This window comes from Gordonia sp. KTR9 (genome assembly GCF_000143885.2).
GTDB lineage: Bacteria > Actinomycetota > Actinomycetes > Mycobacteriales > Mycobacteriaceae > Gordonia.
The window spans coordinates 56,794-114,464 of the sequence record NC_018581.1 but is presented as its reverse complement, the minus strand read 5'-3'; the positions used below and the strand labels follow the sequence as shown (position 1 = coordinate 114,464).

Here is a 57,671-nt window from a genome sequence, read left to right as displayed (position 1 = left end):
AGTCCGGGGCGTACTTTCACGGCACGAAGGCCGACCTCTGCGTCGGCGACTTCCTGACACCGGGCCACCGGTCGAACTACCGTCCGGAACACGTCTCGAACTACGTTTACATGACCAAGGTGCTGGACGGCGCGGTCCTCGCAGCCGAGATGGCGGTGGGCGACGGTCGCCCCCGGGTCTACGTCGTCGAACCACAGGACGACGTCCACGACGATCCGAACGTCACCGACAAAAAGTTCCCCGGCAACCCGACCCACTCGTACCGGAGTGCACAACCGGTGCGGATCGTCGGCGAGATGACCGGCTGGGTAGCCCATTCGCCGGATTACCTCCGGCAGTTCCGCGCGGGGTTGGAGGCGCTTCGGCAGCGTGGCGACGCGGTTCTCTACGACTAGCCCTTGACGGCGGCCGGTCGGGCTGGAAACCACCCCATAGAAACGGACAGAAGACAATACGGTCGCGGCGTCCCACCACAGGGCGGTTTACAGTCAAGGGTCATGGCCGTGGTCACCGATATCCGGCTGCACGCAGGGCGGCGAGCAGTTCCGACCGGGATCCGGCGTCGAGCCGGCGGCGGATCCGGGCGACGTGATGCTCGACGGTCTTCGCCGAGATGTACAGTCGCTCACCGATTTCCCGGTGGGTCAATCCTTGGCAGCAGTTCGTGCGCGACCTCTGCCTCACGCTCGGTGAGCGGCCCGCCGGCCGGCGGAGTGCGGTGCCGGTCCTCGCCGGCCGATCGCGCGGTGTCAAGGAGGCCGGCCGCGGTCGACGGATCGTCGGCACGCAGAGCGGCCATACCCGCCAACCGGGCTGCCTCCCAGTGCAATCCGACACTGCGCAGCGCGTCGACGGACCCGGGGACCTCGTCCGCGGCGGTCTCGGCGCCGGCGTCGGTGCCATCGAGGGTCAGGGACACCCAGGCGTGGGCACTCCTCGCCAGCAGTCGGGCCGTCCGGTCCTGCGCAGCCGCGCGGTCCAGACGCGCCAACCGGTGCGCCACGGCGGAGTCATCACGTGCGATGGCCGCGGCCTGTACCCCCGCGAAGTCCCAGGACGCCGACCACGCCGGGGGGTTGTCGAGAGCCGCGAGCAACCTGTCGGCCGCGTCGACATATCGGGTGATCGCCGGCACCTGCTCGAGACACGCTGCGCCGATCCAGAACTCGCCGAGCGAACGCAGCAGGTAGAGGTCCACCTCCGTGGCGGCGAGCAGCGGCAATCCGTGCTGCCACGCCGCGGTCAGCGCCGGGATGTCACCCTGGCGCCGGGCCAGTCCCAGCCGGATCGCCTGCCACCGAAGCCGATCGGACATCGCCACCGGATCGTCCGACGGCAACAGACGTGCGGTTGCCTCGAGATCACCGGCCGTCAGCGCGATCTCGGCGTCGGTGAGAGCTCGCCCCGACTCCGGTGCCGCCGTCCGGATCGTCTGCGCGGCAGCGATGTCGCCGTGGTTGAGCATCATCGCGACGGCCGCCTGCAGGATCCGGATCGCGTACGGCCCCCGTGACGCGGACCCCCCGGCGGAGAGGCCACGGATCACGGAGTCCACCGCATCACCGGCGATCGTGTCACCCGCTTCTCCTACGGTGGCCAGCAAGCCGCGGACCACCATCGACCGAGCGGCCCGACTCGCCACCGGCGCGCGGCCGCGGTCCGCCTCCGCGATGGCGGTGACCGCCGCGCGGTCGCCGACTGCGAGCAGCGAGACCGCGGCCGAAAGGGACTGCGTACTCGTCGGATTCGATCCGAGCCAGCGATACAGGTCGGCGGCGTGTGAGGCGAGACCGCGATGCGCGGCGACAGTGGCGGCGAGTTCCACCCACTCCTGCACCCCGGGGTCGGTCGGGCCGGCCGCCTCCAGCCGCTGATCGGCGACGGCGCCCGCACCGTCGAGGTCACCCGACGACAGGGCACGCTGCGCCATCAGCAGCCGGACGTCATCGCGTCCCGGCTCCACCCGATCGGCAGCCCGGAGGAGGACCACCGCCCGCGCAGCGGTCGCGTCGGCAGCACCGGCCAGCAACGCGTCGACGATGCGTGGGTCGTCGACGCCCGCCTCGGCCGCGAGCAGGGCGGTGTCGGGGGTGAGTTCGGCCGCGCGTAGACCGGCTGCCACGGAGTTGTGCCGGAGCTCGTCGATCCGCCGGTCGCCCAGCACATCCCGCAGCGGCCCGGTGGCCGCCGAGACGAAGACGTCCGATCCGCGCAGCAGGCCACACCCTCGTGCCCGATCGATGGCCCCGGCCGCGTCGGCCCGGTCGACACCGGACGCATCGGCGACGCTGTCGGGGTCGAGTGGTGCCCGGACCGAGGCGAGGGCGAGCACCGCCAGCGTCAGCGGATCGAGCCCGCGCAGCAGCCGGTGATGCCATTCGCGGGCAACCTGATCGACGATCGCGATCACGTCGGCCGCAGGCTCGCCGACGATCTGCGGGCCGCCGCCCGCCGCGTTCCGGATCGCCGCGAGCGCGGTGTCGATGAGCACTTGCGCACCACCACAGCGTCGACGGATCTGCGACGCCATGGTCGGCTCAAGGGTGACTCCCGCGCGGGCCGCGCGGGTCAGGACATCAGCGGTGCCCAACGCCTCCAGTTCGAGGACGGCGCCGTACGGCCGGGCGTGGTCGCGGAGTAGGCGGACGTTCGGGTCCAGTTCCCGCGGTTCGGTTGTGGCGATCAGGCCGATCGTCCCGGCGTCGAGCATGCCCAACGTGGTCGCGATCACGGGAGCGGGCCACAAGTGCATGTCGTCGGCGAGGACGAACACGGGGCCGGTCTCGCCGCCCGCGGGCAGGCCGACACTCACCGGCAGGCCCCGCCGCCGAAGCTGCTCGTGCACGGCGCCCAGCAGCGCCGACCGGCCGCTGCCCGGGGTGCCGACGGCGACGGCACACAGCGGATGGCCCCGGTGCGCACGGTCGACGACGCTCGTCACCCACGACGCGGTGCGCGACACGGGGGGCGAGGGGTCCGGTCGGTCGCCGATGGTCGAGACCGATGTCGTCGGCGTCATCGAACAGTCCACACCAGACCGGGAGTCAACGGGCTCAGCAGTCGACGCCGACGACGCCGGTCACGCCGCACACGATCCGACCGGTGCCGTCGAGGACCCGGCCGGTGCCGTCGAGAACGCCGCCCGGGGTGATGCCGCCACCGCTGGTGTCCGGTTCCGGCGCAGGTGCCGGGGCCGGAGCGGGCGCGGGCGCAGGTGCCGGAGCGGGCGCAGGTGCCGGAGCGGGCGCGGGTGCCGGCGCTGGTGCCGGGCGCCCGGGGGTGTTTCCGGGCGCGGGAGCACCGGCAGACGGGGCGCCGCCCGACGGGCCACCGGCTGACGAGGCCCCGGCGGCGGTCCGACGCGGGGCGTCGGTTGCCGTACCCGGCGCTCGCGTGCCGGTTCCGGTCACCGGTGCCGCGGTGGTCCCGGGACGCGCACCTGTCACGGTGGTACCAGGGCCGCCAGCGGGGTTCTGCGTCGAGGTGGCCGTCGTGGTCGCCGCACCCGCCGGCGGGGGCGTGGCCTCACCGACCGAGCCGACGAGTCCGGTGCCGACGGAGAGTCCGGTGGCCGTGACCAGGGCCAATGCGGCGGCCCCGAGCGTGATCAGCGTCCCGCGCTTGCGCCGCGACAACCGCGGGGCGGGCTCGGTCAGCGGAGTGCTCGGTGCCGGGACGATCTCGCGGAGCGGCCGGTCTTCGGGTGAGGCCGGGACGATCGATGCGGTCGTCGCGACGGTCGCGGGAGTGATCGCCGACCGCTGCTCGGCGAGCGCCGCGCCCGCCAGGAGCGCGCCACCGGCTGCCGATGCGGAGGCCGGATCGGAGTCGAGGACGACCGGCAGGCGCAGGGTCGAGGACAGCATCTCGGTCACGAGTGGGATCGCGGCACCACCGCCACCGAGGACAACCGCGCTCACCTCCGCCGGCTTCAGTCCTGCGGCAGCCGTTCCGGAGTCGACACCGCTCGCGGAGGCGGCAAGAGCTTCGCGGACGAGGGCAACCGATTCCATGACGGGCGCGCGAAGCAGATCCTCGATGTCGTCGCGGACCAATCGCGCCTCGGTGTGGACGGCTCCGATCCGCACTCCGACGACGGTGTCGGTGTCGACCGACAACGACTCCTTGGCCCGTCGGCAGTCGGCGCGCAACCGATTGACGTCGTCGAGGATCGCATCACTGCGCTGCGGATCGGCCAGACCCGAGTCGACCTCGGCGTCGGCACCGGTCACCCGCAGCGTGTGCGCGAGCACCAGGCGATCGAACTCGTTGCCGCTCACGGTGTCCAGGTGCACTGGCCGGCCGAGGCGGACCGGGTCGGAGCCGGTGGCCAGGACGGAGACGGTGAGGCCGGCGGCGCCGAGATCGCAGACGACGACGGTGCCCTCACCGAAGGCGCCCTCGGCGTGTTCGGCGGCGGCCAGGATCGCCCGCGATTCGGGCACCCAGGTGGTCGACTCCGCCGGCACCGTGTCGGGGTGGGCCGCGAGCGCCGCCCGGGCCTCGTCGACGGCTTGATCGGTCCAGTTGTCCGGATACACGACACTCATGTGCAGATCGTCGAACGACGTCGAGTCCGCGCCGAGGTCGAGCCGGGTGATCAGCGCCGCGACCGCGTCGGCGTAGATCTCGGCGGCCGCGATCGTGCGTCCGTGCTCGTCGAGCATCGGTACCGGGTCGCCGACCCGTCCGAGGAAGTCGTCGGCATCGACCAGAGCGGAGGTCTCGACCGAGACCGCACCCTCCCAGGACTGTTCCGAAGCAGCTACCGCAACGCTGTTCGCGGTTCCGATCTTCACACCGATCCCGATGGCCATGACGGTCACTCCTGTTCGCACCTGCAGACGGTGGTCGGTGACGGTCGCTCATCTCGTGAGCTCACCGTCGATGTCACGTGCCCCGGCCCCGGCGGTGCACTTCACCCAGTGTGTCGCGTACCGGTCCCCGGGTGTTAGCCCTGGCCGGAGATTAGGGGGAAAGTCCCGACACCCCCACCCGTGCGGCGGGACGAGCACCGATCCCCCGGTCGGATCCCCTATGCCGCCGACGAGACCCCCCCCCGCCACAGGACTGGGGATTTACCCCGATGTCGTCGCGCGCCGAAGTCCATACGGTCGAACTCGACACGGGATCGAACTCCGATCTCCCCGACGCAAGGAACGACGCCATGCCGACCAACGCGGTACTCGACTTCATCCTCGGTCTGCTTCGCGACGAGGAATCCTTCAACGCCTACTGCGGCAACCCCCAGGCCGCCATCGACCGTGCCGGACTAACCGGCATCACCCCGGCCGACGTCTCCGCGGCGGCCCCGCTGGTGGCGGATGCCGGTCTGGCCGGCGGAGCCGCCGGTGGACTCGGCGCGATCATCGGTGCCGGCGGCGGAGCGGCCGGTGGAGCAGTCGGCGGCGCAGTCGGCGGAGGCGTGGTCGGCGGAGGCGTGGTCGGCGGCGGTATCGGTCTGGGCGGCCTGAACCTCGGCGACATCAACCTCGGCGGTGGCGACGTCGACTTCGGTGATGTGAACATCGGCGGGCTCGATCTCGGCGGCCTCGGCGTGGGTGGACTCGACCTGGGCGGAATCGCTCTGGGCGACATCGACTTCGGCGGCCTCCTCGGAGGCATCGGGCTGGGAGACATCGACCTCTCCGGTCTGTCCCTGGCCGATCTCGACCTCGGCGGTATCGCATTCGGTGACCTCGACCTCGCCGGCCAGCTGGCCGTCGCACTGGGTGCGGCGCTGGCGGCCGGTGTCGGCGCCGGCGGCGCGATCGCAGCACAGTTCGGTGCGGCACTCGGAGCCGCTCTCGAGACGATCGTCGACGGCGGACTCGAGCTCGGCGCGGGCATCGGCCCGGTCATCGCCGGATCGCTGGCCGGTGCGATCGGCGCCGAAGGCGCTCTGGTCGCGCAGCTCGGTGCGTCGCTCGACGCGCTCCTCGCCGCAGGTGCCGACCTCGGCCTGGGACTCGGCGGCGGCCTCGCCGCACAGCTGTCCGCGGCACTCGGCGTGGGTGGCGAACTCGCCGGCTCCTTCGGTGCGACGCTGGGCGGTCTGCTCGGTGCCACGATCGGCGCGGGCGGCGCACTCGGTGCCGACCTCGCGGCCGCGCTCGGTGCCGGCCTCGGGGCCGGCGGCGCACTCTCGGCGGTCCTCACCGGCGCACTCGGCCTCGGTGCCGAACTGTCCGGAGATCTGACCGCGGCTCTCACCTCCACTCTCGACGTCGCCGGCGACCTCTCCGCGACGCTGTCGGGTCTGCTCGACGCGCAGGCCATCGCCGATCTGTCCGGCGAACTCGGCGCCACGCTCAGCGGCGCCCTCAGCTCGACCCTGGCCGCGGGCGGTACGGCCGCCGCGTCCCTCGGCACCGCACTGGGTGTCGCCCTGACCTCGACGGCAGCAGCGACCGGCGGCCTGGTCCTGACCGGCGCGGCCGGTGCGAACGCCGTGCTCGGCGGCGCCCTGACCGCCGCGCTCGGTGTCGGCGGCGGCGCTCAGGCCGGTCTCGCCGCGGCGCTCGAATCCGTTCTCGAAGCCGGCGGGATCGTCGACGTCGAGGCACTGCTCGAAGCGGGCGGCGACCTCGGCACGACGCTCGCGGGCGCCCTGGCCGCCGGCCTCGAGGTCGGTGGCGAGGCTGCTGCCGATCTCGGAGCGGCACTGGGCGGCACCCTGGCCGCAGCCCTCGAAGGTGGCCTGGCCGCCGACCTGACCGCAGGCCTCGGCGGCGCCCTCGAGACCGGACTCGGTCTCGGTGGTGCACTCGGAGCCGGGGTCGGTGGCGCACTGGACGCAGGTCTGGATCTCGGTGCCGGACTGGGCGCCGGCCTCGGTGGCGCGGTCGAGGGCGCACTCGGCGGCGGCCTCGGGGTCGTGGGCGGGCTCGGCACCGAACTCGGTGCCGCACTCAACGGTCTGTTGTCGGCCGGCGCAGGCCTCGACACCGCGCTGAGCACGGTGCTCTCCGGCGTCCTGGGTGCTGCCGCGGGTGCCGACCTGGGGGCAGCCCTGGGCGGTGCGCTCGAGCTGGGCGGCGTTCTCGGTGCCGACCTCACGGGTCTGCTCGAGGGCGGCCTGGCGACCGACCTGGCCGCGCAACTGGGCGCGATCGTCGGCGGTGGCGGCGACCTCGCAGCCGGACTCGGGGCCACCCTGGGCGGCGTGCTGGGCGCGACCACCGGCATCGAGGGCATCCTCGACGCCGCGGCCGGCGCCGGCCTGAACCTCGGCGAACTGTTGGCCGCGGATCTGGGTGGTGCTCTCGGCGTCGACGGCGCACTGATCGCGCAGCTCGGTGGGGCGCTGGACGCCGCGCTCGACGCCGGCGCAGGACTCGGCCTGGTGACCGAGACCGCAGCCGACCTCAGCGGGACCCTCGAGGCCGTGCTGGCAGCCGGCGGCGATGTCGGCGCCGACCTCGGCGCGTCACTCGGCGCCGTCCTCGGGACCGCGTTGAGCGGGGAACTCGGTGGTTCGCTCGCCGGCCAGCTGACGGCCGGAGCGGACCTCCCCGCGGCGCTCAGCACCGTTCTCAGCACCGCGCTCGACGTGGACCTGTCGGCCACCGACGGCCTCGTCGCCACCCTGGACTCGACCCTGGAGGCCACCGGCGGCCTCGGCGGCGCGCTGACCGGCGAACTCGAGGCGATCATCAACCCGAGCCTCATCCTCTCCCCCGAGGGCACCATCACCGTCGGCGGCCCGATCCTGGTCACCGAATCACTCGGCGGCACGGTCGTCGACAGCCTCACCGGCAACCTGGGCGCCGGGACCCTGGCCGGCCTGGGCACCGTGGCCGAGACCGGCACGGACCTGGTCGCCGGACTGGACACCACCCTGGAGGGCGGACTCGCCGGCACCCTGGAGACCGGTCTCGGTATCGGCGACGCCGCGCTGGGAGCCACCGCCGGTCCGGTGCTCGACGGTGCGCTGGGTCTCGACACCGGCGGCGGCCTCGGCGGCGGACTGGGTGGGGACCTCGGCCTGGGTGGCGACCTGGGCCTGGGCGGCGCGCTCGACACCGAGCTGCCTGCAGACGTCACCGCGGAGCTGACCACCGCGATCTCCGGCACCGCCGGCGGGGCGGTCGACGCGGTCGGCGAGACCGCGGGTTCGCTCGAGACCGGGATCGGCGGCACCCTCGACACGACCGTCGGCGGCACCCTCGACACGACGACGGACATCGTCGGCGGGGTGGCCGGTGGACTCACCGGTGGCGCGGTCGCCGGTGGCGGAGTCGACGCGGGTGGCGGTGCCGGTGCGGAGGGCGGCCTCGACCTCGGCGGCGCGACCGACACCGACGCCGGACTCGGCGGCGCACTCGACACGACCGTCGGCGGCGTGGCCGACACGACCGCCGGTCTCACCGGCGGATTGACCGGGGGCCTCACCGGAGGCCTGACCGGTGGCCTCGGTGGCGACACAGACACCGGGATCGGCGTCGACACCCCGGACGCCGGACCCGAGGCCGACTGACCCCTTCAGGTCGGCAACCCGCCCCGGGACCGCCCATCGCTCCAGCAACCCTGGACGTGGGCCGGCCCCGGGGCGGTCCTCGTCCGCGTCCCCTCAACCGGCCCGACCGCGGTCGCACCGACCGGCCACATGCGAAAGCCCGGCCGATGCCGACCGGACGCGCCGACTCACCGCTACCGTGAGGACACCATGACGACTCCACCCGCCGAACCGCCTCGGGTCGGCCGGCACGCCGCCGGTCGGGACGCCCAGGACCCCGCCCCGGCCCGGACACCGCCGATCCCGGCCACACCGGCCCGATCAGCACATGCCGCCGTCCCGTCCCGGACGTCTCCGCCCGCGACGACGCCACCGGCCCACTCACGTCCGGCGGGAACGACGCAGTCGCCCAGCACCATCGGCGACCTGCTGGCCACGATGTCCGAGGTGGCCCGGGAGGCCGGTCGCAACGATCTCGTCAGCCGGCTCGACGGCGCGCGCACCAGGATCACCGACCCCCGGCTGCGGATCGTCGTGGTGGGTCAGCTCAAACAGGGCAAGAGTTCGTTCGTCAACGCCCTGCTCAACCTCGACGTGTGCTCGGTCGGCGACGACGAGACGACCGCGGTCCCGACCGTCATCTCACACGCCCCGCAGCCGGCGGCTCATCTGATCGTCGACGGCCCGTCGACAGACAACCGCATCCCGGTGCCGATGAACGCCATCGCCGGCATCACCCCCGACTCCCCGCTCGCCGGTGGCCGCGAGGTCCTCCGCCTCGAGATCGAGGCACCCGGCCCGCTGCTCGCCGACGGCCTGGTCCTCGTGGACACCCCCGGCGTCGGAGGCCACGGGCACCCGTATGCCGCAGCAACATTGGGCATGGTCGCGGCGGCCGACGCAGTGCTCGTGGTGTCCGATGCCAGTCAGGAGTTCACCGCACCGGAGATGTCGTTCCTCCAGCAGGTGGCCGGGCTGTGCCCGACGATCGCGTGTCTGATCACGAAAACCGACCTGTATCCGCACTGGCGGGCCATCGTCGACGCCGACCGGACGCATCTGCAGACCGCGGGCCTCGACATCCCGCTGCTCCCGGTGTCGTCTGTGCTCCGTACGCACGCGCTGCGCCTCGGCGACGAGAAACTCAATGCGGAGGCCGGATTCCTCGAGCTGTACCGCTACCTGCGCGAGCGCGTGGTGGCGACCGCCCGGCAGGCGACCCGCACCACCGTCGCCACCGACCTGCGCGTCGTCAGTGAACATCTCGCCCTCACGCTGAGCAGCGAGCTCGCCGCGCTGCGTGATCCGGAGACCGCCGGCCGCGCCGTCGGAGCCCTCCGGGAGGCCAAGTCCGACGCCGAGGCCATGCGCCGGCAGTCCGCCCAGTGGCAACAGACGCTGGCCGACGGGATCGCCGACCTCGCCGCCGACATCGACCACGACCTGCGGGACCGTCTCCGCGCGGTGACCCGGGAAGCCGAACGGGCGATCGACGAGGGCGATCCGGGGGTCGACTGGGAACAGTTGAGCGACTGGCTGGCCGACCAGACCGCGGCGGTCGTCGGCGACAACTTCGTCTGGGCGCACGAGCGGTCGGTGTGGCTCGCCGAGAGAGTCGCCGACCACTTCGCGGCCGCCGGTCAGAACTCGCTCCCCGACATCGACGTCGCGGACCTCACCGGCGTTCTCGACTCCGTCGCCGAACTCGCCGAACTCGACAGCGGCAGAGTCGGTGTCGCCCAGAAGCTGCTGATCGGCATGCGCGGCTCGTACGGCGGTGTGCTGATGTTCGGGCTCATCTCGACGATGGTCGGCATGGCGCTGATCAACCCGGTGTCCGTCGGCGCCGGGTTGCTGCTCGGCACCAAGGCCTACCGGGACGACAAGGAGGCCAAGGTCCTCGAGCGCCGCGCCAAGGCGAAGGTCGCCGTCCGCTCGTTCACCGACGACGTCAGTTTCCAGGTCGGCAAGGAGTCCCGCGACCGGTTGCGGGTCATCCAGCGGGTCCTCCGCGACCACTTCAGCTCGGTGGCCGAACAGACCGCCCGGTCGATCTCGGAATCCCTCAGTGCCGCACAGTCAGCCGCGTCCCTCGCCGATTCGGAGCGATCCGGACGGGTGGCCGAACTCGAGTCCCGGCTCACCGCGGTGGCCGCCCTGCGCAAGGCCGCCGATCACCTCGACCCCGACGACCCCGCCACGGAGCTCCCCCGCCGATGACCGACATCGCCCGCGTCCGAGCACTTCTCGAGGCCACCCGCACCGCCCTCGCCGACGACCCGCGTGCACAGGCCGAACTCGACGTGTGCGCACACCGGTTGTACCAGCCGGTGCGGGTCGCGCTGGCCGGCTCGCTCAAGGCGGGGAAGTCGACTCTGCTGAATGCCCTTGTCGGACAGGACATCGCCCCCACCGATGCCACCGAGTGCACGCGGGTCGTCACCTGGTACCGCAACGGCCGGTCGCCGTCGGTCACCGCCCACGTCGACGACGGCCGCGCGGTCGGCATCCCGGTCACCCGCATCGACGGCCGGCTCGGCTTCGATTTCGGGCGCCTCACCGCCGAACGCGTCGACCACCTGGACGTCGAATGGCCGGCACGGGCGCTGCAGTCGACGACCATCGTCGACACCCCGGGCACGGCGTCGCTCTCGACCGAGCTGTCCGCGTCCACGCTTCGGCTCCTCACCCCCGACGACGGCCTGTCCGGCGTCGACGCCGTCGTCTACCTCCTGCGTTCACTGACCGCCACCGACACGACGATGCTGCGTCGTATCGGGTCCGCCATCGGCGGATCGTCGGGTCCGCTCGGCGTGATCGGCGTCGTCTCCCGGGCCGACGAACTCGGCGCCGGCCGGATGGACGCGATGATCTCGGCGCATCAGATCGCCGGGCGGTTCGCCGGTGAACTCGAACGCACCGGGCTCTGCCAGGCGGTCGTCCCGGTCGCGGGACTCCTGGCCCTCGCCGCCCGCACGATGCGGGAGGTCGAGTTCCGCGCGCTGGCACAGCTGGCGTCGACCCCGGGACCCGACCTCGAGGCGGCATTGCTGACCATGGACAGGTTCTCCCGGCCCGACATCCTGCCCGACATCCCGGCGGACCTGCGTCGTTCGCTGGCCGAACGCTTCGGCGCCTTCGGGATCCGGATGGCGGTCACGCTCATCCGCTTCGGCGCCACCTCGTCGTCGGCGCTGGCCGCCGAGCTCGTCGAGCGCAGCGGACTCTCCGAGTTGGGTGCCATCATCGACACCCAGTTCGGACAGCGCGCGGACCAGCTCAAATCCCATTCCGCTCTGGTGACGATGGATCATCTGCTGGCCGCGTCACCGTCGGCGGGAGCCCGCGACGTCCGCGCCTCGGTCCGTCGGGAACTCGCCGACGTGCACGGGTTCCGCGAATTGCGCCTGCTCAGCACCATCCGGGCCGGTGGCGTCGACCTTCCCCCCGACCAGACCGCCGAGGTCACCCGACTCATCGGCGGTTCGGGTATCGACCCCGCGGCCCGGCTCGGGCTGCCACCGACCGCCGATGTGTACACGCTGCGCGACGCCGCCATCGACTCCGCGCGTGTCTGGCGGGCACGTGCCGGCCACCCGCTCCTACCGCCGTCATCGGCGTCGGCGTGTCAGGTCGCGGTGCGCAGCGCGGAGGGCATCGTCGCGCAACTGGGTGCGGCCGTCCGGACCGGTGGCAACGACGGGTTCAGCGCAGGGATGCCGTGACCGACCGGCTGTAGGAGAACCCGGTGGCGATCACCGCGACGAGTGCCGCGGCCGCCGGAATCCATTGTGCGAGAACCGGAAATCCGACATCGGCGAGAGCGGTCGCGGATGGACTCACCGTGAGGTGAAACGCCCCCGCGCCGGCCACGGCGACGACTGCCCCGACGGTCAGGATGGTCCGGCCGGACCGACGGCTGTCCCAGAGCCGGGCAGATCCGTACAGGCCCAGGACCACCACGATCCCGGCGATGACCGCGCCGACCATCAGCGAGATGTCGACAGCGCGCGCGGCGTCGGTTCCGCTGTCCGGATTGGCCCGAACCAGGTCTGCGGCCAGGGTGGCCCGAATGTCGTTGAGGGACAGCAGTGTCAGTCCGACTGTCACCACCACCAGGGCCACCGAGATCAGCCAGCCGAGAATCACGTACCGAATGGCGGGGGCGCGTCCGGTCGGTCGTTGCGGGCGCATCGGTGTGACGGCGACGCGCGGGCGGGGCGGTGGGGAGCCGTCGGCGTTCGACATTCCTCGATGGTAGTGCCCCCATGGGTTGCCACTCGCTGAACTCGACGCACCTCGTGTCTCGTCCACGTCGTGTCTCGGGCACACCGGCCCGGTGTCCCCCGATCGGTGGAGGTGCGATTCAACCCCTCCATCACCCGATCAGCGGAAACCACACACCGCCCCCGGCGAGCACAGTCATTGGTGTCACCGAAACAACCCCACCACCACACCGGGAGCACACCATGAAGACCACCACCCGCATCGCCACCGCCACCCTCGGACTCGCCGCCGCCACCGGCATCGCCCTCGGCGCCGCCGGAGCAGCCCACGCCGGCACCCTGCCCATCACCCGCCCCGGCGAACCCACCGTCGCCATGACCATCACCAACCACACCGACAAGCCCGAATACCTCCAAGGCGCCAACGCCGACGGCGGCCAATGGGTCAACGCACCCCAACACATCCTCTACCCCGGCGCCACCGAAACCATCACCGCCACAGCCCCCTACACCAACCACCTCGACGTCAACGCCATCTACCGCATCGGACTGTTCGGCCCCACCGCCAACTACCAACTCACCAACCACCCCCACAACGTCAACACCGACATGACCACCATCTGGGGACCACACGCCCAGAACCACTGGATCAACCCACACATCGACACCGGCTACCCCCAGGTCAACGTCGGCTTCGACCAGTGGTGAGACGCTCCGGAACGCAGAATGCGTCATACGTATCGGCTTCCGATACGTATGACGCATTCTGTGTGGGGCCGGCTAGGGGCCGGCGGTGGCCCCCGTCAGCGGCGGGGACGCCGCCAGGACCTCGTTCTCCTCGTCGGTGAAAGTCCGTGCACGCGAGAGGAAACGGACTCCTTCCGGTGCTTCGAGGCTGAACCCGGCGCCGCGACCCTTCACGACGTCGAGGATCAGCTGGGTGTGCTTCCACAGCTCGAACTGGTCGCCGTTGATCCAGACCCTGACGGCCGGGATGGGTTCGGGGAGTTCGATCTCGCCGACCAGCACATCCCGCTGGCCCACGCGGTACTCCCCGACCGGGTAACACATCGGGGCCGAGCCGTCACAGCACCCACCGGACTGGTGGATCATGAGGCCGCCGTGCAGCTCCGACAACTTGGTCAGGAGCTGCACGGCGGAGTCTGTGGCGACCACGCGATCAGGAACACTCTGCTCGGCGGTCATCTCGCTTCACTCTCTGTCGTCGTGCGTGGACCCTTCGTGACGCTCGCAAGCTCGCTCCTCAGGGAGCGGGATGAAGCCGAAGCGCTACCCCCAGCTCCTCAGGGAGCGGGATGAAGCCGAAGCGCTACCCCCAGCTCCCCGGGGAGCGGGTCTGCGGGCGTCTTCTCTCTGCTCCCTGAGGTGCGAGGAGCGGGTCTGCGGGCGTCTTCTCTCCGCTCCCTGAGGTGCGAGGAGCGTAAGCGACGAGCCTCGAAGGGTCAGAAGAAACCTTTGGCACTCTGAGCGTATCCGACCAGGAGGTTCTTGGTCTGCTGGTAGTGCTCGAGCATCATCAGGTGGTTCTCGCGGCCGATACCGGACTGCTTGTAACCACCGAAGGCGGCGTGTGCCGGGTAGTCGTGATAGGTGTTCGTCCAGACGCGGCCGGCCTGGATCTCGCGGCCCGCGCGGTATGCGGTCGCACCGTCGCGGCTCCAGACACCGGCGCCGAGTCCGTAGAGCGTGTCGTTGGCGATGTGCATGGCGTCGGCGAAGTCCTTGAAGGTGGTGACCGCAAGGACCGGACCGAAGATCTCTTCCTGGAAGATGCGCATCTTGTTGTTGCCCTGGAAGACAGTCGGTTTGATGTAGAAGCCGCCGGCCAGGTCGCCGTCGAGCTCGGCCGCCTCGCCGCCGATCAGCACCTCGGCGCCCTCGTCCCTGCCGATGGCGAGGTAGGAGGAGATCTTCTCGAACTGATCGTTGGAGGCCTGCGCGCCCATCATCGTGTCGGTGTCGAGGGGGTTGCCCTGCTTGATCTTTTCGACGCGGTCGACGGCCTTGGCGATGAACTCGTCGTAGATGTCCTGCTGGATCAGCGCGCGACTGGGGCAGGTGCACACCTCCCCCTGGTTGAGCGCGAACATCGAGAAGCCCTCCAGCGCACGGTCGAGGAACCCGTCGTCGGCGGACATCACGTCGTTGAAGAAGATGTTGGGGCTCTTGCCGCCGAGTTCGAGGGTGACCGGGATCAGGTTCTCCGACGCGTACTGCATGATGAGCCGGCCGGTCGTGGTCTCACCGGTGAACGCGATCTTGCGGATGCGGTTACTCGACGCGAGCGGCTTGCCCGCCTCGACACCGAATCCGTTGACCACGTTCAGGACTCCGGCGGGGAGCAGGTCGCTGATCAGGCTGACCAGGTACAGGATCGACGCGGGTGTCTGCTCGGCGGGCTTGAGCACCACCGCGTTGCCCGCGGCGAGGGCGGGAGCCAGCTTCCACACGGCCATCAGGATCGGGAAGTTCCAGGGGATGATCTGGCCGACGACGCCGAGCGGCTCGTGGAAGTGGTAGGCGACGGTGTCCTCGTCGACCTCGGAGATCGAACCCTCCTGGGCGCGCAGCGCGCCGGCGAAGTAGCGGAAGTGGTCGACGGCCAGCGGGAGGTCGGCGGCGAGGGTCTCGCGGACTGCCTTGCCGTTGTCCCAGGTCTCTGCGACAGCCAGCTTCTCGAGGTTCTCCTCCATGCGGTCGGCGATGCGGAGCAGGGCCAGCGAGCGCTCGGCGACGGGGGTCTTGCCCCACCCGGGTGCGGCCTTGTGCGCGGCGTCGAGCGCGAGGTCGATGTCCTCGGCCGTCGAACGCGCGACCTCGCAGAACACCTTGCCGTCGACCGGCGACGGGTTCTCGAAGTACTGCCCCTTCACCGGCGGGGTCCACTGTCCGCCGATCCAGTTGTCGTAACGAGACTCGTAGCTCATCACCGATCCATCGGCACCCGGCTTTGCGAAGACGGTCATGGTTGCTCCTTGCGTGTGGGCCTCAGCGTGAGGACGCTCTGCGGATGTCACACAGGACACCGAGGGCGCCCCGTTGTGATCTGTTCCACACCTTAGGAGCGCGGTGGTTGCACGAGCGTTGCAACATTGATTCCGCTGCTCGGCCGCCAGGGGCTCGCCGACGGAACCGTGCACCCCGCCCGGCGATCGGGCTCGGCCGGCGGGTTGCAGCCTTCAGGCCCCGTACCGCTTGTCGAGGAGCCGGATGCGTCCACCCACGACGGCGCGGTCGGGATCGCCGACGGGCAGGCGGTGTTCGAGGCGACGCCACGCCGCCAGGTCGTCGCGTCCGTGCGTCGACGAGGTCCACCGGCGCAGTGCTGCGACGTCGCCGGTCGCGAAGAGACGCGACCGCAGGTCCTCTCGCAGTTCCTCGAAGATCTCGACGATCCCCGGTGCACTCGATTCGGCGAGCAGCCCGCCGCGGCCGAGGTCGTCGACGACCGACACGAGGTCCGACCCCGACGCGATACGCGACCGGAGGTCATCGACGTCGGACGTGATGTCGAGGGTGAGCCGGTAGGGCCGGCTGGCGAGGACGTCGGCGCCGAGATCGCGGCGGAGCCGGGAGATCTCGGCCCGCACGGTCACCGGGTCGACTCCGTCCTCGGCCAGCTTCAGTGCGAGTTGCTCGGTGTTCAGTCCCTCGGGAAAGGCTTGCAGCAGAACGAGTATCTCCGCATGCCGACGCGACAAGGTGCGGGCGCCCGATCCGTCGGCGGTGCGGTGCCAGCGTCCCGAACCGTCGCCGAGGACGGTGAGATGCGCTGCGGCCCGGGGCCCGAGAGCCGGTTCGAAAGTGGACGGGTCGGCGAGGTCGACGGCGCCCGCCCGCAGTTCACGCTCGACGGCCGCGACCACCGACCGGACGGCTGCCAGCGCGAACGGCGCCGCGACCTCACGCCCGCCGGTCACGTCGACGACACCGATCACGTGCCCGGTCAGCGGATCGTGCACGGGGGCTGCCGCGCAGCTCCACTCCTGCACCGGCCCGGCGAAGTGTTCGGGTCCGACGACCTGCACGCCCCGATCGACGGCCAGCGCGAGGCCGGGGGCGTTGGTGCCGACCACCTCCTCGCTCCACACCGAGCCCTCGACGAAGTTGATGTGCCCGGCACGGTCACGGGCGGCGGTGTCGCCCTCGATCCACAGCAGCCGTCCGGCCTGGTCGGTCAGCGCGACGACGACCCCGGTGTCGGCGATCGCTTCGACCATCAGCGATTGCACCAGCGGCCGGACCGCGGTGATGGGGTGGGCGGCTCGATAGGCGGCGAACTCGTCGGGTGACATCGCGGACGCACGATCGCCGTCGGGCGCTGCCTCGCTCGGGTCGACGCCCCTGGTCAGCGACCTCGCCCACGACTCGCGGACGATCGAACGGACCGCATCCGCCGGTGGGTTGACACCGGAGAGGAAGTCCTCGTATGCCCGGCGGATGCGCGTGGCCACCGTAGCCGCGTCAGTCATGCACCCTCCGTCGATTGCCCGATATGTCGTCGATTCTGCCTGCACCGATGTGATCTCGGCAACATTCGACCAGCTTGTCACCGTCGATCGGTGCACGACCCTACGGTCAGCGTCCGGGCCCGGCCTGGGAGAACCGGGCCGAGAACGTCCGCGGGGTCATGCCGGTGACGGTCTTGAAGTCACGCACGAAGTGCGCCTCGTCGGCGTAGGACAGATCCGCCGCGAGCGAGGCGAGGGTTCCCGACCGTTCGCGCAGTCGCTCGGCCGCCTCGTGCAGACGACGACGCTGGATCAGCCATTTGGGGGTCAGGCCGAGGCGCCGCCGCGTCAGCCGCTGCAGGCTGCGTTCGGTGAGGTGGAAACGCTCGCAGATCTGCGCGACCGCCGTGACGGTCGAGTCGGTCTCGACGTACTCCACGATCGCGTTGATCAGCCGGCCGTCGTCGTCGAGCGGGAGATAGGACCGCAGCCAGTCCTCGACCCGGTCGGTCGCGGCGCGCTGGGTCTCCTCGAGCCCGGGTTCGACGGCCATCGCCGACCGCACCGACCGCTCGAGATCGCTGCCGCGCCGGCCGAAGACCTCGGACAGTTCCGCGTGCCGATCCGTCCACTCGCCGACGTCGCCGGTCAACAACCCCCCGGCACCCGGCGTCAGCATGACCCCGACCGCCCAGCCTCCACCCGTCAGCACCGTCTCCGACAAGCCGGTCACCACGCCGTAGAAGCGGGCGTAGGTGTTGCTCACGACGATGAGGCACACGGGGTACTGCAGCACGCGCTGCGGCGCCTCCGCCCCGGGCGGCACCCACCACACCGGAACCCAGAAACGACGCACCAGGTCGGCGAGATCGGGGCTCGGCGTCCACCGTCCGATGCGATAACTCGCGTCCGATGGGTCGACGAGGTGTGCGCGCTCGACGTCGTCGAGCCGCGCCCGCCCCGGATTGTCGGGTTTCATCAATCACCGTCCCGTGGTCTCGCGGTTGACTCTCATCATGACCGCAATCAACGACACCTCACCATTGCTCGACCACTACGCCCGCCTCGCCGACGGATTCGCCGCCGTCCTCGACGCCTCACCCGCGGACACCTGGACCGCGAACTCCCCGTGCGAGGGATGGACCGGCCGCGACGTCGTCGGCCACGTCATCGACACCCAGCGCGAGTTCTTCGCGCGCCACGACGTCGATCTCGGGCCCGCACCCTCGCTCGACGACCCCGCCGCAGCCTGGCACACCCATCGCGACACCATCGCGGGTCTGCTCGCCGACCCGGCCGTCGGCGACCGCGCCTTCGACGGCCACTTCGGACCGACCACCATCGGCGAGACCCTCATCCGCTTCTACGGTTTCGACATGATCGCCCATCGCTGGGACATCGCCCGTGCCGCCGGGACAGAGCATCGTTTCACCGACGACGAGCTGTCCGAGATGGAGACGGCCGTCGAGGGTTTCGGTGACGCGCTCTATTCCGAAGGAGTGTGTCGCAAGGTCGAGATCCCCGCCGGCGCCGACCGTCAGACCACCCTCCTCGCGCGGCTGGGTCGCGTCGCGACCTGACACCCGGCTCTCCCGATCCGACAGGAGCGCGTAACCCTTGCTCCCTAATCCGAAAGAACCACAGACCCGCTGGCCCGCCCTGCTCCCTGAGGAGCGCCCGGAGCTTGCGGAGGGCGCGTCACGAAGGGTCATCGCAACCCGACTCACCAAGACCCTTCGTGACGCTCGCAAGCTCGCTCCTCAGGGAGCGGAGTGACGCTCGCAAGCTCGCACCTCAGGGAGCAAGCGGGGCAGCGGAACTCAGGGAATCCAGCCGTTGTGCCGCGGGTAGCGTGCGCGCAGGTGGCCGTAGACGTAGGTGCTGAGGAGGAGCGCGGCACCGGTCGCGATCGACGGCCAGAGGAACTCGTTGTCGAGCGACCCACGGACCGCCGCGACGGCCCAGCCGATCACGAGCAGCACGAGCGCGATGGTCGCCAGAATGCGGATGACGAGCACGACGGTGGCCAGCACCGCCCACAACGCCTCGCGCGCACGCCCCGCCCGTCCACCCACCAGGTCATCGTAGTGTCGCGCCGACCCGCAGGCAGTGCTCCTGCGTCTCGCATTTGTGCCCATCGACCCGCACCGCATGGACAATGGAGGAATGAAGACCATCCTCAACGTCATCTGGCTCGTGCTGTGCGGACTGTGGATGGCGATCGGCTACGTCGTCGCGGGCATCATCTGCTGCATCTTGATCATCACCATCCCGTTCGGCATCGCGTCGTTCCGGATGGCGAGCTACGCGCTCTGGCCCTTCGGCCGAACCGTCGTCCGCAAGCCGACCGCGGGCGTGGCGTCGACGATCGGCAACATCATCTGGATCATCGTGGCCGGCCTGTGGCTCGCGATCGGTCACATCACGACCGGCCTGGCCATGTGCCTCACCATCATCGGCATCCCGCTCGGCATCGCGAGTTTCAAGATGGTGCCGGTGTCGCTGCTGCCGCTGGGCGCCGAGATCGTCCCGACCGATCAGCAGATGCCGGGTGGTACGCCGGTGCGGATGTGACCGACCGAACGCCGCGCTGACCTCCCCGGACCCATCCGACGCGCCGTCGGATCCGAACAGCGGGCATGACACTCACGACCGGCCCCGACGAGGGGCCGAGATCCATCGCCGTGATCGGCAGTGGAGTTGCGGGCCTGACCGCCGCCCACGTCCTGTCCATGCAGGCGACGGTGACCCTGTTCGAGGCGGATTCGCGACTCGGTGGTCATGCGCACACGCATCTGCTCGACCTGCCGTCCGGTCCGCTGGCCGTCGACTCGGGCTTCATCGTCCACAACGACCGCACCTATCCGACGCTGATCCGGTTGTTCGACGAGCTGGGTGTGGCCACCCTCGACACCGACATGTCGATGTCGGTGTCGTCGACGGTCACCGGCCTCGAGTACGCGGGCGCGCTCGGGGCGTCGGGACTGTTCCCGACTCCGCGCAATCTCACCCGTGGGCGCTACCTGGTGATGCTCGGCGAGGTCGTGCGGTTCCATCGCGCGGCACGTCGCGTGCTCGACGATCCGCGAGCCGACGTGCCTCTCGCACACTTCGTCGAGCGCGAGGGCTTCTCCGAGTACTTCCGCGACAACTTCCTGCTGCCACTGGTGGCCGCGGTGTGGTCGTGCGATGAGCAGACCGCTGCGGACTATCCCGCGCGCTACCTGTTCGCGTTCCTCGAGCATCACGGCATGCTCACCGTTTTCGGTTCGCCCACCTGGCGAACGGTGGCCGGGGGGTCGATCCGCTACGTCGAGGCGGTCGCCGACGGAATCGCCACACGTGGTGGGCGGATTCGTCGTGGTTCGCCCGTCCGGCATGTGGCGACGACCGATGCGGGCGTCGAGGTCGGCGTCGGCGAGCTTCCGGTCGAGATGTTCGACGCCGCGGTCGTCGCCACCCATCCGCACCAGGCGTTGTCGATGCTGGCCGCTCCGACACCCCAGCAGCGCGAAGTCCTGAGCGCGATCCAGTACCTGCCGAAACCTGCTGTGCTGCACTCGGACACCTCGCTGATGCCACGGGCCCGTCGGGCATGGGCGTCGTGGAACTACCAGATCCGCAACGATTCGTCGGCGTCCGAGATCGCGGTCACCTACGACCTGACCCGGCTGATGCGTCTACCCGACACCGCGCCGCGGATGCTCGTCACCCTTGGTCGGACGGACCTCGTGGACCCGTCGACGGTGCACGCCGAGATGCAGTACGAGCACCCGATCTACACCACCGAATCCGTTGCCGCGCAGTCCCGCTTGGCCGACATCGGGACCGATCGGCTGGCTTTCGCCGGCGCCTACCACGGGTGGGGCTTCCACGAGGACGGCGCGGCGTCGGGCGCCCGTGCGGCGGCGCGTCTCGGGGTGAGCTGGGAGCAGACCACCCCGCCGGTGCCGGCATGAGCACCGCGCCGACGGAAAGACCCCTTTCCACGACATCGACCGCACCGGCCCTGCCGGCACTCGTCGACGCCGAGATCGGGCACTCGCGGATCACGCCGCTGCGACACGCGTTCACCTACCGGACCACGTCGTGGCTCATCGACCTCGATGCCCTCCCCACGCTGCCGCGCGCGTTGCGTCCGTTCGCCCGCTTCCGCCCCGACGACCACTTTCCCGAGCCCGCCACTCCCGGTGCGACACTTCGGGATCGGCTGGACGCGCACCTGCGTGGGGCGGGCGTCGAGCCACCGGCCGGACGGGTGACCGCGTTGCTGTCACCGCGAGTGGCCGGTTATGTGTTCAATCCGCTGAGCGTCTTCTGGTGCCACGACGCCGACGGCCGGCTCGTCTACGTCGTCGCCGAGGTCCACAACACCTATGGGCAGCGGCACTGCTACGTCGTGCACACCGACGCCGCCGGCCGGGCCGACGTGGACAAGGAGTTCTACGTCTCGCCGTTCAACCCGGTGGACGGCCGATACCGCCTCTGGCTGCCCGAGCCGGCCGGGCGGTGCGTCGCGCTGTCGGTCACCCTCGAACGTCCCGGCCACCGCCCGTTCGTCGCGTCCCTGTCGGGTACGACGACCCCCGCGACACCCCGGTCCGTCCTGTCCGCGCAGCTGCGAACGCCCTTGGCACCCATCGTCGTCGCCGCGCGGATCCGCCGTCACGGAATCGCCCTCTGGGCGCGCCGTCTGCCCCTTGTCCCCCGACCCGACCACCCCGTTTCCACCACCATCGCACTTGAGGAGAAGGTTCGATGAGCATCCCCATCCGCCATCCCGGCCTACCCGACCACGCGTCCGTCGACAGCACGCGCTGGCCCGACGTCGCCGCTCCGCCCGTGGGACGAACGGTGTCCACGCGCGCCCGGGCCGCCGAGCATCTGTTCCGCCGGGCCACCGACCGTCTCGACATCCGGATCGAATACCCGGATGGCACTCTCGGAGGACTCCGTCACTCCGTCGTGCAGCCGCGGATGATCGTCCGCCGCCCCGATGCACTCTGGCGCCGGATCGGGTCCGGGGGACTCATCGGATTCGGCGAGGCGTTCATGGCCGGCGACTGGACCACCGACGACCTCGTCGGCGTCCTGACCGCCTTCGCCGAACGCCCCGGTGATCTCGTCCCGCGGCCGCTGCAGTGGTTGCGGGCGGCCGCGCTCCCGAAACATCCACTGTCCGAGCACAACACGGCTGCGAACACGCGACGCAACATCGCCCGGCACTACGACCTGTCGAACGATCTGTTCGCGTCCTTCCTCGACGACACGATGAGCTACTCGAGCGCTCTGTTCGACCAGCCGCTGCGGGGTTCGGACCGGCCCGCATGGTCCGACCTCGCCACCGCACAGCATCGGAAGATCGACCGGCTCCTCGACCTGGCCGGAGTCGGGCCCGGCACCCGGCTGCTCGAGATCGGCACCGGATGGGGAGAACTGTGCCTGCGCGCCGCGGCGCGCGGCGCCACCGTCCGATCGGTGACCCTGTCCTCCGAGCAACGCGACCTCGCACGAACGAGGGTCGAGGCAGCCGGCCACGCCGACCGCGTGCAGATCGACCTGCTCGACTATCGCCAGGTCGACGGTACCTACGACGCGGTGGTGTCGGTCGAGATGATCGAGGCCGTCGGCCAGAGGTATTGGCCGGCCTATTTCCAGACCATCGATCGGGTCCTCGCACCGGGAGGACGCGTCGCCGTCCAGGCGATCACGATGCCCCACGACCGGCTCATGGCCTCTCGCAACACCTACACCTGGGTGCACAAGTACATCTTCCCGGGCGGACAACTGACGTCGATTCCCGGTCTGCGAGCGGTCGCCGCCGGCTCCACCTCCCTACGCCTCACCGAGACCGGTGCCATGGGCCGGCACTACGCGGAGACGCTCCGACTGTGGCGCGAACGCTTCCGCGGCAACGCCGACGAGGTGCTGCGCCTCGGCTTCGACCAGACCTTCCTGCGGATGTGGCAGTTCTATCTCGCGTACTCCGAGGCGGGCTTCCGGTCCGGGTACCTCGACGTCCATCAGCTCCTCTTCACCCGCGAAGTCGCCGGCACGGGTGACGGTCCGACGGGCCGGTCACCGCGATGACCGGATGGTCCGGCTTCCTCACGATCACGGTGGCGAGCCTGGTGTTCCTCGCGGTACTGCAGGCCGCCACCTTCGCCGTCGGTCACCGTATCGGCCGCTACAACGTCGTCGATGTCGCCTGGGGGCTCGGATTCGTCGGCGTGGCCTGGCTGGGTCTGCTGCTCGGCGGCGGTGACCCGCTGCGCAACTGGTTGCTCGCCGTCCTCGTCACGGTGTGGGGCGTGCGGTTGTCGTGGCACATGCACGCCAAGTCCGCGGGCAAGGGCGAGGATCCGCGATACGTGGACCTGCTGGAACGATCCGGTGGTACCGGCCTCGGTACCGTCGCGCGCAAGATCTTCGGAGTCCAGGGGGCGTCGCAATGGTTCGTCTCGCTACCGCTGCAGGTGTCGGCGGTGACCGAGTCCGCCGGCCTCCTGCCGGTGATGATCCTTGGCACGCTGGTGTGGGTGCTCGGCGTGTCCTTCGAGGCGGTCGGCGACGCGCAGTTGCGCGCGTTCAAGGCCGACCCGTCGAACCGGGGCACGATCATGGACCGGGGTCTGTGGGCGTGGACGCGGCACCCCAACTACTTCGGCGACTCGTGCGTCTGGTGGGGGCTCTGGCTCATCGTCGCGAGCGCGTGGCCGGGCGTGCTCACGGTGCTGTCGCCGCTCGCGATGACCTACTTCCTGGTCTACGCCACCGGTGCCCGCCTGCTCGAGAAGTCGATGAGCCGACGGCCCGGATACCGCGAGTACCAGCAGCGCACGTCATACTTCTTGCCGCGGCCCCCTCGTCCCCGGACGCGCGCGGGCACGTGACACCCGCCCACCGGCGGGCGAGCCCGGTGGACCACCCATTCAGGTCGACGACGACGGCAGGAGGTACGTGATGACCGACCATCTCGATCCCGACGCTGCCGAGTTGTTGGAGATGGCCCCGCTCGTCGCGCTCGATGCACTGTCCGACGACGAACTGCGAGACGTCCAGACTCGGGTCGCGGCGGCGCCGCAGGATCTCCGCACCCTGTTCGACAAGCAGGTCCGCGCGACGCGCGAGGCGATGGCCGCGATCAGCAAGACCACCGCGACCCCGCCCCCGCCGACACTGCGCGACCGCATCCTCTCCGCCGCGCGTGCCGATGCCGGTCTCGATGGGCCGGACACCACGGAACCGCACGCCGACCCGTCCGTCGGCGTGGGGACCGTCGAGACGTCCGACCAGCCGCCCACATCCGGGCCCGCTGCCCGGGAATCTGCTGTCCCACAGCAGGATTCCACGTCGATCGCCGCCGAGTCCGAACAGGATGACCGACGACCACGACGCCGCTGGACGTATCTCGCCGCCGCGGCGGTACTCGCCGTCGCCATCGGCGCCGCCGGGTGGGTCATCGGACAGTCGAGTTCGCCGGAACCGGAGGTGCGGCCGCTGGCCTCACCCGCCGAGCAGGTCTTCTCCGCGGAAGACCTACGGTCGACGGGAGGTCCGGTCGCGACCGGGAAGGTCACCGTCTATCTCGCGAAGTCGGCGGACACCGGTGTGCTGGTGATGGATTCGGTCCCGCCGCCCCAGCCGGGGACCGTCTATCAGATGTGGCTCATCGGGCCGGACGGTCCGCGCTCGGCGGGCACGATGACCGACAAGGACGTCGAACCGGTCACCACCGCCGTCCTGTCCGGGATCAACTCCGCCTCGACCCTCGCGTTCACCGTGGAACCGCCCGGTGGTTCGGACCGACCCACCACCACCCCGGTCGCACAGTTGTCGCTGACCTGACAAGAGATACCAACCGCTGGTCCCTCATCCGAGGGAACCACAAACCACTGATCCCTGAGGTGTGAGGAGCGCAAGCGACGAGCCACGAAGGGCTACCTCACTTCAGCAGCGCGCGGATCGCCTCGATGCTGTCGGCCTGCCCGGGCGTCTTGTCCGGCCGGTAGCGCACCACGCGGGCGAAGCGCAGCGCGACGCCTCCGGGATACCGCGAACTGCGCTGAGCACCGTCGAGTTCGATCTCGACCACGATCTCGGGACGCAGGTACACGGTGTACGAGTCCCGGTGCGTCTCGTGCTTCGGGAACTCCTCGGTCTGCCAGCGAAGCAGCTCGTCGGTCAGACCCTTGAACGTCTTCCCGACCATCACGAGTTCACCCGTCTCGGGATCACGGGCGCCGAGGTGCAGGTTCGACAGCCATCCCGACCGCCGCCCCGAGCCCCACTCGGCGCCGAGCACCACCAGATCGAACGTGTGCGTCGGTTTGACCTTCTGCCACGCCTTTCCGCGGCGGCCGGCCACATATAGGCCGTCGAGCGATTTCACCATCACGCCCTCGTGTCCGTCGGCCATCGCGGCGTCGAAGTGGCGGCGCGCCTCCTCGAGGTCCGGCCGGGTCACCGCGGGGATCCGCAGGTGCGGGGCGATCGAGTCGATCGCCGCGAGCCGCTCGGAGAGGGGGCGGTCGATGAGGTCGGTGCCGTCGAGGTGCAGGCAGTCGAAGAAGAACGGCTTGAGCAGACGTTCGGGTTCGCCGGCGGCGGTCGGTCCGGAACCGAATCGGCTCATCGTGTCCTGGAAGGATCTGGGCCGGCCGTCGTCGGAGAGCATCAGCGTCTCCCCGTCGAGGATCACCGAGTCGCACGGCAACGCGGCGATGACCGCGACGAGGTCGGGCACGTTGGCCGTCACGTCGCGCAGCGTGCGGGTGAACACCGAGATCTCGGTTCCCTTGCGGTGCACCTGGATGCGCGCTCCGTCGAGTTTGTAGTCGACGACGAGGTCGGGTCCGAGGAGAGCCAGCGCGGAGTCGAGGTCCTCGGCGGGTGTCGCGAGCATGGGTTCGACGGCGCGCCCGACCTGCAGGCCGACCCCGGCCAGCGCGTCGGCGCCGAACCGGGCGAGCGCCGCGGTCTCCGGCAGCGAACCGGTCAGCATGTTCGCCCGGCGCACCAGCGTCAGATCCTGCCCGGTGACCTTCGCGATCGCGTCGGTCATGACACCCGCGAGAGCCCCCTGCCTCAACTCGCCGGTGAGCAGTGCGACCAGGAACTTCTGTTCGGCTTCGGTCGACGCCGCGAACAAGGACGCGATGATCTCGCCACGACGTTTCGTCGAACCGGGGCCCGACGCCGACGCGAGTTCACCGAGCGCCGCGTCGACCGCAGCGACCTCCAGCGTCGGCGAATTGGCCGGTGGCGCCATCAGTTTCGACAGCGACCGCCAACCGACGCCGAGCCTGCCCTGCGGTATCTCGCCCGACAGCCAGGCGACGACGATCGGGAGTTCCGCATCTGTCGCCGCGGTCAGCGCGTCGGCCAGCACCGCCGTCTTGCGGGTCCGCGACCGATCGCGTGCGACGTCAGCGGAGGTCTCGACGACATCGATCAGTCTCACGCCGTCTCACCACCTGTCGGACGAGCATTCATCCGTTCGACGGTACGCCGGGCGTCCGACAATCCGGCTCGGTGCGTGACGAGTCGTACCGATCACCTCGCGAGCACTTCGGGCGTACTCGATCACCGGGTCGTCGCATCTGGTGACCAGTCACCAAACCGGCTCGAGTATCGCGGAGCGAACTCGAGGTCGCACACAGCGTGCGTTCGCACGCGCCACCGCGCTCGTCTGGACCAGGGAGCGCGCGGTTCGTCAGATCAGGACGCGCACGTGCTGATCAGGTCGGAGACGTTGTGATCGCCGCACAGCGGTACCGACATCTCCGGAGAGGTCCCACTCGGGGTCACACGGCCCCAATGTGTGGCACTGCGGCGGCAGTCAGCGATGTAGCAGGCGGGAGCGAGGGAGTCGTACACGCGCAACACAACGGGTTTCGACGCTCTCCCATTCCCGACACCAGCCCGCGAAGACCAGGCCCATTCGGCGAATAACTGCGAGTACCGTTCTTGCCGGCGAGATCTCGGGCCCGAATTCACCCTCTGGAGTTCGCCTAGATGTTGATGGCCGGAAGCGACCACAGGTAGCTCTGGACCGCGCGCTGGCAAATCAGCTCCGTGCGCAGGGTCTCGATCGACAGTGCGTGCCCCGTCCCGCGTCACGTATCCACGTATCTACGGATCGTTCGGCTCTGGCGGTGTCGCTGGACCGGGTCTCCCCCGCGCCCGAGCGGTCAGCGCCTCGGCAACGGTCGGAAAGACCTGCAGCGCACTGTCCGGCGCCGCAGTGCCGATGACGTCCCGGAACTGTCCGACCTCACGGGCAATCGCGAATTGAATACCTCTGCCGGACAGCGCGTCATGGAGTTCGACGAGCATGGTAACGGCACTGACGTCGATGAAGGGTGACGTCTCGGCGTCCAGGACGATGGCGCGGGTGTCTCCGGTGGCGAGGTCGGAGATCCGATCGCGCACGGTGTCGGCGTTGGCGAAGAACAATCCCGCTTCGACGCGGATGACCGCCACGCCCTCGACGTGCCGGGGGTCCGCCTCGTCGGTGGTCTCCACCCAGCGGGTTCCGTCCTTGACCACGGTCGCCACGTGCGGCCGCGAGACCCGGTAGAGGAGCAGCAGCATGGACGCGGCGATGCCGATGATCAGGCCGGGCAAGGTGTCGAAGACCAGAACACCGAACAACGCGACGAGGGCGGCGATGAAGTCGGCGCGAGCGGCGCGGCCGTAGATCGTGCCCAATCGGCCCGTCCACACCCGGTACAGGCGCCGCAACGCAGCGAGGTCGACGAGCTCGACCACCGCCGCGATGACCACCGCGGCCAAGGTCGCCTCGGGGAGTTTCTCGAACAGACCGGTCAGGAACATCAGCGTCAGGACGGTCAGTACGGCGACGACGAGCCCGCTCGCTTGTGTCTTCGCGCCGGCACCCCCGTTGACAGCTGTCTTCGACAAGCTGCCGTTGACGACCATCCCCGAGCACAAACCGGAGCCGACGTTCGCGGCCCCGAGACCGATGAGCTCACGGTTGGCATCGACGGTGTATCCGGCTCTGGCGGCGTATGTCTTGGCTGCGCCGAGGCCTTCGGCGAAACCGATCAGCACGATCCCGGCCGCGGGTCCCACCAGTTCGAGGTACTGGTCCATCGACATCCCGGACGGCAATCCCAGCTCGGGCAGGCCGGGGTCGATCTGACCGACGATGTCGACACCGGAGTCATCGAGACCCAACAGCCACACGGCCCCGATACCACCCAAGACCGCCACCAGTGATCCGGGAACCAGCGGTAGCCACCGCCGGATCGTCAACACCAGGACCAGGCTGGTCACGCCGATGATCGTGGTGCGCCAGTTCCATTCCGACAGATGGGTGAGGAGGGAACCGGCCTGTTCGAAGAAGTTTCCCGCGCCCTTCGGGACGCCGAAAAGCTTCGGGACCTGACCGATGATGATGGTCAGCGCGAGCCCGACAATGAATCCCTTGAGGACCGGCTCGGAGATGAACGAGGCGATGAACCCCATCCGCAGGACGCCGGCGAGAAGCGCGACCAGCCCGGCGGTGATCGACAGTGCGACCGTGGTGGCGAGAAAGAGTTGCGGATCGTCTCCGGCGATCGGGCCCACGGTCGCCGCGGACAACGCAGCGGTCGCCGACATCGGCCCGACCACCAGATGACGTGAGCTGCCGGCGGCGGCGTAGAGCACCAGCGCCGGGACAGCGGCATACAGACCCACCACCGCCGGAACACCGGCGATGGTCGCGTACGCGAGGGCCTCGGGTACCAGGACCGCCCACACCGTCAGCCCGGCAACCACGTCGGGGCGCAGGTAGGCCATCCGATAATTGCGCAGGGAACTGAACACTGCTCCCGTCGGACGCCGCGCTGTCATCGTCCGGGGTCAATCCGCGAAGACGGCGCCGACCTCCGAGCCGAACCACTCACAGACCAACCTCCGCCACCGACGTGCCCGGATCATCCAGCTGCCCCGCATGCGCACGGCATCCACGGTCAGTGTGCCCCAACGCGGCGCATCCGACAGCGATACGTTTTCCAAGCCCGCCGCGGGCGCGGCTCAGACCTCCGTGAGGTCGACGGTCTTGGTCTCCTTGACGCTGAGCAGCGCGATCATGGTGGCGCAGGCGGCGATGGCGAGGTAGACACCCACCCAGCCGACGCCGTAGTCCGCGACGATCCACGTGGCGATGAACGGGGCCACGGCGGCGCCGAGGATCGATGCGACGTTGTAGGCGATTCCCGAGCCGGTATAGCGCACGTTCGTCGGGAACAGCTCGGGCAGGATGGCGCTCATCGGCCCGAAGGTGAGACCCATCAGCGTCATTCCGAGGATCAGGAAGAACAGCATCATGCCGTCGGTCATCGACGACGGGTCGAGCAGCCACTGGAAGCACAGGCCGAACACGATGATCGCCGCGGTGATCACGATGAGGAAGGCGCGACGGCCGTACCGGTCGGCGAGACGCCCCGAGATCGGCACGCAGGCGGCGAAGAAGAGGACCGCGACGAGCTGCAGCTGAAGGAAGTCGACGTAGCTGATCGAGAGCTTCACGCCTGACTCATCGGTCACCTTGCCAGTGCCGTAGGAGATCACCCAGGTGGTCACGATGTAGAACAGCGTGTAGGTCGCGACCATGATGAACGTGCCGGCGATGAGCGGGCGCCAGCTGGTCTTCACGACCTCGGTCAGCGGAGCCTTGACCTTCTTGCCGTCGGCGACAGCCTTGGCGAAGACCGGCGTCTCGGTGAGCTTCAGCCGGACGTACAGCCCGACCGCCACCATGATGGCGCTGGCCAGGAACGGGATTCGCCAACCCCAGGTCATGAAGGCGTGATTCGACGCGGCGGTCTTGGCGTCGAAGTCGAGTGCGAGTATCAGCAGCAAGAAGGTGCCGTTGGCGAAGAAGAAGCCGATCGGTGCGCCGAGCTGCGGCCACATGGCCGCCCACGCGCGTTTGCCCTTCTCCGCGGTCTCGGTCGCGAGAAGCGCTGCGCCAGACCACTCTCCGCCCAGGCCGAGGCCCTGGCAGAAGCGCATGAGCGCCAGCAGCGCGGGCGCGAGGTAGCCGACGGAGTCGTAGGTGGGCAGAAGTCCGATCACGAAGGTCGCGATTCCCATGGTGAGCAGCGAGCCGACGAGCGTCGCCTTGCGCCCGACCCGATCTCCGAAGTGGCCGAACAGGATCGAGCCGATGGGCCGCGCCACGAACGCGAGGCCGAAGGTCGCGAACGACGACAGCAGCGCCGCGGTGTCGTCGCCCTTGGGGAAGAACAGCACCGGGAAGACCAGAACCGCGGCCGTCGCATAGATGTAGAAGTCGAAGAACTCGATGCTCGTCCCGATCATGGACGCGACCACGATGCGGCTGCGGGGTACCGGCGCCTGATCGGGGTGGTCGATGTTGCGGACCGCGGAATCGCTCATTCGCGCGACGTTACGCCTGCGGATCGGCGCCCGAGCTCCGACCCCTGAGGAATTCCTGAGCGCCGGACCTGGACAATCCGGGGAGCCGTCGGGCTCTGAATCGTGGTCGGTCGCGGCCGGCCACGACCGGTACCGGTCGTCGCGAAACTACAGATCTCGGGCTCTCGTACTGGATGGGCCCACCCTGGAGGAACGTCTGAGATGGTGGGAGCGTGACGACAACCTACCGGGACTACCTGTGGTTCAAAGACGACGACGAATTCGCTGGTTGGCGGGCAAACGGCCACGTGGTCAGCCTCATTCGTGATGCCACCGCCACCGGCGTCCTCGATGCCCTCTCCGCCTACAGCCGACGGACCCGCGGGATCGGCTTCGAGGGGTTCGGCAAACGGTCCCTGGAGTTCGAGCTGCTGGGCCTGGCTCCGATGATGTCGCAGACTGTTCAAACCGTGGGGGTTGCTGACATCGGCGGCGGGTGGGTGCTGCTAATCCAGCACAACAGCGAATACCTCGGCGTCAGTGACGAGCTGTTCAAGCCCGTCATCGACAACCACGAGGTCGTCAGCCACTTCAGCAACGTCAATGCGAACTCCCAGTTCGTCTGGTGGCGCAATGGGCAGCGACAGATCTCGTTTGAACCGATGTTCGCCACCTCGGACCTCGACGGGGCCCGGTCGATACCGACCGCTGGATCGTCGACGCTGTTCGACCTGATGTCCGACGTCGGCGGGTTCGAGCTCGAGGAGACCGACGAGCCACGCGCCGAGTTCTTTCACATCGAAGCCAGTTTCGCACTCGCTGAACGGCTGACCGGGATCGCAGTCACCAAGGATCTGATCGAGACCGCTGAGTTCACTGTTGCTCTGGTGCCGACGACGACCGAGCCTCAGGCACCCTTCGCCCACGAAATGCCACCACGCGTTCCGCTGCTGGGGGATCGGGCGACCTGGAGCGAGGTGCACCAGCTGTATCGGTCGGCCGGCGAGACGACCGTCCACGCGACGATGGTGCTCTCCGAGGACCAGGGCGACAGCGAGGAACGCCACGAGGTCGAGTTCTGGTACTCGCCGTTCGAGGGGATGCGGCAGGTCGACGCCGACGGCCTGCTCTCGGTGAGCAACGGTTCCGGTCTGCACTGGCACCGCGGCCCCTACAGCCCCCACACATGGCCCGACCAGTTGATAGGAATACACACCCGATGGGACCAGCAAACCCCGTTTCGTCTGGTGATCGATCCCACCAGCTCGGGAACGGTCACCGAGGTCAACGGCCGTCGAGCGTGGGAGTTCGCCTTTCCACCCGTCTTCTACGGCGGCGGCCCGACGGCGGTCGCGTTCGATGCCCACACCGGCATCCCGCTACGCGCCGAAACCAGCAACCGGACAGAAGAACTCAACAACGTCACCCTCGATGAAAGCCTCCCTGAGGACCTGTTCACGCTCCCGGATTGACGCCCGGATTCCTCGCATGGCTGCGACACGGGCCGTCGATACTTCGGCTGCGTCCTTCCGAGGGGCGGGGGTTCAGAGGTCGATGAAGCCCGCGACGACCACGCGCATGACGCCTTCTGCGGAAGGAGTGCCGTAGAGGGCGACAGCGCAACGCAGCAGAGACGATCCGCCTGGAAGAGGGCGGCTCAGCTCGCTGACAATCTGCCTAATAGGAGCTCAGAGCCTGGACTACGCGAGCCAGCTGGACGTTGACCTGCTTACGCTCTTTGGAGGTGAACCGGTGAAGTGGTTGTCGAAGAACGTCCACGGCGACGTCGTTGGACACGGCTAGCAGCTCGGCGAGCTCGTGCGCCGCTGACGGGCGGTCGGTGCTGTGTTGAACCACTGCCAAGACCTCGGCGGCATTGTCGATCGCTTTCCTCAGACCTGCGTAGCGGTCCCGCTGGTGTTCCAATTGCTCTATGTGCTGATCCTGGTAGTCGGGTTCGACAACCCGATCCGAAGGCAAGAACCGGTGTGGGTCGACCGCTTTGTTGAACTCGATATGGGTTATCTCAGTGAGTCGCTCGTCACCGTGTGCGTGCCCGCGCATCCGCAGGCAGGCGCCTGTCTCTGCGTCCATGGTGACGTTCAGCGGGTTGGGTTTGTTGGGAGGGGGTTGGAGGAGGAAGTCCCATGCTGGGCGGCCGGCGATAGTGGTTTCAGTCGGCGGGCCGGCAGGTGTGTGGAAGTCGTGAGGATTGTCGAATAGCCAGTCACCCGGACTGCCTAGTAGCGGGTGTGGATGGACGTCGCGCCATTTGCTCGCGGCGGAAAAGACCGACCCGCGGGTTACGGGTTCGAGGTGTCCGTGGGCGCCGCGAATCCAGCATCGCTGTCCCTGTTGAATGTGCACCTCTCCGGCATCGTCGGTTACGTGCCATCGATCTCCTGGCGCGATCGTGAAACTAGCGGTCACATCGATTGATGTGCCGTTACTGGTCGCTCGAGTTCGAAGCTCGCCTACCGCGGTGGTGAAACCGACGTCGGCATACCGGGTCCTGAGGTCATCCCATAGGCCCGGAACACGCTCTGGACGGAAACCCGACGCATCGAACTGTATTCCCATACATTTATCCTGACAGAGGACCTTCGTCCGAAATGTCGGAGTCGGCCCGCCAGTGTCGGCGCGGCGTTATCACCGGGTCCCGGACCACGCGTCCTTACAAGCCCGGATCGCTGAGGCGCGCGCACGACTCCGGCTCGGGCCGGCATCGGCCCATGAGGCGCCCTGGAATCCAAACCACCTCTACTTCAGTGATTTTCAAGTGCCGACAATCGATACTCTGTCAGCTCCAAGGGGTCCCGCAGCGGCGTCGTCAAACTGGCCTGCAGAGTTATTACGGGCCCACCTAACCGAACCGTCGCATCCGCGGTGCCATCGATGCCGGGATCGTCAACCGTCGGCGCAACGTCAGTCATGACATTCGGCAACGCGAGCGCCTGCCCCACAGTTGATTACAAATGCCGACAGCCTATGTCCGGTCGTAGTTGAAGAGTAGATTTGCCTCTTCTGCCATTGTCGCCGAGTGCGTGGTGTCCCCACACGGCTAGCAGTTCTCGACGCGGTCCCTCAGCGCAGTGCGGCCGCGACCTGATTGGCCATCGCCTGCTGGCCACGCGTGTTGGCGTGCATCGCCGGGAAGCTGACCGCACCCAACGTCGGTTCGACCCATCGCTGATCGCCCGCGCAGGCGTGGTGGCCGGCGGAGACCTTGGTCATGTCGACATAGGTCGTATCTGTGGCCGCAGCGGCGCGGCGCATTGCGTCGTCGAGGGCGGCGAAGACCCGGTGCAGGTATCCGATATCTCCGGGCGCGGTCAGCAGAGACGCCGAGCAGAGCGCAGTGCCCCGGGCCGGGAAGATCTGCGGATACCCGACGAGGAGGACGCGGGCGCGCGGCGCGGCGCGGTCGATGCGGCGCAACGCGTTCACGAGGTCGGGGTAGGTCGAGGAGTTGATCTTGTCGACCAACGAGGTGCCGAACTCGTCGCGGCACGGGGTGGCCGACAACGGCGCCGACAGCCAGGCCTGCTGACAAGCCGAGGTCGAGTCGTTGAACAGCCCGTTGTTGTTCGCGCCGATCGTCATGGTGACCAAGCGGGTGGCCGGCCCCAACGCGCTGATCTGCGGTCCCTGCCACCGGTACTGCGACTTGGTCAGATTCTCGGTCGTCGCGCCCGCGCAACTGACGTCGGCGACCGGGATCCCCCGTCGCTTGGCGACGAGGCTGGAGTAGTTGACCAGCGAGTTCGAGCAGAAGGTTGCCGCACTCGTCGCCTGGGGGAACACCGACGCGCCCGCGCTGTAGCTGTCGCCGAGGTTCACGTACGGATACCCGTCCGCTGCCTGGGCCCCACCGGCCTGGACGAGTCCGCCGACGAGCGCGACGGCAGTGGCCGCCGCGGTCAGCGCGGTTCGGATGCCGAGGCGTCGGCGCGGTCCGCGGCGGTACGGCAAGGGCATTCCGAACTCCGGATCATGGTGCTCAAGTTACTTATGTTGTTATTGAGACTAACACTCGCCTCCCGACAAACCCGCGTCCGGCGTGCGCCTCAACGGGAACAGTCCGATCAAGAACCCGCAACATTTCGCCCCTGATGACGAAATCCGTTGCACCACAGAGCACTTACCGGGCGTCACCGTGGTGCGAACTCGGCAGTTGTCGCGCGCCGCGAATCGCGGTACGCCGTCACGCCGAGGTGGGATGCCGCGATCACAATTGCGGTCACCGTCATGGGGGCGCCGCCGACCATCAGCAGCCCCCAGAAGCCGGTCCAGTGCGCCAACCCATAGACGGTCACACCCGCCAGCGCCGCTACCGCCAGCCACGACACCCACCAGCGCATCACCAGCGCGGCGACAACAGGTGCGGCACTCAGCAAGACACCGACAGTCACCGGCGGCCATGCGCCGTACACGAACCACACCGGGTCATCACACGTCGCGTCTGCGCGAACACCAGGCTCGTCCAGTTCGCCGATCTTGCCGCACGACATCGACGACCAGCCAGCAGGTTCGAACGCGTTCCACACCGCGAACGCGACGCCGAGCACTCCCAAGACCACCCATGCCGCCCGCACCCATTTCATGGCCGCACGCTACCCGCACACGACGACTCACAGATCCCGGTGCCGCCTTCACGCAGTCGCCGGTCAGCTACCCCGCTTGATCCACTCCTCCAGGTGAGGGGCCTCGGTGCCGACGGTCGTGCCGTCGCCGTGGCCGGTATAAACCTTGGTCTCGGGGTCGAGGGTGAAGATCTTCTCGGCGATCGAGGCAATGATCGTGGGGAAGCTCGAGTACGAGCGACCCGTCGCGCCCGGCCCGCCCTGGAACAGGGTGTCGCCGGAGAACAGCACCTTCGCCTCGGGCAGATGGATCACCGACGAGCCCGGCGAATGGCCCGGGGTGTTGATGATCGTCAGCTCGGTACCGGCGACACCGATCTTCTGGCCGTCCTCGAGGTCCTGGTGCGCGACATCGGGATGGGTGTCGTTCCAGAGCATGTCGTCGCCGGGATGCAGCAGAATCGGCGCGCCGGTGGCCTGCGACAGTTCCGGGGCAACGGTCACGTGGTCGTTGTGGCCGTGCGTGAGCACGATTGCCTTCACCGTGCGGTTGCCGACGCCGTCGAGGATCGGCTTCGCCGAGTGCGCGGCGTCGATGATGATCACCTCGTCGTCATTGCCGACGAGCCACACGTTGTTGTCGACGTCCCAGGTTCCGCCGTCGAGACTGAAGGTGCCCGAGGTGACGACGTTGTCGATGCGCAGATCCGACATCAGAGTTCCACCACCGAACGCAGCACCTTGCCGGCCTCCATCGCCGAGAACGCCGCTTCGACGTCGTCGATGCCGATGCGTTCGGTGACGAACTTGTCCAGCGGCAGGCGGCCCTGTTCGTAGAGGTCGATGAGCATCGGGAAGTCACGCTCGGGCAGGCAGTCGCCGTACCACGAGGACTTGAGCGCGCCGCCGCGGGAGAAGAAGTCCACCAGCGGCATCTCCAGCGTCATCTCCGGGGTCGGCACACCGACGAGCACGACGACGCCGGCGAGGTCGCGGGCGTAGAAGGCCTGCTTGTAGGTCTCCGGGCGGCCGACCGCGTCGATGACGACGTCGGCGCCGTTGCCGTCGGTGAGTTCCTGCACCGCCGCGATCACGTCGTCGACCTTCGAGCCGTCGATGGTGTGGGTGGCACCGAGGTCTCTCGCCCACTCGAGCTTCGACGCGTCGCGGTCGATCGCGATGATGGTCGTCGCACCGGCCAGGCGGGCGCCGGCGATCGCGGCATCACCGACACCGCCGCAGCCGATGACCGCGACCGAGTCGCCACGACCGACGTTGCCGGTGTTCATCGCCGCGCCGATACCGGCCATCACACCGCAGCCGAGCAGCCCGGCCACGGCCGGGTCGGTGTCGGGATTGACCTTGGTGCACTGCAATTCGTGAATGAGGGTCTTCTCGGCGAACGCGCCGATACCCAGCGCCGGGGTCAGTTCGGTGCCGTCGGTCAGGGTCATCGGGACGCTGGCGTTGAAGGTGTCGAAGCAGTACCAGGGGCGTCCGCGCTTACAGGCACGACACTGCCCGCACACCGCACGCCAGTTCAGGACGACGAAGTCCCCGACCTCCACATGGGTGACGTCGGAACCGACCGACTCGACCACACCCGCGGCCTCGTGGCCGAGCAGGAACGGATACTCGTCGTTGATGCCGCCCTCGCGGTAGGCCAGGTCCGTGTGGCAGACACCGCATGCCTTGATCGCCACGACCACATCGCGTGCGCCCGGGTCCGGGATCACCACGTCCACGACCTCCGTCGGCGCCTTCTTGCTGCGCGAGATGACTCCCTTGACTGTCTGCGACATGCGCTCTTCCTTCCGCAACTGCGTTGTTCGGGGTACGTGTGCGACGTGTGTCCGCGGGCGAAGCGACGCACCGCGGCATCGCCGGAACACATCGTCACAACCTTATCCGTAGGTCGATCGCCGGTCCACTGGGAGTGGACAACGTCCACTATTGATAGTCGGTCGTGTCGCACGGCCCGGGTTTGTTTCGCGCCGCGGGCGCGCGGGCACTCCGAAGAGGAACCACCACTCACGTTCGATCACGAGGAGGTCGACCATGGCACAGAACAAGAAGGACCCCGGACCCTCGGTCAAGGACGACGAACTCTACGAGAAGCTGCGCGACGAGGGGAACTCGAAGGAGAAGTCCGCGCGCATCGCCAACGCCGCCGCCAACAGTTCGCGTTCGGACGTCGGCAAGAGCGGCGGAAAGTCCGGCTCCTACGAGGACTGGACCGTCGACGAACTCAAGAAGCGCGCCAAGGAACTCGACCTGTCCGGCTACTCGGATCTGAAGAAGGACGAGCTCATCGAGAAGTTGCGGGATCACTGATCCGGGACGAACCGGTCCGACAACACCGAAGCCGCCGACCCTGAGGGATCGGCGGCTTCGGCGTGTTGTGGGACGGTGCCGGTCAGTGCGCCTCTCGGCAAACAGGCCGCTCGAAGCGGCAAAAGGGTGGGACCCGGGGCATTGAGTCCGTCACCGTCGCGGGGTACAACTGCGGCGATCGGAAAGTTATTCCGCCGGGTCACCACCACGTGCCGAGGGCGTCCGGGCACAGTGTCCCGCCGGTCACCGGATCAGGCCGAGACGCTGGAACGCGGTGAGCGCGGTCTCCCCGGTGTTCCAGAGCGCGCGGACATCGCCACGCGCACCGGCAGCCGCACGGCCGTCTTGGAGCGCGAGGCCGTTGCGGAATGTGAGCACGTTGTAGCCGACGTCGGCGGCCCGCAGCATCGGCCCGGTGGCCCGGCCGGCGCCGGCCACACGGTCGAGGCCCTCCCCGACGGTGTAGAACCGGAAGATCGGTCCGAGGTCGACGCCGTACTCCCGAAGTGTGGATGTCACAATCGAGTTCCCATGCGCTGCAATGGCATCGACGATGAAGAAGAAGTCACGCGCGTTTCCAGTCGTCGCGCGGGAGGCGGCCGTCGCGTAGGCGAGGTCGACCGTGATGTGCGAGTTGTACCCGGCCATCGCCACCCGCTGGCCCGGGACAGCGCAGTCGGCCGCCATGTCGAAGTAGTGCCGCCACTGGGATGCGACCGGACCGCCCCCGAACTCGCCGCGCACGGCGTCGAGGAACCGGTTGAGGAGTTCGAGGCTGATCACCGGGGCCCATCGCGGGGTCTGGAAGACGCGCGGGTTGTTCTGCAGGGGCATCACCGCGTCGCGTTCCACCGCGGCAAGTCCCAGAGCGAAGAGCCCGCGGCGGTCGCGACGGTCGGTGAGGATGTCCACGATCCCGTACAGCTTCGTGACGTTGCGTCGTAGCTGTACCAGGGGCAGGTCTCGCGAATCACGCTCATAGGTACTGAGCTCGACGAGCCGCTCCCGGTCGGCGGGGCGGAGCTCGGTGCCACACGTCTCGGCGGGTGCCGCCGTCGACGTTGCCGGCGCGGCGACGAGGAGTGTTCCGAGCAGAGCGGCGGTCAGCAGTGCCACCGAGAGTGTTCGCATGGAACCCGGTGTTACCCCTCCGCGCGCGGATCAACCCTCCGACGGGGTTGCGAGACCCTTCGTGACGCTCGCAAGCTCGCTCCTCAGGGAGCAGGGTGACGCTCGCAAGCTCGCTCCTCAGGGAGCAGGGTGACGCTCGCAAGCTCGCTCCTCAGGGAGCAGGGTGACGCTCGCAAGCTCGCTCCTCAGGGAGCGGAGGTCGTCAGGGCAGGAGACCCGCGCTGCGGGCGGTCACCACGGCCTCCAGCCGCGACGACGCCCCGAGCTTGCGCATCGCATCTTTCATGTAGCCCTTCACCGTGTACACGGTCACGCCGAGCGTCTCGGCGATCCGCGCATTCGAGTATCCCAGTGCGGCAAGGGAGATCACGTCCTGCTCGCGCCCGGTCAGATCCACCTGCGTCCGCGCTGCCGGGTTCGCCGCGACCAGGACCTCGGTGATCGCGGCGAGCTCGTCGGCAAGCCGGTCGTCGTCGACGGTGTCCACCAGCGATCGGAGTCGTGTGTAGGCCGCGGTCATCCGGTCACGCATCTCCGCCTCGTCCCGGGCGGCGTGTTCGAGCCGCGCGCGCGACGCGACGATCTCGTGTTCGACGGTGCGGGCCTCCATGGCGAGGACGTCGAGCATCCGTCCGCCGATCGGGTCCGGGGTGTGCAGCGCGCCGTAGAGCACCGCCACGGGCGTCCGATCGACGATCACCGGCGCGGCCATCATGGCGCGCAACCCCTCTCGCTCGATGATCGTGTTGTAGCGATGGGTGATGCGCGGGGTGCGGAGGTAGTCGTCGACGACCATCGGACGGTTCAGCGAGACGACCTTGCCGCCCAGCCCGTGCCCGACGTCGACCGACACCCCCCTCAAAGCTCCGACCGTCGAGCCGGCGAAGTGCTGCAGACGCAGGTTCGATGGCCCGTTCAGGACACCTGCGAAGGCCAGCGGCACCCCGCTGGACTTGCGAACCCGGCGCAGCGCGTCGGTGACGATCCCGCTCAGCGGCTCGGGCATCTCACCTCACTCTCCCCCTCTTCGGAGGGTGTTCCAGGAAGTCGTCCGCGGAGGACACTGTGACTCAGCTTACTCAGTCAAGAGCGAGGTTCACGATGACACAGGCCACCACGACCCCCACCGACCTGGTCGACCGCTGGTTGGCGATCTACGGGGCGCCCGACGCCGACGCCGCGTCGCTTCTCGTCGACGGACACGATCCCGACGCGGTCGCCTTCACCGTGATCGAGGTCGAGCAGACCGGCGATCACCAGTCCGGCGACGTCCGACCGGTCACCACTGATGTCACCTACGGCGAGCTGGCCGAGCGGTCCAAGCGACTCGCCTCGGCTCTCGCGGAGCTGGGCGTCGGTCGCGGCGACACGGTGGGCGTCCTCATGGGCAAGCGCGAGGAGCTCGTCGTCTCGCTGCTGGCGATCGCTCGCCTCGGCGCGGTCTACATCCCGCTGTTCACCGCCTTCGCGACCCCCGCGATCGAGATGCGCCTGCAGGCCGGTGCCGCGAAGGTCGTCATCACCGAGCCGAGTCAGGCGGACAAGCTCTCCGGGATCGACGGCATCACCACGGTGGTCGCCGGCGAGCAGTTCGAAGATCTCATCGCCTCGCACGACGCGGTCACCGAGTCGGTCGCGGTCGGCGGCGACGGGACGTTGATCCTGCTCTTCACCAGCGGTACCACCGGTGCGCCGAAGGGCGTTCCCGTGCCGGTCAAGGCGCTCGCCTCGTTCGTCGCCTACATGCACTTCGGTCTCGACGTCCAGGCCGACGACGTGTTCTGGAACGCCGCCGACCCCGGCTGGGCCTACGGGCTGTACTACGGTGTGCTCGGCCCGCTGGCGGCCGGGCGGCGCAATCTGCTGCTGCACGCCGGATTCACCCCCGAACTCACCGCCAAGATCCTCGGCGACCTCGGCGTCACCAACTTCGCGGCGGCACCGACCGTCTACCGCTCGCTCAGCAAGGACTCGCGCATCTCCGGGTTCTCGCTCCGCCGGGCATCCTCGGCCGGTGAACCCCTGACCCCTGACGTCATCGACTGGGCGCTGGGCGCCATCGGCACCGAGGTCCGCGACCACTACGGGCAGACCGAGCACGGCATGTTCATCAACAACCACTGGCACGAGTCGGTCCACGAGACCCTGGTCCCGGGTTCGATGGGCCGGCCGATGCCCGGCTTCGCGGCGGGCGTCGTCGACGGCCAGATCGCCATCGACGTCCCGGCCAGCCCGCTGATGTGGTTCTCGGGCTACCTCGACGCCCCGGAGAAGACCGAGCAGCGGTTCTCCCCCGACGGCCGGTGGTACCTGACCGGCGACACCGGCCGGGTGGACGACGAGGGCCGCTACTTCTTCACCGCACGCGACGACGACGTGATCATCATGGCCGGGTACCGGATCGGCCCGTTCGACGTCGAGAGCGTCCTGATCACCCACCCGTCGATCATCGACGTCGCCGTCGTGGGCCGTCCCGACGAGCTCCGTGGCGAGGTCCTGGAGGCGTTCGTCGTCCTCGCGGACGGGGTCGAGGGCACCGATGCTCTCGAAACCGAGCTTCAGCAGTTGGTCAAGACGAGGTTCGCCGCGCACGCCTATCCGCGCACCGTGCACTTCGTCGACGCCCTGCCCAAGACCCCGAGCGGCAAGATCCAACGGTTCCTGCTGCGCCAGAGATGAGTCGCGTTCGCGCGTAACGGCCTCACCGTGTGTGAGCGATGAACCGACTGCGCGGACACTGACGCCGCCGCGCGAAGACCGACTGCGCCTGGCCGGGCTTCGACGACCTCGCCCGGCCCACGACGCGGTCACCGGACGCGCAACCAGCGGGTCACACCCCTATCCGCTGGTTGCGCTTCTCCGATCCCTCCCGGTCACTTCAGCCAACATCCCACGACGGGTCCACGAGCGCCCGCACCGAATCCGGCGGCGACTCCCCGCTGTGGGTCACCGGGGCGTCGTAGACCGTCCGTACGGGGACGACGCCGGTCCACTCCGCCGACTCCCCACCAGGCCCACCGGTCCGCGCCTTCGCGATCCACTGTCCGTCGACGATCGGCAGACGCAGTGCGACGGTCGCCGCCAGCTCTTTGCGCGTCGTCGACCGGACTTCGGCGACCCGACCGGGAATGAGTTTGTCCGACAACATCTCCAATGCCGCCTGGGCATCGTCGGCGACTTCGGGCACACCGCGTACGACGGCCGACCGGTAGTTCGCCGAATGGTCGAAGAGGGTGTCGGCCACGACCAGCCCGTCCAAGACGAACACCGTGAAGGTCACCGGCGCGCCCGCCGCCACGTGCCGCAGGGCACCGGCCCCGGTCGATCCGTGCAGGACGATCGAGTCGCCGTCCCGCGCGAAGAGCATCGGCACCGACCAGGGGAGGCCGTCGACGACGGTGCCCAGGGTCCCGACCTTCGCCTCGTCGAGCAGGGCGTCGAGCAACGCGCGGTCGGCTGCCCGCTCGGGTTTGCGCGTCAAGGACGAGAGCGGCGATGCCGCGTCCACCGGAGTACCGCCGTTCGAGGTCATGCGGACATGGTCGCCCGCGACGGCTGTCGGCTCAACAGGTTTGCTGGGGCACCCCTGCTGGAAACCACCCGCCACAGCGCGCCGAGCGACATATGGTCGCCAATTCACTTCTGCGGGGTGGCTTTCACCAGGGCTGACCAACGAGGACCGAAACTGTCCTCTATCGCTCATAGCGTGGTCCTCACACACATCGAGAGGACACACCATGAGCACCTACACCCCCGCAGAACTCAGCGTCGAGGTCACCGGCGAGAAGAAGGAACTGCTGACCGTCCTGCAGGACCAACGCAACATGCTGAAGATCACGGCGCGCAACCTCTCCGACGACGACGCCCGGAAGCAGTCGACGGTCAGCACCCTCACGATCGGCGCTCTCATCAAGCACCTCGCACACGGCGAGGAGAACGCTGCCCGCGTCATCACCGAACGGGACGAGAACGCCGAGTTCGACATGAGTCAGGCCATGACCGAGTACGAGATGGGCGACGACGAGACCCTGGCCGGCTGGCTGGACGCCTACGATCGCGCGGCGGCAGAACTCGATCGCGTGATCGCCGGCGCCGCGAGTCTCGACGAACTCATCCCCCAGCCCACCGCGCCCTGGGCACCCGAGCGGGAGTGGGTTTCTATCCGCACGATGATTGCCCATCTGCTCCGCGAGACCGCCCATCACTCCGGCCACGCCGACATCATCCGCGAAGCACTCGACGGCCAGACCACCATGGGCGCGGTGTCCGAAGGGCAGGACTGGGCCGACGCCGAGTGGGCCCAGTGATGCCCAGGTCGCGGTAGGGAACGGCCGGCATTCGACGATCAGTCTCGCCTTCGACCAATCCGCGGGCCCCCCGGCACCGAAGACGTTGTGAGGCTGCCGATCAGACGCAGTCGACACCGACCCCACAGATTGGATCGACGATGATCAAGCGAGTTCCCCGTGTAGCAGGTGCGTTGACAGGACTGGTCCTCGCTGTCGGCGTGATGGCCGGCTGTTCCAGTGACGACTCCGACACCTCGAGCGAAACGACCGGCGCTGCAACCGAATCCAGCGCCATGATGAGCGAGAGCGCGATGGCGGACCCGGCCGCGAACCTCGTCGGACCCGGCTGTGCCGCATATGCCGAGGCCAACCCCTCGGGCCCGGCGTCGGTCAACGGGATGTCCACCGTCCCGGTCGCCACCGCGGCTGCCACCAATCCCGAACTCACCACGCTGACCCAGGCCCTCTCGGGCCAGCTGAATCCCGAGGTCAACCTCGTGAAGACGCTGAACGAGGGTGAATTCACCGTGTTCGCACCGACCAACGATGCGTTCGCGAAGCTGCCCCCGGAGACCATCGAGCAGCTCAAGACCGACGCCCCCCTGTTGAACAAGATCCTGACCTACCACGTGGTCGAGGGTCAGACCGCCCCCGACCAGATCGTCGGTGAGCACACCACGCTCGAGGGCCAGCAGGTCACCGTGACCGGATCCGGCGACGACCTCAAGGTCAACGAGTCCGGGGTCGTCTGCGGCGGCGTCACCACGTCGAACGCCCAGGTCTACCTGATCGACACGGTGTTGATGCCCCCGGCCGGCGAGTGATTTCCCGGTAGCACTGTGTGACAACGTTTTCCGCGATCCCCACCGGCGACATCCGCCGGTGGGAATCGTGCTGTGCGGGGCCCGGGCGTGTGATCCTCGTCAGATCCGCACCGACGGCACTGCCTCGCCGGGCCGCACGTGGGTGTCGGTCAGAGCCGCCACCTGGATCGGAACCCCGGTCATGTTGGCCATCCCGGCAAGCCGCTCGAGGTCGGCCGGATCCGACGAGATGAGGGCATTGACGTTCACGCCACCGGCGCCGAGGTCGTTCTCCGCGGCCGCGTTCGCCTGCGTCCACCCGCCGGATCCGTTGTGCCCCCACCCATGCGGGATCGCGACCACACCGGGCTTGATGTCCTCGGTGATGGTGACGGGCAACGAGATCCGTCCGTGTCGCGACGCCACCGTCGCGAGGTCGCCCTCGGCCAGCCCGCGTGCCGTGGCATCGTCGGGATGCATTCTGGCTGCGTGAGATCGTCCTCCGCGCAACAACATCGGTGCGTTGTGCTGCCAGCTGTTCTCCGAACGGATCTCGCGCATGCCGATGAGCCGCAACGGGTAACCCGTGTCGTCGTCGACCGCCAGTCGTTCTATCTCGGACATCAGTTCCGGTACCGCCAAGCGGATCTTGCTGTCGAGGTAGGTGATGTTCTTCCCGAGCTGCCCGGGTGCGAGATCGTCGGCGACCACGACCCCGTGCGGATGGTCCTCGACCAGACGCCGGTAGGTCAATCCGCCGCGGCGCAGACCGAATCGGTCTCCGCCCAACCCCATCCGGATCACCAGGTCGGAGATGCCGCGCGGGGTGACCGGACGCCCGAGGCGTCGTGCCAGCCGGTTGCCGGCGTGCAGTGACCGGACCAGCAGATTCTCCGGCGCCAGGAAGCCGATGAGCTCGTTGATCACCGTCCATTCCTCGCGGGCCTCGTCCTGCGGTGGGATCACGGCCTCGGTGGCCTGTTTGAACGGGGTCGTGAACAGCGCCTGGAACGGGAGCAGGAAGTCTTCGCGCTCGTACATCGTGGTGGCCGGCAAGATGTAGTCGGCCCGGGCGTTGGTCTCGTTGCGGTAGATGTCCAGGGACACCATGAGATCGAGTTCGTCGAGCGCCGAGCGCAGTTCGTCACCATTCGGGACCGACAGCACCGGATTGCCGGCACTGACGAGCAGCGCGCGGAGCCGGCCACGTCCGGGTGTCGTGATCTCCTTGGCCATCAACGACGCCGGCGCCGTCCCGAGGACCTGCGGCAGATTGCCGACACGACTTCGGCGTCCGGCCCAGCGAAAGCTCGACACCCGTTGCAGGGCAGTCACACCCAGCCGTTGTCCGGGAATTCCCAGATCGCCGAACATCGAGCCACCGGGCACGTCCAGGTTCCCTGCGACGAGGTTGACCATGTCCAGGAGGGCGGTCGTCAACGTGCCCGTACGTCCCAACGACGTACCCACCCGGCCGTACACCGCAGCACGATCCGTCCGCGCGAGTGACCGCGCGACCTCGCGTACCCGCTCGGGGTCGATGTCCGTGCGGGCCGCGGTCACCTCCGGTGCATATGCCGCGACGAGCGTCTCGAGCTCGGCCACCCCGCGCGCCTGCCGCCGGAGCCGATCACGGTCGGCGAGGTTCTCGTCGAAGAGCACGTGGAGGAGCGACAACAGGAACAAGGCGTCGGTGTCGGGCGTGATCGGCAGCCAGTCGAACTCCCGGGCGGTCTCGGTGTGGCGAGGGTCGACGACGACGACGGACCCACCGCGTGCCGTGATGGCGTTCAGGCCCTCGCGGATACGCGGCGAGCTCATCACACTGCCGTGCGACACGACCGGGTTCGCGCCGATGATCACCAGGTAGTCGACCCGGTTGATGTCGGGGATCGGCGCGGTCAGCGGGTTGCCGTACAGGAAGTGACTGGCGACGAACCGGTTGTTCACGTCCTGCGACCCCGCCGAGTACACGTGCGGCGTCCCGAGCAGGTTCATGAAGATCGCGGTCCACAGCACGTGCCCGGTCGAGAACGTCGCCGGGTTCCCGAAGTACCAGCCGATCGAGTCGCTGCCGGACGACTTGTACACCTCGACCAGCCGCCGCCCGATCTCGTCGAGCGCGGTGTCCCACGAGACCTGTTCGAACTCACCGTCGGGGCGCCGCCGGAGCGGGTGCCGGAGACGGTCGGGGTCGTTGACGATCTCGGTGAACGCGATCCCCTTCGGACACGCGAAGCCCCGCGACAGCGGATGCTCCTTGTCGGGCCGCAGCGACACCAGCCGATCGTCCTCGACGGTCGCGATCATGCCGCACAGCGGCTCGCAGATACGGCAATAGGTGTGCTTGTCCATCGGCATCGGTGCGTCCCCTCGACCTCGCGCAATGATGTTCCGCAGACGGGCCGGCCTGCGGTTCGGTGTGATTCCGTTCACATCTGAGGACAAGTGTTGCATGATGTCAGCACCTGAGGCATCCCCAGCGAGGAGGTCCCTGTGACCGACAGCGACACCGGCGCCACGGAGTCATCCGTGCGCGACGTGATCATCATCGGCGCCGGCCTGTCCGGCATCGACTGCGCCTACCGACTGAAGGAGCAGAACCCCGACGCCGACTACCTGATCCTCGAGCGCCGTGAGCGCATGGGCGGGACGTGGGACCTGTTCCGGTATCCCGGCGTGCGCTCCGACAGCGACATCTACTCACTGAGCTACCCGTTCGAGCCATGGCGCAAGCCACGTGCGCTGGCCCACGGGGACGACATCCGGGAGTACATCGAGGACACCGCCGCCAAGTACTCCATCACCGACCGGATCCGGTTCGGCCGGCACGTCCTGACCGCCGACTGGGATTCGGCGACCGACACCTGGACGCTCGGGGTCGAGGTCGGCGAGGACCGGCGTCGCGAGACCCACCGCGCCAGGTTCGTCATCTTCGCGACCGGCTACTACGACTACGACAATCCGTACACGCCACGGTTCACCGGCGCCGACGACTTCACCGGCCAGATCGTGCACCCTCAGCACTGGCCGGAGGACCTCGACTACCGGGGCAAGCGGATCGTGGTGATCGGAAGTGGCGCAACCGCGGTGAGCCTCATCCCGAGTCTGGCAGAGAAGGCCGAACACGTCACGATGCTGCAGCGCTCGCCGTCGTACATCTTCTCGTCCAAACAGAAGCAGTACCTCGCGCCGCTGGTGCAGAAGCTGTTGCCGCCACAGGCCGCGCACAAGGTCATCCGCACGCGATACGCGGCGCAGACCGCCGCGATCGTCCATCTCACCCATCGTTTTCCGAAACTCGGACGCAAGATGATCCGGAACAACGTCGTGGCGAACCTGCCGGCGGACTATCCCGTCGACCTCCACTTCAACCCGACGTACAACCCGTGGGACCAGCGCATGTGCATGGTCCCCGATGCCGATCTGTTCACCGACATCGCCGAGGGCACGGTCGAGATGGTCACCGACCACATCGATCGATTCGACGCGTCGGGGGTCACCCTCACCTCGGGTCGGCACCTCGACGCCGACATCATCGTGACCGCGACCGGGCTACAGCTGCTCGGCTTCGGCGGCACCCGGCTGCGCGTCGACGGTGCGGAGGTGAAACCACACGACCGCTTCGTCTTCAAGAGCTACCTCATCGAGGACGTCCCGAACCTCGCCTGGTCGGTCGGGTACACGAACGCCTCGTGGACCCTCCGCGCGGACATGACCGCCCGTGCCGTCGCCGAGCTGGTGAAGTACATGCGCACGCACGGCTACACCCATGCCTATCCGCATCTCGGTTCGGAGGTCATGGGTTCGCGGCCCGTGTGGGACCTCAAGGCGGGCTACGTCGAGCGGTCCCCGGAGGCGTTGCCGAAGTCGGGCACCCGAGGTCACTGGCAGGTGCGGCACAACTACTACCGCGACGCCATCGATCACCGGATCAACAAGGTCGAGGACTCGATGGTGTTCGGCAGGGTCTGACTTCCGCGGAACCGGGCCCAGGTAGGTGTCGGCCTCCCCGCCCACGGCGTTACGCCGGTGTGGTCCAAACGGTCGAGATTTCGCCACACCATCGTAAAATTGCTGGTCAAGCCTTGCTCCTCGCTCTCCGCCGCGCCGATACTGGGCTCGGCGAGCCAGCCGTCTCGCTGAACCCGCCCCGCCCCCGCGGGGCGCCGCTCCCCACCATGTGACCCAGCGGGAGTGGACCAGTAGGAGCTGCGAGATGACCTATCCGCCCGGTCCCCCGACTCACCCGCCAACCCCGTACGGCCCGATTCCGCCGCAGTCCGACAGCCGGCGCGCGCTCACCCTCGTGCTGTGCGCGATCGTCGTCGTCCTCGCGCTGATCCTCGCCGCGGGGATCGTCTTCGTGGCCAAGGCGCGCGACGGGGACATCTACGTTCCCGGGCTCACCCTCACCGCGGCCAACGACCCGGGGATCGACCCGTTCACCGATCCCGTCCTCGTGGCCGGATCGGGCGACCTGCCGGAGAACGTGGCCCTCACCGGCACTGCGGGGGCCGCCGACCTCGGCGGCCGCGCGGTGAACGGCACCGACGCCGGGTTGTACGGCTCGGGCGACGCCGCGGCCTGCGACACCGCCGCACTCAGCAACCGGCTGCTCGCCGATCCCCCGGCGGCCCGCGCCTGGGCGAGTGTCTACGGCATCAGCACCGCCGACATCCCGCACTATCTGAACACCCTCACCCCGGTGGTGCTGACGACCGACACCTGGGTCACCAATCACTCGTACACGTCCGGCCGGGCCGTGCCGTTCCAGTCGGTCCTGCAACGCGGGACCGCGGTCTACGTCGATTCCGCCGGTGTCCCGCGCGCGATGTGCTCGTGCGGCAATCCACTCGCCCCGCCGACCGCCGCCCCCCTCGGCGGATATCGACTCGAGGGTCGGCCCTGGGAGGGGTACAAGAGTCGATCGGTCGCCCGGATCGCGTACAGCAACCAGCACGTCACCGCGGTCGGCAAGTCGACGACCATCGTTCCCGCGCCGCCTGCGCCGCAACCGGGCACACCCGCCGGAGACGTCCTCGAGTTGCTGAATTTCCTTACCGGACAGCTCTTTTCTCAACCCGCGGGCGGACTGCTCGATCTGAGCGGATTCCCGCCGCCGTCCGGTCCCCTGCCCACTCCGGCCGCGTTGAACACCCCGTTCGAGGCGGGCACCGACGAAGACGCCGAGCGCAACGGCCTCCTCGCCCCGGGCGATCCCGCGGCCGCGCCCGCACTGGAGAAGCGCGCCGAGGAACACGACGGTCTGCCGGAAGGCGCGCCGTCCACGGACTCCCCGGCTCCGGACTCATCAGGACCGGACTCAGCCGGGCCCGATACGCCCAGTCCGGGCTCGGACGCGCCCGCCCCGGACGCATCGGTGCCGGCTTCCGACGTCCCCGTCCCGGAGGAGCCCGGTTACGAGGCACCCGGTTCCGAGGTCCCCGGACCGGCGTCTGAACCCGGTGCACCCGGTGTGCCCGGACCGGAGAACCCGGCCGAGGCTCCCGCGACGCCGACCTCGTTCAGCGGCTCGGGGGAGGTCGTCGGCAGTTTCAGCTTCGACGACGCCGGGTTGTCGGTGGGCTGCACCGTTCCCCACACCCCGGAACTCGGCACCGTCTCGCTGTCCTGCACCGACGGCGTGGCGAGGTCGGTCGCCGGCGCGGCACTGCAACGCAGCTCGGTGTCGGGTTCCACCACCGGCACCGGTGTGTGGACGCTGACGCTGACGGCTGTCGGTGCGTCGCAGACGGTGACCGTCCGATCGGCCAACTGGATCGTCGTGCCGCCCGCGGCCCCGGCGTCCGAGCCGCCGGCACCCGACGTCTCCACCGATGCCGCGCCGCCCACCGAGGAAGCCGCCGTCGACACGACCACCACGACGACCACCACGGAGAACCCACCTGCGCCGGAAGCGCCCGCCGAACCGGAGGCACCTGCGCAAACGCCGTGACAGGTCCGCGACTGTGAGCTGTCCAACAGCAAGCACCCTGGCACGTCCGTACCATCGCGCGCATGTCTGTTCTGACGACGTCGACGCGACGCCCCTCTGGTGACCTCCGTCCCGAATCCGTCCGCAGGCGGGTCCGGGTGCGTCTGGCGAGCGTCGCGATCGTGGCTGCGCTGACGTCGCTGGTGATGCTCGCGCCGAGCGCGCAGGCCGACCGCATCATCAACGGGCATCTGGTGGGCGGGAAGATCGGAGAGGCCTACTCCGCGACGGGTGGCTTCTTCAAGTGGGGCGTTCCGACCGGTCCCGAACGCGCGGCCGCCAAGCGCGGCCGCTTCCAGTCGTTCTCACGCGACACGTCGTTCTACTGGCATCCCGCCGCCGACGGCGGCACCGCGCATCAGGTCGGCGGCGCCATCCGGAGCCGCTGGCAGAAGGCCGGCGCCGAGCGCGGCGCGCTGGGATACCCGGTCAGCAACGAGTACAAATCGGGCAGCGGCCGTAGCAACGACTTCCAGGGCGGCGTGGTCACGTGGTCCAAAACCGGTGGGGCACAGATCGTCTGGGGCCAGATCCGGCAGAAGTGGGAGAACACCGGCGGTGCCGGCGGGTACTTCGGGGTTCCCCTCGGCGGGGAGTACCGCACCGGGGGCCGGTTCGCACAGGACTTCCTGAACGGCACCATCTTCTGGCCCTGACGCGACGAACCGCCGCGGGTGGCGTTGGTGTGTCCCGTGCCCGACTCGTCCGGGTCCCGGTCACTGACGCCCTTCGGGCTCGAACCGTTGCGCGGCGGTCACCGCCCCGGCGATGTCGGCATGGGCGGCCGCCGGGCCGAGTATCCGCCGCAAACCGGCCTCGGTCACCTCACCTGCGGGTTCGATCATCGCCCGTACCCGGGTAGCCAGATCGGCAGGAGGCGGGAGTCGCAGCTCGCCGAACCAGTTCCCCAGCAGATCGGCCAGCGCGTCGACGGTCTTCTGGCTGTCGACGAACGGCAGACCGACACCGGTGAAGCCGTCCTCGAGGTCGTAGCCGGACCGGGTCCACCGGCCGTCGAAGCCGTAGACGAACCCGATCCACATCCCCTCGGTGCGCTGCCTCTCGAGGTGGGGCGCGATGGCCGGCTCCCACCACGGTGGCGCGCCGTCGAGCAGGTCGGTCTCCGGCTCGCCGAAGTACGCCGCGCCCTCCCGGAAGTACGTCTCGGAGTACTCATGGTCATGCCCGACGAGCACCGCCCGGTCGTCACCGACCAGCACCATGTCGGCCCAGTTGCCGCCGCCGTCGTCGTAGTGCCACCCGTCAGGGGTCGCACGCGCGCCCTGCGCCCAGCGCTCGCCTCGCACCGCCAGTAGGGCCGCGTAGGCAGCCCACCTCGGTCTCATCTCCGCGGGAGCCGGCAGCTCGACCGTCTTCAACGTCATGGCCTGACACCTCTCTGTCCGGATTGTCCGGACCCGCACGCCGCCAGCGTATTGCCGGAGCCACCCGCCGCGCTCACCGGATCCGTTTCCGATCACCGAATGCGTCTGAGCGGGAACGGGATATGTGAGCGGATCGAAGACCAGGACGCGTTCGCAGTACGGTGTGGACCGTGACCCGATGGCATCGCAAGGTTCTGACACTCGCCGCATGTGCGGCGGTCGTGCTCGGGAGTTCCGGTGCGGCCGGCACCCTCGCCGCCGGTCCGGCGACCGGTTCACCGTCGCCCGCCGGCGAAGCCGGTTCCGTCGTCTCGTCGAGACCGCTGCCGCCGCAGTACTGGGTGCCCGGTTCCGCCGACGCCTCCGTCCTGACCTACGTCACCACCGACACGTTCGGCAACAGGGCACTGAGCACCGGGACCGTCTTCATCCCTCGGGGCACCGCCCCGGCCGGCGGCTGGCCGGTGATCTCGTGGGCCCACGGGACCTCCGGGCTCGGCGACGACTGCGCACCCTCGGTCCGGGGACCGGGCCTACCCGAGCGCGACCTGCCGTACCTGGCGAAGTGGATGCAGCAGGGCTACGCCATCGTCGCGAGCGACTACGCCGGGCTGGGCACCTCCGGTCTGCACGCCTACCTCGACGGCCGGACGACGGCCCACAACGTCGTCGACATGGTGCGCGCGGGTCGCGAGTTCTCCGCAACTCTCCCTGTCACACAACGGTTGTCGCGCTCGTGGGCGGCGGTCGGACAGTCCCAGGGCGGCGGCGCGGCGATCTACACCGCGCGCCATGCCACCGAGTTCGGCGGTCCCGAACTCGACTACCGGGGCGCCGTGGGCACCGGCACGCCGGCCTACATCGAACGGCTCGTCCAGATCGCCGGCCCGGGCGTACCCCCGGTGGCGATCACGCCGGCACTGACCGCCTACCTCAGCTACATCACCGCCGGCCTCCGGTACGCACATCCCGAACTCGGCATAGACCGCATCCTCACCCCGACGGGCCGCAAGTTCGTGGGGCTCGCCGAGACCCGGTGCGTCGGCGACTTCGAGGAACAACTCCGGGGAGTCTCCGTCGGTGACTACTTCACCGCCCCGCTGAACAGCCTCCCGAGGTTCTCCGCAACCCTCGCCGACTACCTTGCGATGCCCGAAAAGGGGTTCGACAAGCCGTTTTTCATGGGCCACGGCCTGCTGGACACGGACGTGCCGTATGCCACCACCGCTGCGTACGCGGCGACGCTGACGGCCAACGGCCAGCCGGTGACCTTCCGGACGTATCCGAGTGACCACAGTGGCACCCTGGTCCGTTCGCAGGCCGACACCATCCCGTTCCTCAACCGGCTGTTCGGCAAGTAGCCGCTCATCGACTCCGCCGAAATTCTCGCGCACCCCGGTTCCGACGCGGCGTCGTCTCGTGGCACGATGGACAGCACCGGTTGAGCAGCTGCCGTCACACATTTGCCGGGACGGGCGGCCGCGTGTCGGCCTGCCGCGTCCCCCGTGGAGAGGGCCATCAACCGATGCAGGCAGAACATCCTGACGCTGTGATCGTCGACGACTCCGGCCTGAGCGCCGGCCGCGCCCTGATGACGGTGGTGTCGGCAGCACACGAGCAACTGGTGATCCTGACCGTCGAGGGCAGCATCGACGTCCTCACCGCTCCGCAGTTGTCCGAGGCGGTGTCCGAGGCGCTGAGCGGTCAACCGGACGGTCTCATCATCGACCTGACCACCACCGAGTTCCTGGCCTCGGCCGGGATGGCGGCGCTCGTCGCCGCACACGAGGCCATCGCGCCCAGGGGCATGTTCGGGGTCGTGGCCGCCGGACCGGCGACCACCCGTCCCCTCACCGTGATGGGGCTCGATCAGACGATGGTGCTCTACCCGACACTGGACGACGCGGTCACGGCCATGACCACCACAGAGGGGCTGGCCGACCGTCCGGCTGGATAGACCCCGATGGTGTGGATTTCGTCGGCCCACCGCCGCGCAGACCCGGACGGTGGCCTCGCGCTCTCGGTCACGGCCACCCCCGAGGCCGCCTTCCGCTTCCGGCAGCACTTCGCGCAGTGGCTGGACGCGACGGTCAGCGTGGACGCAGAACGTCGCAGCGACATCGTCCTCGCGGTCTACGAGGCGGTGGCAAACGCGGCCGAGCACGCGTACGCCGCCGGCACGCAGTCTTCGAGCACGCAGCCGTCGGGCACACGACCCGGTGCCATCGAGGTACGGGCACGCCTGACGCGTGAGGAGTCGCTGGAGGTCACCGTCACGGACGGAGGGCGCTGGAAATCCGATGCCTCGTCGTCGCCGTACCGCGGGCGCGGACTCGCCCTGATCTCGGCGCTCAGCGACGCGTCGGACGTCACCAGCGGGCCGGACGGGACCTCGGTGACACTGCGCTGGCACGAGCGGCTCGGCGTCTGAGGCCCACCTCCGCGAGCATGTCCCCAGCGCTGGGGACACAGGCGCTCGATGTCGGTTCACAACCCCTGCCTGACACAGCCAGGTCACCGACCGAGGGGTACGGTTCGGACAGGAGTTCGTCGTGGGTCTGTTCAACCGACCAAGTCTGTCGGCCGAGTCACCTAACCTGATCTCCGAAGGCGGGTTCGGGGCCGGCCGTCGAAGAAGCTCGGTGGAGCGTACTCCCGATCCTGACATCGCTGCACAATGCGCATGCACGTCAGCGCACGAGGAAGGGAGTCGACATGACCGACTTCACCGTGGACTCGAACATCGACGACGCCTGGCGCACGTTCGCCTTGCACGTCGGTGATCGGCTGTCGCATCTCGAGCCGGGCCAAACCCTCACGATCCAGCAGGACCCGATGATCCCGGAGGGTCCGCACGGGACGCTGCGGTTCACGATCACCGGGTCACGTCGGTTGCGCTGCACCATCGACGACACCGACCTGCATCCGACCGCCGAGTACTTCGCCGAGCACCTGGCACTGCTCGCCTCCCTCGGATGGCGGCGCCTGCGCAACGGCACCCACATCTTCGAGGTCGGCCGACGCCGCGTGGACCAGCTCGCGCACGTGACGGTGCAGACGCTTCGTCAGGTCTGGGAGGTCGTGCACCCCGCGTTCCTCGACCATTCCCCCGCCGCACGCCCCGAACCCCAGATCGAGGTCGCGGTCCAGCCCTTCGACGCCGACCATCTGCGTGCGTTGCTAGTCGGCTCCCTCGAGGACCTCACCGGCTGCCGCATCCAGACCGACGCCGACGGCGACATCGCCCTGCCCACCAAGCCCGTCTCGTCCTGGCTGAGTCCGCGCAGCGACGCACCGCGTCTCGAGTTCTTCGCGCGACTGGCCGGCGACATCACCGACCGTCGCCGCGCCGCCGACATCGTCGCCGCCCAGCCGACCATGGGTTCGGCGGTGCGGGTGCACCTCCTCGAGGACGAGGTCTTCGCGACGCTGACCGTGGAATGCGCCGTCTTCCACCCGCACAACCTCAGTTCCGCCCTGGCCGAGTGGTTCTCGTTCCTGGCCGACTGTGCCCCGTCCGTCATCGCCAAGGTCGGTGAGGACGCACCGATGACCGCGCGGAACGGCGGCCGACTCCCGGACGCGCTGCAGACCCTGCTCGAACTCGACCCCGACGGGCGGTCGCTCAGTGCCCGCGAGGTCGCGAAGATCTGCCGCTACAACCAGGCCGACATCCTCTCCTTCATCAACACCAGCGAGGAGCAGCACCTCACGTGGCGGCGGTCGGCGGTCGACGCGGCCGCGGCGTCGGACTCGGTGGAGGCCGACGCCTGCCGCCACGAGGCCGACGCCTGGAAGGCGACCACGCACAACCTGCGGGCCGCGCTGCGCGTCGTCGTGCTGTCCGACGACGACACCGCGGACCGGAACTCGCCGGCCAAGTGATCCGGGCAAATCGGGCTCCGAATCACCGGTGCACGTAGTCTGCGCGGACGATTTTCGACGCCGGGCATCGCGCCGGCGCCAGCCGAGGCGTTCAATTGTTAGGTAACCCTCAGCGGTTCGCGTCGTCGATCGGAGCCCTCGCATGGCCATCACCACGGATCGCGGCGCGCTCACGTTCACCTTTCCCGAACTGGGTCGCGACGCGCGGTTGCACGTCACCTTCCAGCGGACTCTGCGCACCCCCGACCCGGTCGGACGGTACGGCCCGGTCGGTGACGACGGCGCGCTTCGTCTCGCTCAGGGCTCACCCGACGGCGATGCGCACGCAACCATCCCCATGTGGCAGTCCGAGGCCACCTGGCTGGACTTCTCCTCGCCGCACATGCATCCCTTCCTCGTGATGGTCGGCGTCGACGGCGTGAACGCGATCAGCGGTGACGTCTTCACCGGTATGCCCGACTTCGACGCCGACGACTACCTCGAGGTCCCCACACAACCGTCACTCGCCTCCCACCGGGGCCCGACCGGCGACGGGCTCGACGACCGCCAGTTCATCGCTCCCTCGACCCACACCGTCGCGGACGGCGGTCGCACCGGGACGCTCGTGCAGCTGACGGTCATCCCGATGCGCGCCGACGCCTGGGCCCGGCGACGCCGCCACCTGCCCTCGGCTCCGGGAACGTGCGTGCTCTGCGACATCTCACGAGCCGAACAATCCCGTGCCCGTCCCCGCCTCACCGCGCCTCGCGTGACAGGTCCACTCGAGTCCGCGGACACCTGGCATCCGACGACGTTCGACACCGCCGCGGTCCGGATCGTCAACTCGGTCGCGTGGAAGTCCCTGACCGGAGAACCGGTGCCGCGCGCCGCGCTGACGAGCGCCGACTACGCCGCACACGACCTCCCCTGGTACCCCGTCTACGACGAGACGGTCGAGCACTCGGCCCCCCTGTAGATCTGTCGCGGGTGTCGGCCCCGGGTGTCCGCTCCGCGTCGTACTATTCGGATCCGGTCCGCGTACGTCCCGCCCAGGAGGAGCCGCATGTCCCCCGATTTCGACGCCGTCCTCGAGGCGGCCTGGCGGGACTTCGCCGACACCCTCGCGGTCCGGGTGCCACGCCTCCTGCCGGGTCAGAGCCTGGCCATCGTCGAGGCGGCGGCCGGGGGCTGGCGCCGGCGGATGACCTTTGCGATGACCGGGACCCCCGGGTCGACCGACCGCCTTCGCTGCACCATCTCCGCGGGCGACCTCACCTGGACCGACAAGGACCGGTGGATGCGTCAGGCCACCTACATCGTCGACCGCGGCTGGTGTCGGCTCGAGGGTCGCAGTGCCTTCTGCTTCGAGGTCGATCCCCTTCGGTCCAGCGACCTCGCCGACGCCGCCGTGCGAGCGTTGCGCGAGGTGTGGGGCGTCATCCATCCGTCGTTCGTCAGCATCGGCGACCCGTCGTTCGCCCGCCACCACTCACCGGTGCCCGCGGACGATCTCGACACCGATCGGGACCGGCTCCGGCCGTCGGAATCGGGTCGAGCGGTCGGAGAGGATCTCGACGACACCGTCCGCATCACCGACGCCGACACCCTCCGCTTCACCGCACCGGCCCGGTTCGTCGACGCCGCGGTCGAGGGCGGTGTGGTCCCGCAGTCGAAGGACCATCTCGTCGAACTGGTCCGCGCCGCGATGACCGCGGCCGGACGTCCCGCGGTGGTCAGCCCGCGCAAGGCCATCTTCCTGCGATCGACCGGCACCTCGCTGTTGCGACCCACCCGCGACGCCCGCTCACTGGAGATCGTGACCATCCTCAGCTCCTCGGTGCCCGCACCCTCACTGCTCGGTATGGTCGTCGCCGAATTCTCCCCGCGGTGGCCCGAAGTCGCGGTGGTCGTGCGCAACGGGCTCGTCTACGCCCAGCGCCGCATCGATGTCGCGGTCTTCAACCCCGCGAATCTCGATGCCGCGCTCCGACGCTGGGACGACTTCGCCCGGACGGCCCGCGGCGAGATGATCAGACGGCTCGACAGCAGCCCGAAACTGGAACGCCGACGACGCGGCGACCGGCTCCCCGGCGCATTGCTGGGGCTTCTTCGGGTCAACCAGAAACTCGACAACACGCTCTCCCCGACGACCGTTCTCGCGGCCTGTCACCAGGACCGGGAGCGCGTGCACGAGTTCTTCGACATCTGCGCCGCCGAGATGCGCGAGTGGATGGACAACCTCACCGCCGCCCGCAAAGCAGAACTCGGCGAGGAGGAGATCGCACTGTGCGAGGCCGAGCACCAGGCCTACGCCCGGGTCGCCCGGTTGCTCCTCACCGCCATGGACCTTGCCGGCGGGGCGCCTTCCGCTCCCTGACGACGGGGCGCCTTCTGCTCCCTAATCCGAATGAACCGCATAACCCCTGGTCCCTAATCCGAAATAGCCGCACCCCTGGTCCCTGAGGTGCGAGGAGCGAAAGCGACGAGCCACGAAGGGCGTGGTGAGACACCTCGCGAGCCCTTCGAGGCTCGCTTCGCTCGCATCTCTGGGGCCGAGGCCGGCCGGAGCCGCTCAGTCGGCGGAGCTGTACGAGAGGTGCACGACTCCGTTGTCGAAGACGTCGGTGCCGACGAGCGTGAGCGGCAGATCGGCCAGACCGTCGAAGAGGCGGGCACCGCTTCCCAAGACCACCGGATAGACCAGCAGGTGCAGCTCGTCGATCAGCTTGTCGCGCA

General features: G+C 69.0%; 49 protein-coding genes (2 of these 49 only partly in view). 26 read left to right on the top strand and 23 right to left on the bottom strand.

Features of this window, described 5'->3' with window-relative positions:
- On the top strand, nt 1-395 hold the 3' portion of the coding sequence (gene arr / locus KTR9_RS01320; protein ID WP_014924878.1) for an NAD(+)--rifampin ADP-ribosyltransferase. It extends 43 nt beyond the left edge of the window; 395 of the gene's 438 nt are visible here — the last part of the coding sequence; its start codon lies beyond the left edge, outside the window; its stop codon occupies nt 393-395.
- 112 nt (nt 396-507) lie between these two features.
- On the opposite strand, the gene KTR9_RS27885 is transcribed toward arr, so the two are convergent.
- From KTR9_RS27885 to KTR9_RS01310, 3 genes are read right to left on the bottom strand one after another with little or no spacing between them, the layout of a single operon-like run.
- Nucleotides 508-684, bottom strand: coding sequence for a response regulator transcription factor (locus tag KTR9_RS27885; RefSeq protein ID WP_238554010.1), 177 nt, complete (start codon nt 682-684; stop codon nt 508-510).
- Nucleotides 626-3,019, bottom strand: coding sequence for a LuxR family transcriptional regulator (locus KTR9_RS01315; protein ID WP_238554008.1), 2,394 nt, complete (start codon nt 3,017-3,019; stop codon nt 626-628). The genes KTR9_RS27885 and KTR9_RS01315 overlap by 59 nt, the downstream gene beginning before the upstream one ends.
- 34 nt (nt 3,020-3,053) lie before the next feature.
- On the bottom strand, nt 3,054-4,817 hold the full coding sequence (locus tag KTR9_RS01310; RefSeq protein ID WP_014924875.1) for an Hsp70 family protein: 1,764 nt from the start codon (nt 4,815-4,817) through the stop codon (nt 3,054-3,056).
- 350 nt (nt 4,818-5,167) lie between these two features.
- Here KTR9_RS01310 and KTR9_RS01305 point away from each other — a divergent pair, with 350 nt between their 5' ends.
- The 3 genes from KTR9_RS01305 (at nt 5,168) to KTR9_RS01295 (ending at nt 12,183) form a co-directional block, all read left to right on the top strand.
- Nucleotides 5,168-8,479, top strand: coding sequence for an IniB N-terminal domain-containing protein (locus KTR9_RS01305; protein WP_014924874.1), 3,312 nt, complete (start codon nt 5,168-5,170; stop codon nt 8,477-8,479).
- A gap of 189 nt (nt 8,480-8,668) precedes the next feature.
- A complete protein-coding gene (locus tag KTR9_RS01300; protein WP_193363215.1) occupies nt 8,669-10,678 on the top strand; it encodes a dynamin family protein in 2,010 nt (669 codons plus the stop codon).
- Nucleotides 10,675-12,183 (top strand): dynamin family protein, encoded by a 1,509-nt coding sequence (locus KTR9_RS01295; RefSeq protein WP_014924872.1) that lies wholly within the window; start codon nt 10,675-10,677, stop codon nt 12,181-12,183. Before KTR9_RS01300 ends, KTR9_RS01295 begins: the two co-directional genes overlap by 4 nt.
- Here the strand turns inward: KTR9_RS01295 and KTR9_RS01290 are convergent.
- Nucleotides 12,164-12,706, bottom strand: a complete 543-nt coding sequence (locus KTR9_RS01290; protein WP_044505614.1) for a hypothetical protein — start codon at nt 12,704-12,706, stop codon at nt 12,164-12,166. The genes KTR9_RS01295 and KTR9_RS01290 overlap by 20 nt on opposite strands.
- Before the next feature lie 221 nt (nt 12,707-12,927).
- On the opposite strand from KTR9_RS01290, the gene KTR9_RS01285 reads away from it, so the two are divergent.
- Entirely contained in the window at nt 12,928-13,392 is a 465-nt protein-coding gene (locus KTR9_RS01285; RefSeq protein WP_014924871.1) for a hypothetical protein, read from the top strand.
- Between the two features lie 72 nt (nt 13,393-13,464).
- Here KTR9_RS01285 and KTR9_RS01280 read toward each other — a convergent pair whose 3' ends face one another.
- The 4 genes from KTR9_RS01280 to KTR9_RS01265 form a co-directional block, all read right to left on the bottom strand.
- Nucleotides 13,465-13,890, bottom strand: coding sequence for a DUF779 domain-containing protein (locus tag KTR9_RS01280; protein WP_010844677.1), 426 nt, complete (start codon nt 13,888-13,890; stop codon nt 13,465-13,467).
- A gap of 257 nt (nt 13,891-14,147) precedes the next feature.
- Nucleotides 14,148-15,671, bottom strand: coding sequence for an acetaldehyde dehydrogenase ExaC (gene exaC / locus KTR9_RS01275; RefSeq protein WP_014924870.1), 1,524 nt, complete (start codon nt 15,669-15,671; stop codon nt 14,148-14,150).
- 213 nt (nt 15,672-15,884) lie between these two features.
- Nucleotides 15,885-17,177 carry a GAF domain-containing protein gene (locus KTR9_RS01270; protein WP_014924869.1) on the bottom strand — a complete coding sequence of 431 codons (1,293 nt, stop codon included), beginning with the start codon at nt 17,175-17,177 and terminating at the stop codon, nt 15,885-15,887.
- A gap of 106 nt (nt 17,178-17,283) precedes the next feature.
- Nucleotides 17,284-18,135: a helix-turn-helix domain-containing protein gene (locus KTR9_RS01265; RefSeq protein ID WP_010844680.1), complete on the bottom strand. Its 852-nt coding sequence runs from the start codon at nt 18,133-18,135 to the stop codon at nt 17,284-17,286.
- Between the two features lie 37 nt (nt 18,136-18,172).
- On the opposite strand from KTR9_RS01265, the gene KTR9_RS01260 reads away from it, so the two are divergent.
- The gene (locus KTR9_RS01260) at nt 18,173-18,736 is read left to right on the top strand and encodes a maleylpyruvate isomerase family mycothiol-dependent enzyme (RefSeq protein WP_044507480.1); all 564 of its coding nucleotides are present in this window, start codon (nt 18,173-18,175) and stop codon (nt 18,734-18,736) included.
- Between the two features lie 240 nt (nt 18,737-18,976).
- On the opposite strand, the gene KTR9_RS01255 is transcribed toward KTR9_RS01260, so the two are convergent.
- The gene (locus KTR9_RS01255; RefSeq protein ID WP_010844682.1) at nt 18,977-19,231 is read right to left on the bottom strand and encodes a hypothetical protein; all 255 of its coding nucleotides are present in this window, start codon (nt 19,229-19,231) and stop codon (nt 18,977-18,979) included.
- Between the two features lie 91 nt (nt 19,232-19,322).
- On the opposite strand from KTR9_RS01255, the gene KTR9_RS01250 reads away from it, so the two are divergent.
- From KTR9_RS01250 to KTR9_RS01225, 6 genes are all read left to right on the top strand, one after another.
- A complete protein-coding gene (locus KTR9_RS01250) occupies nt 19,323-19,730 on the top strand; it encodes a YccF domain-containing protein (protein ID WP_014924866.1) in 408 nt (135 codons plus the stop codon).
- Nucleotides 19,731-19,795: 65 nt separating this feature from the next.
- Entirely contained in the window at nt 19,796-21,115 is a 1,320-nt protein-coding gene (locus tag KTR9_RS01245; RefSeq protein WP_193363214.1) for an NAD(P)/FAD-dependent oxidoreductase, read from the top strand.
- Nucleotides 21,112-21,918, top strand: a complete 807-nt coding sequence (locus tag KTR9_RS01240) for a DUF1365 domain-containing protein (RefSeq protein ID WP_014924864.1) — start codon at nt 21,112-21,114, stop codon at nt 21,916-21,918. Before KTR9_RS01245 ends, KTR9_RS01240 begins: the two co-directional genes overlap by 4 nt.
- The gene (locus tag KTR9_RS01235) at nt 21,915-23,246 is read left to right on the top strand and encodes a class I SAM-dependent methyltransferase (protein ID WP_014924863.1); all 1,332 of its coding nucleotides are present in this window, start codon (nt 21,915-21,917) and stop codon (nt 23,244-23,246) included. Before KTR9_RS01240 ends, KTR9_RS01235 begins: the two co-directional genes overlap by 4 nt.
- The gene (locus tag KTR9_RS01230) at nt 23,243-24,049 is read left to right on the top strand and encodes a DUF1295 domain-containing protein (protein WP_014924862.1); all 807 of its coding nucleotides are present in this window, start codon (nt 23,243-23,245) and stop codon (nt 24,047-24,049) included. Before KTR9_RS01235 ends, KTR9_RS01230 begins: the two co-directional genes overlap by 4 nt.
- Before the next feature lie 70 nt (nt 24,050-24,119).
- Complete coding sequence (locus tag KTR9_RS01225) at nt 24,120-25,004, top strand: anti-sigma factor (RefSeq protein WP_014924861.1); 885 nt, start codon at nt 24,120-24,122, stop codon at nt 25,002-25,004.
- Between the two features lie 97 nt (nt 25,005-25,101).
- On the opposite strand, the gene KTR9_RS01220 is transcribed toward KTR9_RS01225, so the two are convergent.
- From KTR9_RS01220 to KTR9_RS01210, 3 genes are all read right to left on the bottom strand, one after another.
- Complete coding sequence (locus KTR9_RS01220; protein ID WP_014924860.1) at nt 25,102-26,619, bottom strand: ATP-dependent DNA ligase; 1,518 nt, start codon at nt 26,617-26,619, stop codon at nt 25,102-25,104.
- A gap of 671 nt (nt 26,620-27,290) precedes the next feature.
- On the bottom strand, nt 27,291-29,018 hold the full coding sequence (locus KTR9_RS01215; protein WP_044505613.1) for a SulP family inorganic anion transporter: 1,728 nt from the start codon (nt 29,016-29,018) through the stop codon (nt 27,291-27,293).
- 183 nt (nt 29,019-29,201) lie between these two features.
- The gene (locus tag KTR9_RS01210; protein ID WP_014924857.1) at nt 29,202-30,569 is read right to left on the bottom strand and encodes an MFS transporter; all 1,368 of its coding nucleotides are present in this window, start codon (nt 30,567-30,569) and stop codon (nt 29,202-29,204) included.
- 212 nt (nt 30,570-30,781) lie between these two features.
- Between KTR9_RS01210 and KTR9_RS26780 the strand changes: the two genes are divergently transcribed.
- A complete protein-coding gene (locus KTR9_RS26780) occupies nt 30,782-32,020 on the top strand; it encodes a DUF6461 domain-containing protein (protein ID WP_014924856.1) in 1,239 nt (412 codons plus the stop codon).
- 205 nt (nt 32,021-32,225) lie between these two features.
- On the opposite strand, the gene KTR9_RS27205 is transcribed toward KTR9_RS26780, so the two are convergent.
- The 5 genes from KTR9_RS27205 to KTR9_RS01180 form a co-directional block, all read right to left on the bottom strand.
- A complete protein-coding gene (locus KTR9_RS27205; RefSeq protein WP_014924855.1) occupies nt 32,226-33,128 on the bottom strand; it encodes a hypothetical protein in 903 nt (300 codons plus the stop codon).
- 504 nt (nt 33,129-33,632) lie between these two features.
- Entirely contained in the window at nt 33,633-34,526 is an 894-nt protein-coding gene (locus tag KTR9_RS01195; RefSeq protein ID WP_044505611.1) for an SGNH/GDSL hydrolase family protein, read from the bottom strand.
- A 173-nt stretch (nt 34,527-34,699) separates the two neighbouring features.
- Nucleotides 34,700-35,152 carry a hypothetical protein gene (locus tag KTR9_RS01190; RefSeq protein ID WP_044505610.1) on the bottom strand — a complete coding sequence of 151 codons (453 nt, stop codon included), beginning with the start codon at nt 35,150-35,152 and terminating at the stop codon, nt 34,700-34,702.
- Between the two features lie 63 nt (nt 35,153-35,215).
- Complete coding sequence (locus KTR9_RS01185) at nt 35,216-35,845, bottom strand: MBL fold metallo-hydrolase (RefSeq protein ID WP_014924853.1); 630 nt, start codon at nt 35,843-35,845, stop codon at nt 35,216-35,218.
- Nucleotides 35,845-36,933 (bottom strand): S-(hydroxymethyl)mycothiol dehydrogenase, encoded by a 1,089-nt coding sequence (locus KTR9_RS01180; protein WP_014924852.1) that lies wholly within the window; start codon nt 36,931-36,933, stop codon nt 35,845-35,847. Before KTR9_RS01180 ends, KTR9_RS01185 begins: the two co-directional genes overlap by 1 nt.
- Nucleotides 36,934-37,189: 256 nt before the next feature.
- On the opposite strand from KTR9_RS01180, the gene KTR9_RS01175 reads away from it, so the two are divergent.
- Nucleotides 37,190-37,465, top strand: a complete 276-nt coding sequence (locus KTR9_RS01175; protein WP_010844697.1) for a DUF7218 family protein — start codon at nt 37,190-37,192, stop codon at nt 37,463-37,465.
- A gap of 243 nt (nt 37,466-37,708) precedes the next feature.
- Here KTR9_RS01175 and KTR9_RS01170 read toward each other — a convergent pair whose 3' ends face one another.
- Both KTR9_RS01170 and KTR9_RS01165 read right to left on the bottom strand, forming a co-directional pair.
- Nucleotides 37,709-38,596 carry a DUF5995 family protein gene (locus tag KTR9_RS01170; protein WP_014924851.1) on the bottom strand — a complete coding sequence of 296 codons (888 nt, stop codon included), beginning with the start codon at nt 38,594-38,596 and terminating at the stop codon, nt 37,709-37,711.
- A gap of 202 nt (nt 38,597-38,798) precedes the next feature.
- Nucleotides 38,799-39,602: a helix-turn-helix transcriptional regulator gene (locus tag KTR9_RS01165; RefSeq protein ID WP_010844699.1), complete on the bottom strand. Its 804-nt coding sequence runs from the start codon at nt 39,600-39,602 to the stop codon at nt 38,799-38,801.
- Between the two features lie 95 nt (nt 39,603-39,697).
- Between KTR9_RS01165 and KTR9_RS01160 the strand changes: the two genes are divergently transcribed.
- Nucleotides 39,698-41,275, top strand: a complete 1,578-nt coding sequence (locus KTR9_RS01160) for an AMP-binding protein (protein WP_014924850.1) — start codon at nt 39,698-39,700, stop codon at nt 41,273-41,275.
- Between the two features lie 199 nt (nt 41,276-41,474).
- Here the strand turns inward: KTR9_RS01160 and KTR9_RS01155 are convergent, their stop codons facing one another.
- Entirely contained in the window at nt 41,475-42,128 is a 654-nt protein-coding gene (locus KTR9_RS01155; RefSeq protein ID WP_044505601.1) for a pyridoxamine 5'-phosphate oxidase family protein, read from the bottom strand.
- Nucleotides 42,129-42,333: 205 nt separating this feature from the next.
- Between KTR9_RS01155 and KTR9_RS01150 the strand changes: the two genes are divergently transcribed.
- Complete coding sequence (locus KTR9_RS01150) at nt 42,334-42,903, top strand: DinB family protein (protein ID WP_010844888.1); 570 nt, start codon at nt 42,334-42,336, stop codon at nt 42,901-42,903.
- 140 nt (nt 42,904-43,043) lie between these two features.
- The gene (locus tag KTR9_RS01145) at nt 43,044-43,709 is read left to right on the top strand and encodes a fasciclin domain-containing protein (protein WP_193363213.1); all 666 of its coding nucleotides are present in this window, start codon (nt 43,044-43,046) and stop codon (nt 43,707-43,709) included.
- A gap of 99 nt (nt 43,710-43,808) precedes the next feature.
- Here KTR9_RS01145 and KTR9_RS01140 read toward each other — a convergent pair whose 3' ends face one another.
- Nucleotides 43,809-46,049, bottom strand: coding sequence for a molybdopterin-containing oxidoreductase family protein (locus KTR9_RS01140; RefSeq protein ID WP_014924847.1), 2,241 nt, complete (start codon nt 46,047-46,049; stop codon nt 43,809-43,811).
- Nucleotides 46,050-46,184: 135 nt separating this feature from the next.
- Between KTR9_RS01140 and KTR9_RS01135 the strand changes: the two genes are divergently transcribed.
- The 3 genes from KTR9_RS01135 to KTR9_RS01125 all read left to right on the top strand — a co-directional run bounded on the left by KTR9_RS01135 (nt 46,185) and on the right by KTR9_RS01125 (nt 50,342).
- Complete coding sequence (locus KTR9_RS01135; RefSeq protein WP_014924846.1) at nt 46,185-47,663, top strand: flavin-containing monooxygenase; 1,479 nt, start codon at nt 46,185-46,187, stop codon at nt 47,661-47,663.
- Nucleotides 47,664-47,907: 244 nt separating this feature from the next.
- Nucleotides 47,908-49,647 (top strand): DUF6777 domain-containing protein, encoded by a 1,740-nt coding sequence (locus tag KTR9_RS01130; protein WP_014924845.1) that lies wholly within the window; start codon nt 47,908-47,910, stop codon nt 49,645-49,647.
- Between the two features lie 62 nt (nt 49,648-49,709).
- A complete protein-coding gene (locus tag KTR9_RS01125; protein ID WP_238554004.1) occupies nt 49,710-50,342 on the top strand; it encodes an LGFP repeat-containing protein in 633 nt (210 codons plus the stop codon).
- 60 nt (nt 50,343-50,402) lie between these two features.
- On the opposite strand, the gene KTR9_RS01120 is transcribed toward KTR9_RS01125, so the two are convergent.
- A complete protein-coding gene (locus KTR9_RS01120) occupies nt 50,403-51,071 on the bottom strand; it encodes a hypothetical protein (protein WP_014924843.1) in 669 nt (222 codons plus the stop codon).
- Nucleotides 51,072-51,241: 170 nt separating this feature from the next.
- Here KTR9_RS01120 and KTR9_RS01115 point away from each other — a divergent pair, with 170 nt between their 5' ends.
- The 6 genes from KTR9_RS01115 (at nt 51,242) to KTR9_RS01090 (ending at nt 57,312) form a co-directional block, all read left to right on the top strand.
- On the top strand, nt 51,242-52,432 hold the full coding sequence (locus tag KTR9_RS01115; RefSeq protein WP_443134912.1) for a prolyl oligopeptidase family serine peptidase: 1,191 nt from the start codon (nt 51,242-51,244) through the stop codon (nt 52,430-52,432).
- Nucleotides 52,433-52,596: 164 nt separating this feature from the next.
- On the top strand, nt 52,597-53,028 hold the full coding sequence (locus KTR9_RS01110) for an STAS domain-containing protein (protein WP_044505591.1): 432 nt from the start codon (nt 52,597-52,599) through the stop codon (nt 53,026-53,028).
- A gap of 6 nt (nt 53,029-53,034) precedes the next feature.
- The gene (locus tag KTR9_RS01105) at nt 53,035-53,502 is read left to right on the top strand and encodes an ATP-binding protein (protein WP_014924840.1); all 468 of its coding nucleotides are present in this window, start codon (nt 53,035-53,037) and stop codon (nt 53,500-53,502) included.
- 284 nt (nt 53,503-53,786) lie between these two features.
- Entirely contained in the window at nt 53,787-54,956 is a 1,170-nt protein-coding gene (locus tag KTR9_RS01100) for a TY-Chap domain-containing protein (protein ID WP_010844878.1), read from the top strand.
- A 142-nt stretch (nt 54,957-55,098) separates the two neighbouring features.
- On the top strand, nt 55,099-55,911 hold the full coding sequence (locus KTR9_RS01095; protein ID WP_010844877.1) for a hypothetical protein: 813 nt from the start codon (nt 55,099-55,101) through the stop codon (nt 55,909-55,911).
- 87 nt (nt 55,912-55,998) lie between these two features.
- The gene (locus KTR9_RS01090) at nt 55,999-57,312 is read left to right on the top strand and encodes a TY-Chap domain-containing protein (RefSeq protein ID WP_044505587.1); all 1,314 of its coding nucleotides are present in this window, start codon (nt 55,999-56,001) and stop codon (nt 57,310-57,312) included.
- A 195-nt stretch (nt 57,313-57,507) separates the two neighbouring features.
- Here the strand turns inward: KTR9_RS01090 and KTR9_RS01085 are convergent, their stop codons facing one another.
- Nucleotides 57,508-57,671 carry the final stretch of a dihydrofolate reductase family protein gene (locus tag KTR9_RS01085; RefSeq protein WP_014924838.1) on the bottom strand. 379 nt of this gene lie beyond the right edge of the window, so the window shows 164 of its 543 coding nt (coding positions 380-543); its start codon lies beyond the right edge, outside the window; its stop codon occupies nt 57,508-57,510.

Excerpts from the sequence above, each read along its gene's own strand:
- KTR9_RS01285 (WP_014924871.1), top strand. The coding sequence starts at position 12,928 with ATGAAGACCACCACCCGCATCGCCACCGCCACCCTCGGACTCGCCGCC.
- KTR9_RS01245 (WP_193363214.1), top strand. The coding sequence starts at position 19,796 with ATGACACTCACGACCGGCCCCGACGAGGGGCCGAGATCCATCGCCGTG.
- KTR9_RS01235 (WP_014924863.1), top strand. The coding sequence starts at position 21,915 with ATGAGCATCCCCATCCGCCATCCCGGCCTACCCGACCACGCGTCCGTC.
- KTR9_RS01195 (WP_044505611.1), bottom strand. The coding sequence starts at position 34,526 with ATGCCCTTGCCGTACCGCCGCGGACCGCGCCGACGCCTCGGCATCCGA.
- KTR9_RS01140 (WP_014924847.1), bottom strand. The coding sequence starts at position 46,049 with ATGCCGATGGACAAGCACACCTATTGCCGTATCTGCGAGCCGCTGTGC.
- KTR9_RS01210 (WP_014924857.1), bottom strand. The coding sequence starts at position 30,569 with ATGAGCGATTCCGCGGTCCGCAACATCGACCACCCCGATCAGGCGCCG.
- KTR9_RS27205 (WP_014924855.1), bottom strand. The coding sequence starts at position 33,128 with ATGGGAATACAGTTCGATGCGTCGGGTTTCCGTCCAGAGCGTGTTCCG.
- KTR9_RS01250 (WP_014924866.1), top strand. The coding sequence starts at position 19,323 with ATGAAGACCATCCTCAACGTCATCTGGCTCGTGCTGTGCGGACTGTGG.
- KTR9_RS01105 (WP_014924840.1), top strand. The coding sequence starts at position 53,035 with ATGGTGTGGATTTCGTCGGCCCACCGCCGCGCAGACCCGGACGGTGGC.
- KTR9_RS01145 (WP_193363213.1), top strand. The coding sequence starts at position 43,044 with ATGATCAAGCGAGTTCCCCGTGTAGCAGGTGCGTTGACAGGACTGGTC.
- KTR9_RS01155 (WP_044505601.1), bottom strand. The coding sequence starts at position 42,128 with ATGACCTCGAACGGCGGTACTCCGGTGGACGCGGCATCGCCGCTCTCG.
- KTR9_RS01150 (WP_010844888.1), top strand. The coding sequence starts at position 42,334 with ATGAGCACCTACACCCCCGCAGAACTCAGCGTCGAGGTCACCGGCGAG.
- KTR9_RS01270 (WP_014924869.1), bottom strand. The coding sequence starts at position 17,177 with ATGACTGACGCGGCTACGGTGGCCACGCGCATCCGCCGGGCATACGAG.
- KTR9_RS01240 (WP_014924864.1), top strand. The coding sequence starts at position 21,112 with ATGAGCACCGCGCCGACGGAAAGACCCCTTTCCACGACATCGACCGCA.
- KTR9_RS01265 (WP_010844680.1), bottom strand. The coding sequence starts at position 18,135 with ATGAAACCCGACAATCCGGGGCGGGCGCGGCTCGACGACGTCGAGCGC.
- KTR9_RS01100 (WP_010844878.1), top strand. The coding sequence starts at position 53,787 with ATGACCGACTTCACCGTGGACTCGAACATCGACGACGCCTGGCGCACG.
- KTR9_RS01305 (WP_014924874.1), top strand. The coding sequence starts at position 5,168 with ATGCCGACCAACGCGGTACTCGACTTCATCCTCGGTCTGCTTCGCGAC.
- KTR9_RS01215 (WP_044505613.1), bottom strand. The coding sequence starts at position 29,018 with ATGACAGCGCGGCGTCCGACGGGAGCAGTGTTCAGTTCCCTGCGCAAT.
- KTR9_RS01095 (WP_010844877.1), top strand. The coding sequence starts at position 55,099 with ATGGCCATCACCACGGATCGCGGCGCGCTCACGTTCACCTTTCCCGAA.
- KTR9_RS01090 (WP_044505587.1), top strand. The coding sequence starts at position 55,999 with ATGTCCCCCGATTTCGACGCCGTCCTCGAGGCGGCCTGGCGGGACTTC.
- KTR9_RS01160 (WP_014924850.1), top strand. The coding sequence starts at position 39,698 with ATGACACAGGCCACCACGACCCCCACCGACCTGGTCGACCGCTGGTTG.
- KTR9_RS01225 (WP_014924861.1), top strand. The coding sequence starts at position 24,120 with ATGACCGACCATCTCGATCCCGACGCTGCCGAGTTGTTGGAGATGGCC.
- KTR9_RS01315 (WP_238554008.1), bottom strand. The coding sequence starts at position 3,019 with ATGACGCCGACGACATCGGTCTCGACCATCGGCGACCGACCGGACCCC.
- KTR9_RS01310 (WP_014924875.1), bottom strand. The coding sequence starts at position 4,817 with ATGGCCATCGGGATCGGTGTGAAGATCGGAACCGCGAACAGCGTTGCG.
- KTR9_RS01190 (WP_044505610.1), bottom strand. The coding sequence starts at position 35,152 with ATGAAATGGGTGCGGGCGGCATGGGTGGTCTTGGGAGTGCTCGGCGTC.
- KTR9_RS01180 (WP_014924852.1), bottom strand. The coding sequence starts at position 36,933 with ATGTCGCAGACAGTCAAGGGAGTCATCTCGCGCAGCAAGAAGGCGCCG.
- KTR9_RS01125 (WP_238554004.1), top strand. The coding sequence starts at position 49,710 with ATGTCTGTTCTGACGACGTCGACGCGACGCCCCTCTGGTGACCTCCGT.
- KTR9_RS01175 (WP_010844697.1), top strand. The coding sequence starts at position 37,190 with ATGGCACAGAACAAGAAGGACCCCGGACCCTCGGTCAAGGACGACGAA.
- KTR9_RS01165 (WP_010844699.1), bottom strand. The coding sequence starts at position 39,602 with ATGCCCGAGCCGCTGAGCGGGATCGTCACCGACGCGCTGCGCCGGGTT.
- KTR9_RS01110 (WP_044505591.1), top strand. The coding sequence starts at position 52,597 with ATGCAGGCAGAACATCCTGACGCTGTGATCGTCGACGACTCCGGCCTG.
- KTR9_RS01130 (WP_014924845.1), top strand. The coding sequence starts at position 47,908 with ATGACCTATCCGCCCGGTCCCCCGACTCACCCGCCAACCCCGTACGGC.
- KTR9_RS01290 (WP_044505614.1), bottom strand. The coding sequence starts at position 12,706 with ATGTCGAACGCCGACGGCTCCCCACCGCCCCGCCCGCGCGTCGCCGTC.
- KTR9_RS01120 (WP_014924843.1), bottom strand. The coding sequence starts at position 51,071 with ATGACGTTGAAGACGGTCGAGCTGCCGGCTCCCGCGGAGATGAGACCG.
- exaC (WP_014924870.1), bottom strand. The coding sequence starts at position 15,671 with ATGACCGTCTTCGCAAAGCCGGGTGCCGATGGATCGGTGATGAGCTAC.
- KTR9_RS01300 (WP_193363215.1), top strand. The coding sequence starts at position 8,669 with ATGACGACTCCACCCGCCGAACCGCCTCGGGTCGGCCGGCACGCCGCC.
- KTR9_RS01260 (WP_044507480.1), top strand. The coding sequence starts at position 18,173 with ATGACCGCAATCAACGACACCTCACCATTGCTCGACCACTACGCCCGC.
- KTR9_RS01230 (WP_014924862.1), top strand. The coding sequence starts at position 23,243 with ATGACCGGATGGTCCGGCTTCCTCACGATCACGGTGGCGAGCCTGGTG.
- KTR9_RS01170 (WP_014924851.1), bottom strand. The coding sequence starts at position 38,596 with ATGCGAACACTCTCGGTGGCACTGCTGACCGCCGCTCTGCTCGGAACA.
- KTR9_RS01185 (WP_014924853.1), bottom strand. The coding sequence starts at position 35,845 with ATGTCGGATCTGCGCATCGACAACGTCGTCACCTCGGGCACCTTCAGT.
- KTR9_RS01280 (WP_010844677.1), bottom strand. The coding sequence starts at position 13,890 with ATGACCGCCGAGCAGAGTGTTCCTGATCGCGTGGTCGCCACAGACTCC.
- KTR9_RS01295 (WP_014924872.1), top strand. The coding sequence starts at position 10,675 with ATGACCGACATCGCCCGCGTCCGAGCACTTCTCGAGGCCACCCGCACC.